Genomic DNA, 56,297 nt, shown 5'->3' with positions numbered 1-56,297 from the left:
CTCAACGCCGCCTTCATCCACAGCGGCCAGGTCTGCTCGGCCGGCTCGCGGCTGATCGTCGAGGAGGACGTACGTGAGGAGTTCGTCACCGAACTCGCCCGCCGCGCGGACCTGATCCGCCTCGGCCGCGGCACCGACCCCGGTGTCGAGTGCGGCCCGCTGGTGTCCCCGGCGCAGCGCGCCCGCACCGAGGAGTACGTCGCCTCCGCCCTGGCCGAGGGGGCCGTCCTCCGGGCCGGCGGCCGACGCCCCGACGATCCGGCCCTCGCCGACGGTTACTTCTACCGGCCGACCGTCCTCGACGGATGCCACCGCGGGATGCGGGTGGTCCGCGAGGAGGTCTTCGGACCGGTCCTCACCGTCGAGGTGTTCCGCACCGAGGACCAGGCCGTCAGCCTCGCCAACGACACCGAGTTCGGCCTGGCCGGCGCCGTGTGGACCGGGGACCCCGGGCGCGCCCGCAGGGTCGCCGCACGGCTGCGCCACGGCACCGTCTGGATCAACGACTTCCACCCCTACCTGCCCCAGGCGGAATGGGGCGGCTTCGGCAAGTCCGGCACCGGCCGCGAGCTCGGGCCGGCGGGACTGGCCGAGTACCGCGAGACCAAGCACGTCTACCAGAACCTCGCCCCGCGCCCCGTGCGCTGGTTCGCGGGATGAGCAGACGAGCACAGGAGAGGAACCGCACATCGTGAACACCCACCCCCACACCACGCACGCGTACGACTACGTGATCGTCGGCGGCGGCACCGCCGGCTCCGTCATCGCCTCCCGGCTCACCGAGGACCCCGACGTCTCGGCCGCCGTCGTCGAGGGCGGCCCCAGCGACGCCGACCGCCCCGACGTGCTGACCCTGCGCCGCTGGACGGAGCTGCTCGGCGGCGAACTCGACTACGACTACCCCACCACCGAACAACCCCGCGGCAACTCCCACATCCGGCACAGCCGGGCCCGCGTCCTCGGCGGCTGCTCCTCGCACAACACCCTGATCTCGTTCCGGCCGCTGCCCTCCGACTGGGACGAGTGGGCCGACGCGGGCGCCGACGGCTGGCACGCCTCCGCCATGGACCCGTACTTCGACAAGCTGCTCAACCACATCGTCCCGGTCGCCGACGAGGACCGGAACGCCATCGCCCGCGACTTCGTCGCCTCCGCCCGCACCGCGCTCGGCGTACCCGTGATCGAGGGCTTCAACGAGAAGCCGTTCCACGAGGGTGCCGGCTTCTTCGACCTGGCCTACCACCCGGAAACCAACAAGCGGTCCTCCGCCTCCGTCGCCTACCTCCACCCCGTGATGGACACCCGCGACAACCTCACGATCCTGCTGGAGACCTGGGCGTACCGGCTGGAACTTGACGGCAGCCGGGCCCGTGGCGTGCACGTCCGCGGCGCGGACGGCACCGAGGCCCTGCTCACCGCCCGCCGTGAGGTCATCCTCTGCGCGGGCGCCGTGGACACCCCGCGGCTGCTGCTGCTCTCCGGCATCGGACCGGGCGAACAGCTGTCCGGGCTCGGCATCCCCGTCGTCCACGACCTGCCCGGCGTCGGCGAGAACCTCCTCGACCACCCCGAGTCGGTGATCGTCTGGGAGACCGAGGGCCCCATCCCGGACAACTCCGCGATGGACAGCGACGCCGGCCTGTTCGTGCGCCGGGACCCGGACTCCGCCGGCCCGGACCTGATGTTCCACTTCTACCAGGTGCCCTTCACCGACAACCCCGAGCGGCACGGCTACGCACGCCCCGCGCACGGCGTGTCGATGACCCCGAACATCCCCAAGCCGCGCAGCCGCGGCCGCCTCTACCTCACCAGTGCCGACCCGGCGGTCAAACCGGCCCTGGACTTCCGGTACTTCACCGACGAAGAGGATCACGATGCCCGGACCCTGGTCGACGGCATCCGCATCGCCCGCGAGGTGGCCCGTACCGAGCCGCTCGCCGGCTGGCTGCGGCGGGAGGTTTGCCCGGGTCCGGAGATCACAGGCGACGAGGAACTGAGCGCCTACGCCCGGTCCGTCGCGCACACCGTCTACCACCCGGCGGGCACCTGCCGGATGGGCGCCGCCGACGATCCGGACGCGGTGGTCGACCCGGAGCTCAGGGTCCGGGGCCTGGACGGCCTGCGCATCGCCGACGCGTCCGTGTTCCCCACGATGCCCGCCGTCAACCCGATGATCGGAGTGCTCATGGTCGGTGAGAAGGCCGCCGAACTGCTGGGGGGCGGTGCCCGATGAGCCGCACCCCGGAACACGCGACACACGCAGAGAACCCGGACCCGCACACCGGCCCCGCCCAGGGCGGCGCGCCCGGAGCCGAGCACCTGCCGGAGCCCGGCGCGCAGCACGACCCGGGGCACGCCCCAGGGCCTCTCCCGCAGTCCCCGCCCGCCGAACCCGCCGCGCCGGCGACGGCCTTCCCGGCCGTCTCCCCGGTGGCGGCCTCCCCTCTGGCGGCCTCCCCTCTGGCGGCCTCCCCGGCGGCGGCCGCCGCGCTCGGCGCCGCCGCCGTGTCCGAAGCCGTGTCAGAGCCCGCCACCGGCACGCCCGCCGGCGCCCCGGCCTGCCCCGCCGAACCCGCCGCCGACGCGCCCGCCGAACGTCCCCCGGTGTTCTCCGTCCGCGGCCTGTGGAAGGTGTTCGGCCCGGCCGCGGCCGCCGCCCGCATCCCCGGCTCGCCCGAGGCGGCCCTGTCGCCGGCCGACCTCCGTGCCCGTACCGGCTGCACGGCCGCCCTCCGCGACGTCGGCTTCGACGTGCGCAAGGGGGAGGTGTTCGTCGTCATGGGGCTGTCCGGCTCCGGCAAGTCCACCCTGGTCCGCTGCCTGACCCGGCTCATCGAGCCGACCGCCGGCCACCTGTCGGTGGACGGCGAAGACGTCCTCGCCATGGACCGGAACGGGCTCCGCGAGCTGCGGCGGCACCGCGTCGCCATGGTCTTCCAGCACTTCGGCCTGCTCCCGCACCGCACGGTCCTGGACAACATCGCCTACGGGCTGGAGATCCAGGGGATGGGCCGCACCGAGCGCCGCGTCCGCGCCGGCGAACTCCTGGCCAAGGTGGGCCTGCACGGGCTCGGCGAGCGCCGCCCCGACCAGCTCTCCGGCGGCCAGCAGCAGCGCGTCGGCCTCGCCCGCGCCCTCGCCTGCGACCCCGAAGTGCTGCTTTTCGACGAACCGTTCAGCGCCCTCGACCCGCTGATCCGCCGCGAGATGCAGGAGGAGGTCGAGCGCCTGCACCACGAGGACGGCCGCACCATGGTCTTCATCACCCACGACCTCGACGAGGCCCTCCGCCTCGGCGACCGCATCGCCCTGATGAGGGACGGACGGATCGTGCAGATCGGCACACCCGAGGAGATCGTCGCCTCGCCCGCCGACGACTACGTCCGCGACTTCGTCCGCGACGTCCCGCGCGAACGGGTCCTCACCGTCCGCAGCGCGATGCGCCCCGCCGGTCCCGGCGATCCGGGCCACGGGCCGGCCCTCGCCCCGTCGGCCACCGTCGCCGACGCCATCGAGGCCGTCGCGCGCAGCGGCGGCAGCGCCCGCGTGGTCGACGACGGGCGCTGCCTCGGCATCGTCGACGACGCCGCGCTCCTCGCGGTGGTGGCCGGCGTATCGCACCCCGCTCCCGGCCGGGGGGAGGCGACCGCATGAGTACCGCCGGCCATACCAGCACCCCCGCCGGCCGGACGCGCGGCACCGCCCGTCCCGGCACCGGGGCCCCGACGTCCCCGCCCGGCGCCCGCCCCCGCACCGGCCCCGGAACCCGGACCAGTACCCGGGCCGTGGTACCCGGCACGGGGGACACCCGGACCGCGGGCGCCTCCGCAGGAAGCGGCACCCCCGCCCGCCCCGGCAGCCGCTCGGTCGGCGCGCGCGCCCTGTTCACCCGGCACGCCCGCCGCCGCCTCATGCCCTTCGCCGCCGCCGCGGCGGTCCTGGTCACCCTCGGGCTGCTGTTCCCCGGCGCCGCCTGGCCCACGGCACTCGACGTCGACCTCTCCGGCCCGCTCGGCTCCGCCGGCGACTGGATCATCGACAACCGCGACACCCATCCCGCGTTCCTCTACTTCTTCGGGCACATCAGCAACGCCGTGGTGATCTCCGTGCGGGCCGTCTACCTGGTGCTGCTCGCCGCGGGCTGGACCGGCGTCCTCGCCCTCGCCGGCCTGCTCGCCTGGCGCCTCGCCGGTGTCCGCCAGGCCGCCGTCTCCGTCACCGCCTTCGCCGTGTGCGGTCTGCTCGGCATGTGGATCCCCACCATGCAGACCCTCGCCCTGATGGCGGTCGCGGTGGCCGCGTCCGTCCTCATCGGCGGCCTGCTCGGACTGGCCGCCGGACTGTCCCCGCGTACCGGACGGCTCCTCGCCCCGGTCCTGCAGACCATGCAAATCCTCCCGGCGTTCGCCTACCTGCTCCCCGTCGTCCTGGTCTTCGGGATCGGCGTGCCGGCCGCCGTCCTCGCCACGATCGTCTACGCGGCGCCGCCGATGGCCCGGCTCACCGCGCTCGGTCTGCGCGCAGCGGACGGCGGCGTCCTGGAGGCCGCCGCCTCACTCGGCGCGACCGGCCGGCAGCGCCTGCTGACGGCCCGGCTGCCCCTGGCCCGCCGCCAGATCATGCTCGGCATCAACCAGGCCGTCATGATGGCCCTCTCCATGGCCGTGATCGCCTCGGTGATCGGCGCCGGTGGCCTCGGCGACCGCGTCTACCAGGCCCTCGCCTCCGTCGACGTCGGCGCCGCCCTGGCCGCCGGCATCCCCATCGTGCTGCTCGCCGTCGTCCTCGACCGCACCGCGCACGCCGCCGGGGAACGCCTGGGCGCCGGCCCCGATCCGGCCGACCGCCCCCTGCTGTGGCAGGTCTTCTCCGGCTGGTACGGGCACCTGCTCACGGTGCTGGCCGCCGTCGCCGTCTCGGTCGCCGGCCGGATGCTCGGCACCGCGCAGTGGCCCGGCACCTGGACCGTGTCCATCGCCGAGCCCGTCAACCGGGCCGTCGCCTGGACGACCGGCCACCTCCGCTCCGGCGTGCCCGTCGTGGGCGGCACCGCCGACTGGGCCGCCGCGTTCACCGGCTGGGTCCTGGACCCGCTGCGCGCGGCACTCCAGGGGCTGCCCTGGTGGTCGGTGCTGCTGCTGGCGGCCGCCGCAGCCCTGGGCGCCGGTACCTGGCGGACCGCCGTCAGCGCCGTCACCGCCCTCGCGGCCGTGGGCGCCCTCGGAGTCTGGGACGCCTCCATGGACACCCTGTCCCAGGTCCTCGCCGCGGTGGCGGTCACCCTGCTGCTCGGTTTCGCCATCGGCATCGGCGCCGCCCGAAGCGCCCGCGCCGAACGGCTGCTGCGGCCCGTGCTCGACGTCTGCCAGACCCTGCCACAGTTCGTCTACCTGATTCCGGTCGTCGCCCTGTTCGGTGTGGGCCGCGCCCCGGCTGCCGCGGCCGCCGTCATCTACGCGCTGCCCGCCGTGGTTCGCGTCACCGCCCAGGGACTGCGCGAGGTCAGTCCGGCCGCCGTGGAGTCGGCCCGCTCGCTGGGTGCCACCCGGGCCCAGCTGCTGCGCCAGGTCCAGCTGCCGCTGGCCCTCCCGTCCCTGCTGCTCGCGGTCAACCAGGCCGTGGTGCTGGTCCTCGCCGTCGTCATCATCGGCGGCCTGGTCGGCGGCGGCGCCCTCGGATACGACGTCGTGTTCGGCCTCGCCCGCGGCGACCTGGCCACCGGACTGGTCGCGGGTGCGGCGATCGTCTGCCTCGGGCTGCTGCTCGACCGCATCACCCAGCCGGCGAAGGAGTCGCAGGCATGACCGTCCGCCCTCCCCGTTCCCCCGACCGCCGTACGGCCCCGGCAACCCGTACGGTCCCTGCAACCCGTACGGTCCCTGCGGCCCGTGGCGTCCGTACGGCGGTCACCGCGGCTGCAGCCGCGGCCGGCCTGCTGCTGGCCACCGGCTGCGGCGCGGCCGACATGACCGCGCAGGCGTCCCCGTACGCCGCCGCGCAGGGCGCCAAGTCGGTCACCCTGTCCGTGCAGTCCTGGGTCGGCGCCCAGGCCAACACGGCCGTCGCCGGCTACCTGCTGGAGCACGAACTCGGCTACCGCGTCGACACCGTCCAGGTCGACGAGGTCCCCGCCTGGGACGCCCTCAGCCAGGGGCGCATCGACGCCCTCCTGGAGGACTGGGGCCATCCCGAGCAGGAGAAGCGGTACGTGAAGGACAAGCAGACCGTCGTCTCCGGCGGGGAGAACGGCCTCACCGGCCACATCGGCTGGTTCGTGCCCGAGTACTTCGCCAAGGAGCACCCCGACGTCACGGACTGGAAGAACCTCGACCGCTACGCCGACCGGATGCGCACCCCGGAAAGCCGGGGCAAGGGCCAGCTGCTCGACGGCAGCCCCTCCTACGTCACCAACGACAAGGCTCTGGTGAAGAACCTGGGCCTGGACTACGAGGTGGTGTTCGCGGGCTCCGAGGCCGCCCAGATCACCCAGATCAAGCAGTTCGCGAAGGAGCGCAAGCCGTTCCTGACGTACTGGTACGTGCCGCAGTGGCTGTTCGAGACCGTCCCGATGACGGAGGTGAAACTGCCCGAACACAAAGAGGGCTGCGACGCCGACCCGGAGAAGGTGGCGTGCGCCTACCCGCACACCCCGCTGAAGAAATACCTCAACGCCCGCTTCGCCGAGATCGGCGGACAGGCCGCCGAGTTCCTGAAGCGGTTCCGGTGGACCGCCGAGGACCAGAACGAGGTGGCGCTGCTGATCGCCGAGCGGAAACTCACCCCGCAAGCGGCCGCCCGCACCTGGGTGGAGCGGCACGAGGACGTCTGGCGGGCCTGGATCCCCTGACGCCCCGCCGGCGCGCCCCCGCCCGCGCGCCCCCGGGTGCGCGGGCGGGGCCCTGGCCTCCGTTCGATGGGCAAAGCCCTGGCCGACCCCACCCGCCGTACGATCCTCGACGAGCTCGCGGAGCGGCCCGGGCAGATCCTGTTCGGGTCGGCGTCGGGCATTACGATCATGTGGTTCTTGGCTCCGCCGAAGTACTGGGCGCGCTTGGGCGGGTGCGGCCTGCCAGAGCGGAATCATGACAGGGAAGTTGAACGGGGTGATGCCGGCGACCACGCCGAGTGGGCTGCGCAGCGAGTGGACGTCGATGCCGGTGCCCGCGTTGTCGGTGAACTCGCCCTTGAGCAGGTGCGGGATCCCGGCGGCGAACTCGACTACCTCCCGGGCGGGCCTAGAGTCGCGGTATGCGCATCGTCTCCCTGCTTCCGGCGGCCACGGACATCGTGGCGGACCTCGGACTCGTCGCCGACCTGGTCGGACGCACCCACGAATGCGACTGGCCGCCCGCCGCGGTCGCCTCCGTGCCCGTCGTCACCCGCGCCGAATTCGACGCGGACAACCTCAGCAGCCGGGAGGTCTCCGAGGCGGTCGGCGGGGCCGCCCACTCCGGTTCCTCGCTCTACACCCTGGACACGGAGGCGCTCGCCGCGCTCGCACCGGACGTCCTGCTCACGCAGGATCTCTGCGACGTCTGCGCGGTGTCCTACGAAGGCGTCTCCCGCGCGGTGCGCGTCATGGACACCGGTCCCCGGGTCCTCAGCCTGGAACCCAAGACCCTCGACGACGTACTGGACTGCCTGGTCACCGTAGGGGACCTGCTCGGGGTACGGAAGCGGGCCGAGCGACGGCGCACCGAACTGCGCGGCCGGCTCGACGAGGTCCGCCGGCTCACACGCGGCATGGCCAGGCCCCGGGTCGTCGCCATCGAATGGCTCGACCCGCTGTGGCCCGCCGGCCACTGGGTACCGGAACAGATCACCGCGGCCGGCGGGGAACCGCTGCTGGCCGCGCCCGGCGAGCACACCAATCCGATGACCTGGGAGGCGGTCCGCGAGGCCCGCCCGGACGTGGTGCTCGTCCTGCCCTGCGGCTTCCCGCCCGAACGGACCATGGCGGAGACCGACCTGCTCACCGCACTGCCGGGCTGGCAGGAACTGCCCGCTGTGAGCGCCGGGGAGGTGTGGGTTCTGGACGGCCCGGCGTACTTCAACCGACCGGGTCCCCGCGTGGTCCGAGGCGCCGAGGTGCTCGCCCACGTGCTCCACGGAGTGCGGGCGGGGGGCCCGGTGACCGAGGCGGAGGCTCGGCGGCTGGGCTGAGCCGGATCCTCAGTCCCGGCCTTGAGTCACGGGGTAGGGGATGAACGTGCTGCTGTTCTCGTCGACGGTCAGGGCGCGCCCCAGGGGCGGGACGGCGCGCTGGGGGCAGTCGAGGCGTTCGCAGAGTCGGCAGCCCATGCCGATGGGGGTGGCGGCGGCGGTGTTGTCGAGGTCGAGTCCGTCGGAGTAGACGAGTCGGGGCGCGTGCCGGATCTCGCAGCCGAGCCCGATGGCGAAGGTCTTGCCGGGTTCGCCCCAGCCGCCGCGGTGGCGGGTGACGGCGCGGGCGGTCCACAGGTACCGCTGTCCGTCGGGCATGGCGGCGACCTGGACGTGGATCCGGCTCGGCGCGGCGAAGGCCTCGTACACGTTCCACAGCGGGCAGGTACCGCCCGCGCGGGAGAAGTGGAATCCGGTGGCGGACTGCCGTTTGGACATGTTCCCGGCCCGGTCGACCCGGACGAAGGAGAAGGGGACCCCGCGCAGCCTGGGGCGCTGCAGGGTGCTCAGGCGGTGGCAGACGGTCTCGTAGCCGAGGCCGAAGTGGTCGGTGAGGCGTTCGATGTCGTAGCGGAACTCCTCGGCCGCCGTGTGGAAGGCGCCGTACGGGAGGATCAGCGCGGCGGCGAAGTAGTTGGCGATGCCGATCCTGGCCAGACCGTGGGCGGGGGAGCCGGCCGGGAAATCCTCGGTGGCGAGCCGGTCCAGCTCGTCGCCGTACTCGAGCAGGGCGAGTTGGGTGGCCATGCGGAACGCCTGCTGGCCGGGGCGCAGCCGGCCGGACAGGTGCAGGACCCGTGTCCCTTCGTCGTAGTGGTGCAGCCGGTCGGAGTCCGAGGCGAGCCGGATCCCGTGGTGCTCGGTGAGACGCTTCGACAGCACCCGGACGACCTCTCCGGGGCGGACGCCGATCTCCCGGGCGAGGTTCTCGGCGGCGAGGTCGGTGTCGTGGAGGTAGTTCTGGCGCCGGTAGAAGAACTCGCGGATCTCCTCGTGCGGTGAGCGGGGCGCGGCCGGGCCCCCGTCCCTGCCGTCCGCGGTGTCGGCCAGCCGCTCCGCCAGGAGCTGGCTGCGCCGCCCCAAGTCCAGCAGGACGGAGGCCACCGCAGGCATCCGGGTGGCGAGCTCGGCCAGGTCGGAGGGAGAGACCCGGGCCTCGGCGACCTCGTTCGCCAGAGCCTCGCGCAGGTCGGCGACGAGGCGGCTGGTGTCGCGTTCCGAGAAGAACCCGGGGTCCACGCCGAACGCCTCGGTCAGCCGCAGCAGGACCGGCACGGTCAGCGGACGGGAGTCATGCTCCATCTGGTTCAGATAACTGGGAGAGATGGCCAGAACGCGCGCCAGCTCCGCCTGGCTCATCCGGCGCTCCTCACGCAGCCGCCGCAACCGCGCACCCGCGTACGTCTTGCTCACCCGGTCTCCTTTCGGCCTCGTCCGGCCTCAGATTACGCATGATCCCGTCGCTGTGAACCCTTCGCACACTTGGCAAAAGCGCCGCGGAAGATTCGCAGAAATTGGCAGACGTACCTCATTGATGGCACTGCGTGCCGCTGTCAGAGTCTGTCGTGCGGCCCGCCGGACCCCGGCGGCCAGGCAGACACACTGGGCCCGACTCGCGCCCTGACGTCGGGAATTCCGGACAATCCAGCCAGGCTGGCCTGCAGCATTGCTCAGCTCCTCCCCAGGTGGGGCCGGCGGCCCGCAACCCCAGATCGAGGCACACAGTGCCAACCTCCCGTCGTAAGAGATGGCAGGTTGGCAGGCCAAGCGAACCCATGGAGACGGTGACGGTCATGGCAGACACCAACACGACGGCGGCGGCCGAGCAGCTCAAGCAGCGGTGGGCCGACGACCCGCGATGGGCGGGCATCGAGCGCACCTACACCGCCGAGGACGTCGTCCGGCTCTCCGGCAGCGTCCGCGAGGAGCACACCCTCGCCCGCCGCGGCGCCGAGCGCCTGTGGCGACAGCTCCACGACATGGACTACGTCCACGCCTTGGGCGCGCTGACCGGCGGCCAGGCCGTGCAGCAGGTCCGCGCCGGCCTCCAGGCGATCTACCTGTCCGGCTGGCAGGTGGCGGCCGACGCCAACCAGGCCGGGCACACCTATCCCGACCAGTCCCTGTACCCGGTCAACTCCGTCCCCCAGGTGGTCCGCCGGATCAACAACGCGCTGCTGCGCGCCGACCAGATCGCCACCGCCGAGGGCGGCGCCGACACGACCGACTGGCTCGCCCCGATCGTCGCGGATGCCGAGGCCGGCTTCGGCGGCCCGCTCAACGCCTTCGAGCTGACCAAGGCGATGATCGCGGCCGGCGCAGCGGGCATTCACTACGAGGACCAGCTCGCCTCCGAGAAGAAGTGCGGCCACCTCGGCGGCAAGGTCCTCGTCCCCACCTCCCAGCACATCCGCACCCTGAACGCGGCCCGCCTCGCGGCCGACATCGCGGACACCCCGACCCTGGTCATCGCCCGCACGGACGCTCTCGCCGCGAACCTGCTGACCAGCGACGTCGACGAGCGCGACGCGCAGTTCTGCACCGGCGAGCGGACCGCAGAGGGGTTCTACCGCGTCCAGAACGGCATGGCTCCCGTCATCGCCCGCGGCCTCGCCTACGCCCCGTACGCCGACCTCATCTGGGTCGAGACCGGCACCCCGGACCTCGCCCAGGCCCGCGAGTTCGCCGAGGCGATCCACGCGCAGTACCCGGATCAGATGCTCGCCTACAACTGCTCGCCGTCCTTCAACTGGAAGGCGGCCCTGGACGACGACCAGATCGCCACGTTCCAGAAGGAGCTGGGTGCCATGGGGTACAAGTTCCAGTTCATCACGCTGGCCGGCTTCCACTCCCTCAACCACGGCATGTTCGACCTGGCCCGCGGATACGCCGAGCACGGCATGACCGCCTACGTCGACCTCCAGGAGCGCGAGTTCGCCGCCCAGCAGCACGGTTTCACCGCCGTGAAGCACCAGCGCGAGGTCGGCACCGGCTACTTCGACCTGGTCTCCACCGCCGTCAACCCCGCCTCCTCCACCACCGCCCTCACCGGCTCCACCGAGGAAGAGCAGTTCCACTAGGACGCCCCGCCCCCGCCCCCGCCCCCGTCGGCGCCTACGGCCGGCGGTCCGTGTTCAGCGGGAGCCGGACGACCGTCTCCGCCCGGCTCCCGCCCCACCCTCGTCAGGAGACCGCATGACCACCACCACCGCTACCACGCACCAGGTCCGGGTCCTTGCGGCACCCGGCGACCGCCACGACGAGATCCTCACGGCGGAGGCGCTCGACTTCATCGGCCGCCTCGACGCGGCCTTCGCAGACCGCCGTCCGGACATCCTCAAGGAGCGGATCCGGCGCAAGGACCGCCTCGTCTCGGGATCACCGCTCGACTTCTCCATCGCCACAGCCGCAGTCCGTGCCGACGCCGACTGGCGCGTGGCCCCGCCCGGCCCGGGCCTGGAGGACCGCCGGGTGGAGATCACCGGCCCGCCGGACCGCCGCATGACGGTCAACGCGCTCAACTCCGGTGCCCAGGTGTGGATGGCGGACTTCGAAGACGCCACCGCCCCCACCTGGAACAACGTCATCGGCGGCCAGCTCAACCTGCTCGACGCGATCGAGCGCCGCATCGACTTCACCACGCCCGAAGGCAAGGAGTACCGCCTCGGGGAGGACCTGGCGACCATCGTCGTCCGCCCCCGCGGCTGGCACCTCCTCGAAGAGCACCTGGAGATCGACGGACGGCCCGTCCCCGCGTCCCTGGTCGACTTCGGGCTGTACTTCTTCCACTGCGCCCAGCGGCAGATCGACGCCGGACACGGCCCGTACTTCTACCTCCCCAAGCTGGAGAACGCCGGCGAGGCCCGCCTGTGGAACGACGTCTTCGTCCTCGCCCAGGAACTCCTCGGCATTCCGCGCGGTACCGTCCGCGCCACCGTCCTCATCGAGACCATCACCGCGGCCTTCGAGATGGAGGAGATCCTCCACGCCCTGCGCGAGCACAGCGCCGGCCTCAACGCCGGCCGCTGGGACTACCTCTTCAGCATCATCAAGACCTTCGGCCACCGCACCGACTTCCAGCTCCCCGACCGCGCCCAGGTCACGATGACCGCCCCCTTCATGCGCGCCTACACCGAACTCCTCGTCCGCACCTGCCACAAGCGCGGCGCGCACGCCATCGGAGGCATGGCCGCCCACGTGCCGGCCAAGGACCCCGACGCCAACACGGCGGCCCTGGCCAAGGTCCGCCTGGACAAGGAACGCGAAGCCGAGGACGGCTTCGACGGCTCCTGGGTCGCCCACCCGGCGCTCGTCCCCGTCTGCCGCGAGGTCTTCGATGCCGTCCTCGACCAACGGCCCCACCAGCTCGACCGGACCCGCGAGGACGTACACGTCCGCGCCGCAGACCTGCTCTCCGTCCGCCGCATCAGCGCCCCGCCCACGGCAGCGGGAGTACGGGCCAACGTGGCCGTCTCGCTCCGGTACTTCGAGGCCTGGCTGCGCGGCCACGGAGCGGTCGCCCTCCACGGCCTCATGGAGGACGCGGCCACTGCCGAGATCGCCCGGGTCCAGCTCTGGCAATGGCTGTGCCACCGGAGGATCGACCGGGATGACCTGATCGCCGTGTTCGAAGAGGAATGCACCGCGCTCACCGCAGAGCGACCGTACGCCCTCGTCGCGGAGGCCAGGGCGGTCCTGGAGCGGGTCGCCCTGGAGCGGGACCTGCCGGCCTTCTTCACCCCCGACGCCTACAGCCGTCACCTGGTCCGCCGCGGGGAGGTGCGGTCATGAGCGCCGGTATCCGCCGGGTCGGGGTCGTGGGAGGCGGGCAGATGGGCGCCGGCATTGCCGAGGTCTGCGCCCGCGCCGGACTCGACACGGTCGTCTGTGAGGCGGACGACACGGCCGCCCGTGCGGCCCGCGAACGGGTCGCCGTCTCCCTCGAGCGCGCCGTCCAGCGAGGCAAGCTCGACCGGATCTCGGCTGAGGACGCCCTCGCCCGCCTCGTCTTCACCGGGAGCCTCGACGACCTCGCCGACCGGCAGCTCGTCATCGAAGCGGTGACCGAGAACGCGGACGTCAAGATCGAGACCTTCGCGGCGCTGGACAAGATCGTCGAAGACCGCCAGGCGATCCTCGCGACGAACACCTCGTCCCTGCCCGTCATGCGGCTGGGCATGGCCACCGGGCGCGCAGACCGCGTCGTGGGCCTGCACTTCTTCAACCCCGTGCCCGTCCTCCCGCTGGTCGAGGTCGTCTCCTCGCTGCACACCTCCCGCGAGACCGCGGAGACGGTGGAGGCCTTCGCCCGGGAGACCCTGGGCAAGACGCCGATCCGCTCCCAGGACCGGGCCGGCTTCGTCGTCAACGCCCTCCTCGTCCCGTACCTGCTGTCGGCGATCCGGATGGCCGAGTCCGGCTTCGCCACCCCGGCAGACGTCGACGCCGGCATGGAACTCGGCTGCGCACACCCCATGGGGCCGCTGAAGCTGGCCGACCTCATCGGCCTCGACACCGTCGCTGCCATCGCGGAGTCGCTGTACGACGAGTTCAAGGAACCCCTCCACGCGCCGCCGCCGCTGCTGATGCGGATGGTGCAGGCCGGGCTGCTGGGCCGCAAGACGGGCCGGGGGTTCCACACCTACGACCGGGACTGCTGAGGGGCCCGGTGCCGCGGCCGGGCTGAGGGTCCCGGCGGCGTGTGGTGGAAGGGGGTGCGGCGGAGTGGTGTCCGCCGCACCCCCTTCTCGCTGTGCCGTCGCCACTACGCACGGCCCTGGCGCGCGGGACTACGGCGACGATGGGCGCAGCGGCCCACACCCCGACCCGTGTGACGAAGTTGCCCCACGTGACCGTGGTTGGACGGCGAGGGGGCGAGGATGAATGCGCGGAACGACAGGTCCACCGCAGATGACGAGCCGATGGTGACCATACCTGCACGCGACTACGGCAACCTGCTCGCTGCGCGTCGACAGCCCGGCGCGCAGAACTCTCGGATGAGTGCCCTGAAGCAGACCCTCGGCAGCCTGGTCGAATACGTCGAACTGCTGGAGGCGGATCTGATCGAGGCGGCCGAGCAGCAGAATGCTGGGGAGGCCGCTGCACCGCAGCGTGTGTCCGGGGACGTTGCCGCCGAACTCGGCCGGCGCGTTCAGCAGGCCCGCGCGGTCATCGGCCCTCGAGGCTGGAGCCTGTCTCTTGGAAGTGCGGTGCGCATGGTGCTGCATGCCGGATCGAAATCCTGTGGCAGCAGCACTCGCCCCGCAGCGGCTGATCGAGCGGGTCGTGGGCCTCGACGAGGCGGCAGCGCTGCCGCCTGGCTTCGACCGGGCCTCCCCCGCCGGGATGACGATGACCGATCCGCTCCACGGCTGAATCCACGCCGGACGCGGCCGGGGCGGCGGGCGTGGCGTAGGGATGTGTCCGGGTTGTCGGGTGATGATGGCGCGGTGCGACTTGATCACGTGTCCTATGCGGTGGCCCGCGACAGCTTCGCCTCGACCGTCCAGTGGATCGGATCGGCCCTCGGCGCCGGGTTCGTCGACGGGGGCGTGCACCCGCGATTCGGCACCCGCAATTTCATTCTCCCGCTGAGCGGCGGGACCTACGTCGAGGTCGTCACCACACTCGACCACCCCGCCGCCGACCGCGCACCCTTCGGCCAGGCGGTCGCGCGCCGCGCCGCCGAGGGCGGCGGCTGGCTCGGTTGGGTGGTCTCCGTCGACGACATCGCCCCGGTCGAGGCCCGCCTCGGCCGCACCTCGGCCGAGGGCCACCGCGTCCGCCCCGACGGGTTCGACCTGAGGTGGAAGCAGATCGGCCTGCTGGAACTGCTGGAGGACCCGCAACTGCCCTACTTCCTCCAGTGGTTGGTCCCCATCGAGGAGCGCCCGAGCGCCGACCCGCGCACCTCCACCACCATCCACGGGGTCTCCATCGCCGGCGACGCCGCCTCCATCGCCGAATTCCTCGGCGAACCGGCCGACCACCCCCTCGACCAGATCGACGTCACCTGGGTCGAGGATGAGGAACCGGGCCTGGTCTCGGTTGAGTTCGCCACCGCCCACGGCCCGGTCACGATCTGACCAGGGCCCGACTGCCCCGCCGGAGCAGCCGGCTGGGGCGCGCCCTGGTCCTCGCCATCCAACTGGCCGCGGCACCGGAGGTCCTGCTCCTCGACGAGCCGACCCGCGGACTGGACTACCGGGCCAAGGAGCAGCTGATCCGATCTGCATCTGCCTGGCCGGCCCGGCCGTCCTGACCGTCTTCCGCCGCGCCGCCCGCAAGGCCCGTTTCCAGGCCCCGGTCCGCTTCACCCGCTCGCCCGAGCGCATGGACGCGGCCGGGGCCTGACAACGGACCTGCCTACGCCTCCGCGAGACCGGGGACCGGTCGCGGCCGGCCCTCGGCGTCGATGGCGACGAAGGTCAGGCTGGCGGTGGCCACGTCGGTGGCGGGGGTGGTGGTGGCGTTCCAGCGTTCGGCGGTGACGCGTACGGCCACCGTCATCGAGGTCCGGCCGGCGCGTTCGAGGAGGGCGTGGACGGTGAGGAGGTCCCCGGCGCGGGCAGGCGCGATGAACGTCATGCGGTCCACGGAGACCGTGACGGCGGGGCCGTCGGCATGGCGGCCGGCCGAGGCCGCGGCTGCGTCGTCGATGAGCTTCATGACGACGCCGCCGTGGATGGTGCCGTAGAGGTTGGTGTCGTGCTCGCTCATGATGTGGGCGAGGGTCACACGGGAGTCGGCCGGCGCCTTGTGGGCGCGGTTGCCTGCGGTGGTGTCCGTGGTCACGGAACTCTCCTTCGCGAGTCGTGGCTCGACCCGGCGGCGTGCCGCGGGCGCGAAGGAGCGACGGGCCGGTGTGTGCCCGCTGCCGCCGGCCCGCCCACGAGGCCCTCGGGTCTCCGTACGCGCTCGTCGCGCACGGGCAGCGGGCAGGTCTTCGGACTCGCGGGCACGCCTGCCGGGTGGTGGACCCGGCGGACACCTACCGGCCGTCGCTTCCCAGGAACTCGCGTTCCCAGTGCGTATGACGGCGGTCGTTCCCGCTCACCGCTGCGGGGCAGTCCCGGATTCCCACCGGGTTCCCTCTTACGACGCATCCCGCCATGGGGTCCCCCATGCCGTTCAGGCCATGGGGGAGGACGGGGCGAACCAGCTGCGCTCTCACCCTAGGTCACAGTCCTGAGCATTTCGGCGGCCGAGCCGGATGGCGTACGTCTCACGTCCCGAAGGGGCCGCCCCACGGCCTTCCAAACCGACCACCCGGCAAGGCCTCAACGTCGGCCCGCCCGGTCAGATAGCCGGTACATCAGCCCTGCCTGTGGTTCAGCTTCCGAAGTCCCCTCTCGCAACGGCCTTCGCCTGGCCAGCACCGATGCCCGGACCGGATGCGGGCTTGAGGGCTCGGATGATGGCGGAGTGCAAGCCGTCGGCGACAGCGTGCGTCGGGGTGATCTCGACGTTCGCGAACCCGGCGGCCTCCAGCCCGGCGCGGTACTGGCGAAGGAGAGGGCGCCGGCGATGCAGCCGACGTAGTCCCCGCGCTCGGCCCTCTGCTCAGGGGTGAGGATGTCGTCGGCGACGACGTCGGAGACACCGATCCGGCCACCTGGCTTGAGGACCCGGAAGGAGCTCGTTTTTGCAAAGGGGGAAGGCGGCTCTGACCGGCAAATTTCTCTGCAACGGCATTGCATGACGTGAATCTCTCGATATTGTGGCCCCGAACCGTCACACCACTCACGACTCCGCCCGCGCAGGGCGGGCGGTCTCTCGCGCCACGCGAGGGGTACGTGGAGAGGGGGGTTCGAGATGGGCAAGCGAACGCGTCGGCGGCGCAAGGGAGGCCAGCAGCCTCCGCCGCCCGGCATGCAGTTACTCATCGCAGCTCTGGTTGCGATCGGTGCGCTTGCCGACTGTGTGAGGCAGTTCCTGTAGCAGGGAGCTGGGGCGTGGTATGCCGGTAGGGCCTGGCCTGGTGGGCGGGTCCGACCGCTGCATGGTCGGCCGGACCCGCCCAATCTCACGCAGTCACTGGTTTGGCCCCGGTTGCCGCCGGGGCCAAACCGCCTGAAGTGACATAACCAACTGAGTTGCTTCAGTGAGCGTGTGAATCACAATGCATCATGAAAGCCCAATAGGCAACGTGACGCATAAAAGTTGACGTGCAGGATGTTCTGACCTGCGATAACGCAATAAAAATGTACCTGGGTGTCAACTTATATGTGTCAGAGGGACTGACCGGCCGCCCCGTGAGCGCCGCGATCTCGGCCGGGTCAGTCACGGTGCGTGGTGTGCGCTGCCAGCGCTGCGCGAACCCGGATTCGCTGGGCAGGCCGCGCGGCCACCACCATGGCGGGATCCCCTGATGACCGAGCTCCACGTGTTCCGCGCCCAGCCGCAGCCCCGGATTGCCCCGGAGTGATCCGGGAGCCGGGCGGGCAGTCCACCGCCGGCGCGGTGACCACCTGCGCCGTGGCCTGGACGGTGCGGCCATCACCACTGCGGACCTGGCGACGGACAGCCGCCACCAGCGCCCGAACCCCGATCACCGGTGGACCGGAGGCGGGGCCGTACGCAGTGGAGGCGGCGCAGGCCGGCCAGGGCGGCGATCATCACGTCCGCGCCGAGGGTTCCCGCGTCGAGGGCACGGAGCCTGCTGTCGGCGTTGCCGCGGATCGGTACCGGTACGAGTGCCGGGCGGAGGGCCTTGAGGAGGGCCGACCTGCGGGGCGCGCTGGTTCCGACCCGGGTGCCGGGCGGCAGCGCGGCGAGTGCGGCCGCGGGGTGGCCGGTGGGGAGGACGAGGACGTCGCGGGTGTCCTCCCGGGGCAGGACCGCTCCGACGAGGATGCCGGGGGATCGGTCGTGCGGGCCGGGCAGGTCCTTGGCGCACGCGATCGCGGCCTGGACGCGGCCGTCGAGGAGGTACCGGTCGGCGTTGCGGGTGAAGGCCCCTTGCCGCCGATCGCCGCAAGCGGGCCACGGTGCGGTCGCCCTCGGAGATGATCTCGACGATGTCGAGGACCGCCTTCGGGTACCGGGACCGGAAGGCGCGGGCGAAGCGTCCGGTCTGCTCCAAGGCCATGGGGCTGGGACGGGTACCCTTTCGCGGCAGGGAACGACAGGCTGACCTCGCGCAGGGCGGGCTCCGGCTCGTCGCCGCTGCTGCCGGGGTAGGTGAAGGTGACCTTGTCGAAGCGGACTTCGCGCAGCCGCTCGGGCAGCGCCCGTCCGCCGACCGGGATGGCCCGGGTCTTCGCCTCCCGGCACAGCCGCTCGAAGTCGGCGACGAACAGGGACTCCTGGTGCAGTTCGGTGATCTGCAGCACGAGCGTGTCCAGGCTCGCGGCGCCGGTACGGATGGCCGGCACGGCCGTGCCCGCGACTGCCAGGTCCATGGCCCCGCCCCACAGCAACGCGCCCAGGGCGCCGTACGTCAGGAGGGTGGCGATGCCGCCGGCGCCGTCGGCGACGAGCCCGATCCGTGCAGCTCGGCGGGCCAGGCGGGTCTGTTCGCGTTCGCTGGTCTCGACCATGGTCCGGAAGTGGCCCAGCAGGAACGGGCCGACGCGGTGGACGCGGACCTCCGCAGCCGCCTCCTTCTGGGTCAGCAGCTGGCCGATCAGGTGTCCGGCCCGGGCGTGTTGGACGAAGGCGTGGAAGGAGATGTACTTCTGCCGGGAGATCATCAGCGAACTCCACGCACTCGGCAGCGTCATCAGGACCAGGAGGGGCAGCAGCACCGGGTGCAGGACGGTCAGTACGCCGGCCGCCGCGAGCAGGGACACTCCCGCGTTGAGGGTGCTGGTGCAGTAGCGGATCATGCGCCGGGCGGAGTCGGCGCCGTACCGGGCCGCGTCGAGGAGCCGGTGGAACTCGTCGTCCTCGATCGCCGCGAGCTCCGCACGGTGCACGAGCCCCAGGTACTGCTCGGTGGCCACCCGCTGGACTTTCGGCTCCAGGGTTCAGGTGGCCGCGGTCGAGGCCGAGCGCAGCAGTGAGCCGAGGAACGCGGTGGCGGCCACGACCGAGAGCGCGGGGACCGCCTGGGTGAGGCGCTCGTTTGTGCTGCCGTCCGCGAGGATGTGGCCGAGCACGCTGTTGACTGCGATCAGGCCGATCGCCTGGGTGATGCCACGGCCGGCCTCGGAGGCCAGGACCATGCGCAGGGCCCGGGTATCGGCCAGGTGCGCGAGCCGCAGCCCGGTCGCCACCAGGCGCGGCAGTTCCCGCGCCATGGTCCAGAGTCCGAGCTTGAGCCAGGCGCCCTCGTGCCGGTCCCACCCGATGTCGTAGGCGAGCTCGCCGCCGAAGAGGAGCTGCTCCGAGTCCGACACCCCCGCGGCGCCGGATCCGGTCGTCGAGTCCTTGCTCACGCGGCCCTCCTGGTATCCGGTCGTGAGTCGCGGCTACGGGAGGAGGAGGCGTCAACGCGGCGCCCGCCGGCCGGGCGCGAGCACGGGGCGGGCCGGGGGTGTTCGATTGCGGCGGTGGTGTCGAGTCGGTTCGGCAGGGGATGCACGGGATCCTCCGGATGGGTGCAGGGCTGGTACTGGTGCTCTAAGAACGGCTCCCGATCGGGTGCGTCACGGCCGAATTGGGGGCGAGTGGTGAACGGATGTTCTAGTCTGGCCTTGTGGGCTTGGTAGGCCTGCGGTGGTGGCGTTGAAACTCGCTCGAACAGATTCCTGTCACTCTTCCGGGGGATTGCGGGCATCGGTGCGGTCGCCGGGCCCGGGCGTCTGAGGGCATGACGGGGAGGGCAGTGGCGGGGTGCGCCGCTGCCCTGTGGAGTGTGAGGAAGGCTCAGCTGGTGGTGGCCTCCAGGGCCTGGTTCCAGGCGCTGATGCTTGCCGGGGCGAGGAGCGGGGCGACGGGGGTGGCGAGGTATTCGTGCTCGACGAGGTAGAGGGCCGCGGTGCCGGCATGGCCGCGGAAGAGCTCGTTCATACGGCGGGTGATCACTTCGGCGTCGGCGTCCGGGACGCCGAGGATCCTCCGCGCGAAGATCTTCCGGTTCCAGACGTCGATGCCGAAGACGGAGGGGTCGCGGGAGGCGTGGGAGGCCATGACCGCGGCCGTGTAGGGGCCAACGCCCTTGATCTCCTGGAACCGCGCTGGCGAACTTGGACGACCGCGCTCGCATGGTGATCACCCGGATACGCTGACCGAGCCATCGCAACATCGGCCCGAGCCGGGGCAACGCCAACGCCGGGCCGGGAGTCCCAGGGGAGGATTGCGTGCACGACCGGATCACGCTGGAGGCCATTGCCCACGTCGTCGGCGGTCACGAGAAGCCGGCCGACGACTATCAGGGCGGAGTCGTATCGATCATCCGCCTGCGCCCGGACTTCCCCCTGGACACCCTGCGAGGCCTCGACGAGTTCTCCCACCTCATCGTGACCTGGCACTTCCACCTGGGATCTGACGCCGACCTCCACCTCGGAGCCCGCAGCCCCCGCAGCGACCCGGCCTGGGAACCCACGGGGACCTTCGTGCACCGAAACCACAGGCGCCCCAACCGCATGGCAACAAGCTTTCCCCGGCTGCTCAAGGTCGACGGCAGAGACCTCCACGTCACCGACCTCGACGCCGTGAACGGAACCCCGATCTACGACCTCGGCCCCTACTTTGAGCAGATGGGACCCCGCGGCCCTGTCACCGCCCCGGCATGGCCGGCGGCGATGCTGGCGCACTACTGGGACCCCGCAGCTCAACGACCCGAGTAGCACCGCACATGTGGATGGCTGAACGCTGTCAACCCTGTCTGGTGGACATCCATGGGTCCCGCTCTGGCGCGTGCGTAATTTCAGCCTCGGCAAGTCGGCGGTCGGGAAGCCTCCGCGGCAGGTGCTCCTGATAGCGGCGACAGAGATCAGCGTTGGTTGACAGCAGGTCCATGACGCCCTTGTAGGCGGGCGAAGTCGGAGGGTTTCGCCTCGGCGCTGTTTGGGCCAGGCCCTCACCGGAGCCAAGCGCGGTCTTTTCGCGCCCAACCTGTGTCAGTTCGCCCTGGTGGTGCTATTTCTGTCGAAGTGATCCACGCTGAAGACACGACCGAAGCGATCAGCGGTGCGACCGCCGACACCCACGGCCTGTGCTGCACGCGATTGGCTGGACCGTCCGGCTGAGCCCGGAGCATCACGGCAGGTCGGCGAGCGCCTTGCGGCCGCCGGTTGGGGCACCTCTGGACAGGGGTGTAGGTGTGTCCCGGTGCGCCTCCTGTACATGCCCGCGCGGACCACGGCCGACCATTCCGCCGCCACCTCGGACGGCAAGGAAGCGGTGGCCACCGCCTACACCCTCGTCGCGGGATCGCCTCCTGAGCCGCGGCGAGGAAGTCCTGCCCCGCTGACAATCCCGTCACCGACACGAACGCCACGTCCGCGTCACCGGACCCGGATCGTCCTGCAGAGGGTGCCCGGTCTGGTCATCGTCCCGGCCTGCGGCAGCGGTGACGACCCCCTTGCAGTGTCAAGTGCGGTTGCGGTTGCGGTGCCGGGTAGGGCAGGGTGGGCGCATGACGGATTCTCCCCGGGCTACCCGGATCGTCTTGGCCCCGGACGAGGCCGCGGAGCTGGACCGCCTTGCCGCGGCGGTGAGCGAGCACATCGAGGCACTGGAACAGGCCCGCACGGCACTCGGGCGGGCCGCCGGCCGGATTGCCGCTCGGTACGAGCGAGGGGGACCGGCCGCGGTCGCGGCGCGCGTGGGTTGGTCGCGCCAGCACGTCTCCACTCTGGCCGCTGATCACCGCGCCCAGACCCAGCCGGCAGACGGGGCGGAAGCGGCATGAGTACGGCCCCTGACCCCGCCCCCGGTGGGAGCGGCCCGCAGCCGGCCGCGACGGCCGAGGACCTGCGCGCGGCCTTGGCCCGGCTCGCCCCCGATGCGGTACCCACCTTCGACGCCGAGCGGGCCACCGCAGTGGCCCGTGCACGCGAGCAGGTCAGCTCGGCGCCGATGCGCCGGTTCCTGCGCCAGTGGGCTCTCTACGTCGCGATCGAACGCCACCCCGATCAGGCAGCGCGCCTGCGCACGCTGGAGGACCAGGCGGCCAACGCCATTACGCCCGCCCAGGCGCGGGCGATCGCCACGGAGATCGGCGACATCCTGGACCGGGCCGCGGCCGAGGCCGGCATCCCGCTCGGGGGAGTCAGGTGAGCGGCTGGAGCTGGGAGTACGACCCGAACGCCGACGAAGTCGTCAAGGGCCTGCCCGCCCACGTCACCGCGGAGGTCGAACGCCTGGCCGACGAGCTCGTCGCTCTCGCCGACGTCGGCGTCGACGTCACCGACATCGGCGAAGGCGGCCGCAAAGGCGTCCCGGGAGGCCTGCGCCGCATCCCTCTCCTCGACGACGGCTGGTTCTACGCCCTGCCCCTGCCCCGCATGCGGCTGATCGCGATCGTCCGCGTCATCCCGCCCTACACCGACCTGTAGCCGCCTGAGCCGCTCGCCCGCCCGCGACCCGGCATCGGCTTCTGTGCAGTTGCTCCGATCCTGGCTATGACGTGGCGCCTCGCGGGTGACAAGCAGCAGCGGCGCAAGAAGATGGCTCGCCTCCCCGCGGAACCAGCCGGCGATTCTACGCGTTTGATGTCTTGCCCCCCGCAAGACGGCTTTTCAAGGCTTACCTGGCAATGAGGTGGGCCGAGACGAACGGCCGGATCACGGTCCTGGAGCTGCACCGCGAGATCACCGAACGCGGCTTCAATGGCAGCTACACGATTCTGGCCGACTGGATCCGGTACAGCCTGACTGCAACGGACAGCGTTCCGCCAGCGCTGGCGCCACCGTCCGTCCGGCAGGTCACCGGCTGGCTCACCCGTCACCCCGCGACACTCGACCTGGACGAGCAACAGTCACGCAAGGCGGTCCTCGCAAGGTGTCCGGAGCTGGCGACGGCGGCGGCCCTGATCAGCGAGTTCGCGGAGATGATGAGCACCCTCGCCGGCGAACAGCTACCGACTTGGATCACCAACGCCACCGCAGCAGCACTTCCCGGCACCAGCACCTTCGCGGCCGGCCTCGAAACAGATCTCGCCGCCGTCACGGCAGGGATGACCACCCACTGGCACTCGGGACCGGTGGAAGGAGCAGCCAACCGGATTAAGATGCTCAAGCGGCAGATGTTCGGCCGTGCTGGCTTCCCGCTCCTCCGCCAACGCGTTCTGCTCGCGTGACGCTGAGTACCGCTGTCACGGAACTCGTGCCAGACCCAAACTGGTCCTGTTCGCCGACCGCGCCCTGACGGTTCCGTGGACCCTGTGACCCGTGATGAGGAGGTCGCTTCCCGGGTGACGGTCGACCTGCTGTCGAGGCTGGCCGCGAACGGTCCATCGGCTGGATCATGAACGCCCGCCGCAACTGCCGGGACTACGAGCGTCTGCCCCAGCACTCCGAAGCCCACCTGAACTGGGCCTTCATCACGCTCATGACCCAGCGCCTGGCCCGGAAGGGCCCGCGCACCGACAGCTGGACGAAGAGGAACCGGCCCGGCATCTGACTCCGGGTCCGTCCCTCATGTGAGGAACTCGGCGCCGGGTCCCGTCCCCTCAGCCCTCTGCGGCGTACGGTCACCGAGTTCACCGGGCCGGGGCTCGGGGCCCCAGGGGGCGCTCGCGACGGTCGCCGGAGAGGTGAGACCCAGCGCGGGGCTGTCCTTACCGTCCCGCATGTGGTTGAGCCAGCGTTCGTACCAGCTCCAGGACCAGAGCCGATCCGATCGAGTCCTGGAAGCGAGATCAAACGCAGGCCGAAGTCGTTCGAGAAACCCGCCAGTGCCCTGTGCGTGGGTGACTACCTGCAGACCCAGACCTGCAGGTTCCCCGCCGAGGACATGGGAGTCGACGAAGGGTTCTGGAGGGTGGAGTGGATCGCCCACCTTGAAGGCGCGGCCCTTCAGACCCTGTTGGCCGACCCCGAATGGGCGCGGGGCAAGGTGATGCTGGCCAACGTCTACGGCATCTCGGGCGTCCTGGTCATTCCCGAGACCAGCGTGCGGGTTCTCGTCGTCCCCAGCCCCGAACGGCTGCGCAACGATCTGGACGGGCCCTGGCACGAGAAGTCGTACTTCCAGTTCATCGGCGCCACCGTCCCCAACGAGGATGATCAACAGCGCAGGGATGCCGTCCTGCGCCCGCCGGCCCAGGCGGATGACGCTGACCTCTGCCCCAGCAGCTTCTCCAGCCCTGCTGACCGTGACCTCCACTTGCACGGGGTGACAGGGATCCGCCCCGTGCCGGTCTCGCAGCTGCCGTGGCCACACCGCCTGCCCAGATGCCCCCACTTTCCGCGTGTGGAAGCGATCGAGAAGACCTATCCAGACGACTGGTACGCCGGACAACTGGCACATGCGGAACTCTTCGCCCGGCTGACGCCGGAGGACTTCGCTGCTTGCCCCTACCACCAGGGCAACTGGGCTGCGATTGCCGAGGCCGCGACCGAACTCGCGGCTGCCGAGCTCGCCGACGGCGCCGAGCGCGGACGAAAGGCGTACGCGATGGAGCAGCTTGACGAACGGGACCGCGAGTGGGCCCGTGCTCTAGTGCAAGATCCCATCTGCTGGGACGAGAACCACGACAGCCTCACGAACGGACAACACCGCACCTGCGCCCTACGCGCGGCCGGCATCCCCTGCCTGCCAGTCGAAGGCCGCCACCTGCCCGACAGCACCAGGCCAGACGCCGTGGACGCCCGCACTCACGCCCAACAGACCGTCCACGGATTCTGGCGCGACGTACTCGCCGCCGTCCTCGGCCCCTCACACCCGCTGGTCAAGGCGGCGCGCCTGCTTGTGCGCTTTCCCACCCTGCGGCTGCTGCTCTCATCAGCGCGAAAGCGCCGCGAGTAGAGGCCCGACCCCCGAACCCCCGAAAGCGCCCTCGGGGTGGGGCAGGGCGGTCGCGTGGATATCGGCACCAGTTGGTCGAACACCCCGTCCGGCTGCAGGTACACTCCCGCAGACCGGCATGCCGCAAGGCGGATATACAGAGACGTTCGCAGACGCCCGATTGATGGATCTGGGCCTGCAAGATCTTGTCCAGATGGCGCAACTGGCGAGCCGCTTGGTACGCAAAGCGCACTGCCCGGTGTCCAGGTTCTTGCGCCATCTCGATGAAGCCGTTGGCGAGGTCCAACGTCTGATTGACCAGGGCCACAAGGATGCTGCCGCGCTATTCCTAAGGGCTCGTAACACGATCATGATTCGTGCTTGTTGAGGCGTCTCCAGCAGATGAGGCTGCAGGCGAGGGAGACGAACGCGGTCGAGGTGGAGCGAGTCCGAGTAGGGGAACGGGTCCTCGTACGCGATCTTCCGGTAGAGGGAGAACTCCTCCGCCTCGTCGAAGTGGACCTGCACGGGCTGCCGCGCCTTCGCCCGGCCGAAGTCACGGCAGCAGTTGACGAGGATCTTGCGCAGCCATGCGGGGCCGGCGGCGGCGTCGTGGAGCTGTCCGTACCGCTGGAACGCCTTGAGCAGGCACTCCTGCACCGCGTCCTCGGCATCCTCGCCGACGAGTGCCCGGGCGATGGAGTAGAGGCGGGGAAGCTGCTCGCGCGCGAGACAGCGGAACTCCTCCGCCCTCTGGGTCCGGATCTCCTGCATGGACAGCACACACCTTGAGACGGCCCCAGCAGCAATTTTATTGCGTTCCGTCCCGTTTTCTACTGTCGGCAATAATCCGGGCCGACACGCCGTCCTCGTCATCACAGGAACAGGTTCTTCCGGAGGAGGTGACGGCCATGACCGCGGTGGACCCCGTGGAGCTGGACGCCAAGGTCCAGGCTCTGTACCGCCTGGTGGCCCAGGAGCCACACGGCTCGTACCACTTCGAGATGGGCCGGTCCCTGGCCCGGCGCCTGGGCTACCCGGCCGAACTGCTCAACAGGGTTCCGTCGGAGGCCGTCGATTCCTTCGCCGGGGTCGGCTACTTCCTCGACCTGGCCGTGCTCGGCGAGGACGAGCACGTCATCGACCTGGGCAGCGGCTCCGGCACGGACTCCTGCTGCGCCGCACGGCAGGTCGCAGGCGCAGGGCGGGTCGTGGGCGTCGACTTCACGCCTGCGCAGCTGGACAAGGCCAGGCGGCTCGCCGCGGCCGACGGCTTCGCCCAGGTCGACTTCCGCGAGGGCCGCATCGAGTCGCTTCCGGCCGAAGACGCAAGCTTCGACTGCGCGATCTCCAACGGCGTCATCAATCTCTCCGCCGACAAGGAACGGGTCCTTGCGGAAGCCGCACGCGTCCTGCGACCCGGCGGCAGGCTGGCACTCGCCGACATCGTCACGGAACAGCCGCTGACCGAGTCCATCATCTGCGACGCCGCTCTGTGGGCCTCGTGCATAGGAGGCGCCGCCCACGAGACCACCTACCGGCAGGCCATCAAGGCCGCCGGACTCCAGATCAAGGAACTCCGCGGCAACGACTATGAGTTCCTCTCCGGACAGGCCCGTCGCGCCAGCGCCACGTGCGGCGTCAAGAGCATCTCCCTCCTCGCGGTCAAGGCGGGCCACTGAGCCGATCCCGCGGCCCGCAAGGCCGCAGCGTGCCAGGAGGCGCGTCATGACAACGCTCACCCACCGCAGTGCCGAGACCAGCAAGGGCCCCGCTGCCCTCCAGCCCGGATCAGCCTTGATGGCCCTCGCCGGACTTGCGTTCATCGGCTACGCGGTGATCTTCTTCGTCCGCAACTCACCGACTCGTTCCTCGAACTCGGCATCGGCCGAGCGCAGGTCGACGTCGGCAAGACCGAGATCCGCGCGTTCAGCCCCGAACTGCACGACTACGTCGCACACCTGCAGATCGCTGTCTCGGGGTTCATCGCGGCGACCGGGCTGGCCGTCGCCGCCCTGGCGTGGTTCGGCGTGCGCCACGGCCACCTGTGGGCATGGGTCACTGCCGTCGCGGCACCCGTCCTCGGCCTCGCCGTCGCACTGCCCGCCCACTACCCCTACCACTTCGACACGCTCGGACGCCTCGGCCTGATCTACCTGGCCACGGCCGTCTTCGTCATCGGTGGACTCCTCAGCCTGAAGCCGCTGCTCACGGCGCGAAAGGCCGACTCACCCGGACCGACGCAAACCTGACGGAGGCAGACCATGCCGAAGGCGGCGTGGTGACGCCGTGATGCTGTCAGCCCGGCTGCCGAGAGGGTCGGGCCTTGGTCCGCGACTGTCCGGAAATGGTCCGGATCTCGGTCCTCGCGGTCCCCAGGCGGAGAAGCTGGCGTGGGATGGGAAGTTCTGGGAGTGATCCATGTCCTGCAGGCCCCCCGGCAGCTCGCCAGCTGGGCCCGAGGGTGTGGTCGTCTTATCGCCAAGGTGCCTGGACGCGCTGTGCCTGTTGTCGTGCGGAGGCGGCGTCCGCGCGTGCCATGGACAGGAGGTGGGGGAGTCGCCCGGCTGCCTGGGTGTTCCACCAGCAGTGGGCGTCGGGCGAGAACGCGGCCTTGGGGACGTTGTCAATGGCTTCTTGGTACACGGCGGGCGAGTCGTGCCATTCGGTGTCACCGATCACTCGCAGGGAGCGGTGCGAGAGACCGTCGAGGAGGGTGAAGAGCCGGGGGACTGCTGCCAGGCGGTGTCGGCTCGGGCCGGCTTGGCGGGCCCCGCCTGGATATTGGGTCCAGAGGAGGTACCGGGCAGGCCACGGCAGGTCGATCCCTTCGCGTCCGTCGTAGGCCACGACCACCGGCTCGGCCATGGAGGCAGCGATGCCGGTCACCATCCCGCGCCCCGCGTGGTGCAGTTGGTCGGCCAGCCTGACCACCCACGGTTCATCCTGTAGGTCGCGCCTGATCGCCCGCTCCAGGGCGTCGTATGCACGCGCCCATCGTGCCGCTACCGGAGAGGCGTGGTTGCTCTGCAGCGCTGTGCGGCCGCCGGAGTCGAACTCCGGGTCCCGCCACTGACCCTGTGTACCGACCCGGCACAACTGGACATGTCCATCGACCCGTCCGCGCCCCTCGAGTACGCGGCCTTGCGCCCGGTCGCCCGTTCGGCCGCGGCGTCACCGAACCCGGCGGTGCCGCCGGTACGGCCGAAACATCTGAACCGGTACCGGGAATCAGGCCGCGACGAGCTCCTGCTCGCGGTCCGGCGTTTTGACCTTGGGCTTCTTGTTCGGCAGCGAGAGCCGGAAGATCTTGCGCCACGCGGAGAACACCTGCTTGGGCAGCGGCCCGGTGACGTACTCCAGCTCGTACTTCTCGAACAGCGCGCGCACCTTCACCGCGACCTCGGCGTACCGGTTGCTCGGCAGGTCCGGGAACAGGTGGTGCTCGATCTGGTGCGACAGGTTGCCGGTCATGAAGTGCATGGCCCTGCTGCCGCTGATGTTCGCCGAGCCCATCATCTGGCGCAGGTACCACTGGCCGCGCGTCTCGCCCTTGATCGACCGGCGCTCGAAGACCTGCACGCCCTCGGGGAAGTGCCCGCACATGATGACCGAGTGGGACCAGATGTTGCGGACCAGGTTCGCGGTGAACGTGGCGGCGAGCGTGTGGAGGAACGACGGGCCCGACAGCAGCGGGTGGATCACGTAGTCCTTGAGCACCTGCTTGCGGATCTTGCGGCCGACGGCCTTGGCCTGCGCGCGGAACTCCGGGTTGTTGCGGCGGCGCTTGTGCAGGTTCTTGCCGAGCTCGAGGTCGTACGCGGCGATGCCGTACTCGAAGAAGCAGGCGTTGATGAAGTTCCACAGCGGCTGGCCGAGGTGGAACGGGTGCCACTTCTGGTCCTCGTCGACGCGCATGATGCCGTAGCCGAGGTCGTTGTCCTTGCCGATCACGTTGGTGTACGTGTGGTGCAGCTCGTTGTGCGAGTGCTTCCACTGGTCGGACGGCGAGACGTGATCCCATTCCCAGGTGGTGGAGTGGATCTTCGGGTCCCGCATCCAGTCCCACTGGCCGTGCAGGATGTTGTGGCCGATCTCCATGTTGTCCATGATCTTCGCCACGGACAGCCCGGCGGTGCCGATCAGCCACGCGGGCGGGAAGATCGAGAACAGCAGCACGCCCCTGCTGACCAGCTCGAGCTTGCGCTGCGCCGAGATGACCTTGCGGATGTAGGCGGCGTCCTTCTCGCCGCGGCTGGCGATCACCTCATCGCGGATCGCGTCCAGCTCGCGGCCGAGCTCCTCGATCTGCTCCGCGGTCAGGTGGGCGGTGGGGTCGATGGCGGTCAAGGTGTTCCTACCGTTCGATGTCGCAGGGGCCCGCCGCGGCGGACACACAGGTCTGGATGAGGACGTCCGGCTCGGCCTCGGTGATCTCGCCGGTGCGCAGGTCGCGGACGGCGCCTGTCTTGAGGGGCGTGACGCAGCCGAAGCAGATGCCCATGCGGCACCCGGACGGCATGAGCACGCCGGCCTCCTCGCCGACGTCCAACAACGGCGTGGAGCCGTCCGCGTCGACGGTCTTGCCGGTGGCGCTGAACGTGACCTTGCCGCCGTCACCGGCGACGACGATGCCGGGGCGGAAGCGTTCGGTGTGCAGGCGCTCTTGGACGCCGTGTTCGCGCCAGAGCTCCTCGGCGGCGTCGAGCAGGCCCGCGGGCCCGCAGGCCCAGGTCTCGCGGTCGGCCCAGTCGGGCACCAGTTCGTCGAGACGGGTGATGTCGAGCATGCCGTCCGTGTCGGTGTGCACCTCGGTGAGCCGCAGCTTCTTGTCCGCGACCAGGTCGTGCAGTTCGCCGCGGAAGATCACGTCCTGCGGCTGTGGCGCGCAGTGGACCATGACGACGTCGTCGAACTCGATGTCACGCAGCATGCCCATCACAGGCGTGATGCCGCTGCCGGCCGTCAGGTAGAGCACCTTGGCGGGCTTGGCCACCGGCAGCACGAAGTCACCGGTTGCCTGGTCGAGCTGGACCAGCGTGCCCGGTTTCGCCCTGCGGACCAGGTGGTTGCTGACCTTGCCGCCCGGGATCGCCTTCACGGTGATCGTGACCCGGCCGTCTCGGCGGTTGGTCGGCGAGGTGATGGAGTAGGCACGCCACAGGCGCCTCCCGTCGACGTCGACCCCGATCCGCACGTACTGACCGGCCGTGTGGCCGCGCCAGCCCCGTCCCGGCCTGATCACGATGGTCGCGGCGTCACCCGTCTCGGGGTGCACGGCCTCGATGCGCCCACGCAGGTCAGCGCCCGCACGCAGCGGGCTGACCAGGTCGAGGTAGTCCGACGGCAGCAGCGGCGTCGTGACCATCTCCAGCAGTTTCCACGCCCCACTGCGGAGGGCTGTACTCGTCATGACCCCAGCTTGGTGTGCCTCAGGGCGTAAAGTCCTGACCGCAGGACGTAAATCTGGTCGGCTGAATTGTTCGCAAGGAATAAAACATGAGCCATCCCATCCGGAGGGTCACCGAACTGGCACTGGATGAGACGACGGTCACCGCACTTCGGGCCGCGCTGAGGGCCACCGCCGACGAGGTCGTCCAGGCGATCATCGACGAGGTCCCTCCCTACGCCAACGCCCTTTCGGGCCGCATGGGCGTCACCATCCGGCGAGCCGTCCGCACTGCCCTGGGGCACTACCTGGACCTCGCGAGCGGGAATGCCACAGGCGGTGACGCCGGTGGCGCAGCCTACGAGCTGGGCCGCGGCGAGGTGCGCGACGGCCGTTCGATGGACGCCCTGCTCGGCGCCTACCGCGTCGGCGCCCGCGTGGCCTGGCGATGCCTGGCAGCGGGTGCCGTCCCCGCAGGTCTGCCCGCCGCCGAGGTCGCCAAGTTCGCCGAACTGACCTTCGCCTACATCGACGAGCTCTCCGCCGCGAGCGCCGCGGGCCACGCCGACGAACTGGCCGCCCGGGGCCGGGACCACGAGCGCCACCTGGAACACCTGGCCCGCGACCTCCTCGCCGGCGCGAGCCCGGACGTGCTGCTGGCCTCTGTTCAACGGGCCGGGTGGCAGCCTCCGGTTTCGCTGACCGCGGTCCTGCTGCCCGCCGCCCAGGCCCGGCCCGCCTACCGCGCGCTCGACCCGGGCACCCTCGTCCTCGACGATCTGCCGGACGCCTTCGGTGTGCTGCTCGTCCCCGATGCCGACCGGTCGCATCTCTTGCGGCAGCTGACAGACCGCACCGCCGTGGTCGGCCCGGCCCGGCCATGGACTCGTGCGTCCGCCTCGTACGCACGAGCCGCACGTGCGCGCTCCCTCTCCTCCGATATCCGCGACACCGAGGACCACCTGCCCGAGCTGGTGCTGAGCGCCGACGCGGACGCGTTCGCAGACCTGCGTGCCCGAGCCCTCGCACCCTTGCGGACCTTGCCCGTCGCGACCGCACGGCGGCTGGAGGAGACGTTGCGGGCGTGGCTGCTCCACCAGGGCAGGCGGGACGAGGTGGCGGCGGCGTTGTTCGTCCATCCCCAGACCGTCCGGTACCGGATGTCGCAGCTGCGGGAGCTGTTTCCGGATCTCGCATCGCCACACCGGGTCCTTGAGCTGACGCTGGCGGTCGGTCTTCGGGTTAGCTGACGCCCAGGTCAGGCGCCGCTCTTCGGGCTCCTGGAAGAAGCCCGGCTTCTTGGGGGAGTAGCTGACCAGGACGTTTTTGGTCTGCTGGTGGTACATCAGCTCCACCCATGCTGACCTGGGAAAAGGGAAGTTGGGGCGGGTCGTTTGTGGGTGCTGGTCCGGAAATGGTCCGGATCTTGGTCCGGCGGGACCCACCCGGGTCATGTCTGGGTGGCAACGGCAGCGATTGGGGGCGGTCGGGACCGGACAGATCAAGTGGGCGGGCAGTCTGGACGCCAGCCACGCAAGATCGACATACGGTCGCGGGTCCGCGGGCTGCTCCAAGACCAGGGGGTTGAAACGCCCATGGGCCGAGGCAGGCCGAGGCCCACGGGTCCAAGGTCCAGCTGATCATCGCGGACAACGACTCGGCGTCGATTCCGGGCACAGCCTTCGGCAAGATCGAACTTGATTACGACAATCCACTCGTCCCAGGTGTGGCCCACCCTGGACCGGAGCACACCCACCGAGCCGACGACGAGTCCTGATCGGGCTGTTCGAAGGTATCGATGCCTACGTCGGCCGCGTCCTGGACCACCGCGGCCCCCGCACCGTCATGACCCCGGCACCGCTATGTGCGCCTGGCGGACCCCGCCATCGCCGAGATGATCGAAGCCCTTGCCGCCCGGGCACCGCAACAGCTCGTCCCGGTCCGCTCGCTCGTTGCCGCCCGCCAGCACCGTGCCGTGGCCTTCGCCCGCATCTGCTACGATCATCTCGGCGGCTCCTTGTCCGTGGCGATCACCGACGCGATGACCGAACAGGGATTTTTGGACTGGGAGTTCGGCCCGGTCCTTACTCCCCCGGGCGCCGCATGGCTCACGGACACGGGCATCACCCAGGAAACGGCACCACACGTACGCACGTGTCTGGACTGGACGGAGCGGCGCTTGCATCTGCGGGCGCGGTCGCCGCAGCCGTATTCCACCATGCAGTTCAGGAGTCCTGGCTCGTGCCGGCCGGAGGCTCCCGCGTCGTGCGGCTGACGGACCAGGGGCGCGACGCCTTCCGACGGCACCTGGCCTGCCTGACGAGGCACTCACGGCTCACTGAGCTTGTTCTTCATGTCCGGCGATTACCCGTCCGGGCGATCATCTTCGGGGCATCGTTCGAAGCCGGAGTATAAAGAACAAGCTGAGGAGGCCCGGGGTTGGTGCTCAGGCCGCTGGTGGAGCCGATGCTGGCGCAGGCTGCGGAGTCGGTGCCGGGCCCGGCTGCGGTGCGGGCGGGTGTGGCGCCCGAGCAGAAGCTGGACGGGCACTGGGCGTTGCTGTTCACTCCGGCCGGGCCGAGCGGCACGGTGCTGGTGCAGACCCGTAGCGGGGCGCTGGTCCACGACCGGTGGCCGGACCTGGTGGCGGCCGCCGAGGAGCAGCTGCTGCGCGGCCTGGTCCTGGACGGCGAACTGGTCGTGTGGGACATGGAGGCGGGACGGTTGTCGTTCGAGGCGTTGCAGCGCCGGGCCGCCGCTCGCGCCCGCGGTGCCCGGCCCTGGCCGACCGGTGGCCGGCCTGGTTCGTCGCGTTCGACGTCTTGCAGCTGGACGGTGAGGAGCTGTTGCAATGGCCCTATGTCGAGCGGCGCACACTGTTGGAGACGCTGTTCACCGACTACGCCCTGACGGCCCCGTGGACGCTGTGCCCAATGACAACTGACCTGGCCAAGGCCCGGGAGCGGCTGGAAACCTGGACCGACGTGTCCGGGGTCGAGGGCCTGGTCATTAAGCCCCTGACCAGCCAATATCTGGCTGGCTACCGCGGGTGGACCAAGATCCGCCGACGGGACAGCACGGAGGCGATCATCGGTGCCGTCACCGGCACCCTGACCCGCCCAGGGCTTCTCGTCCTCGGCCGCTACGACACCGGCGGGCGACTGCGCGCCGTCGGCCGCACGGTCCCGCTGCGCCCGGAGGTGTCCCGGCAGGTCGGTGAGCACCTCGCCGCGGCCGGCCCGGGTCACCCTTTTGATGGGGTGCGGTTCGCTGCGTCATGGGGGAGTCGTGACCTTCTGGACGTGGTGCCCGTCCGCCCGGACCTGGTGGCGGAGGTCAGCGCCGATCGGGCCGTTGACCAGGGCGTTTTCCGGCACCCGCTCAGGTTCCAGCGGATCCGCCTGGACATGACCGCAAGCGACGTCCCGCCCTTCGGCCAAGGCCTGGCCGCGGCCGCCAGCTGACCGCCTGTCCCGCGCTGGCGAACGGGTTCCTCGGGGGCCGACGCCGATGGGTGCCGGCGCCCGTCTCGTGTCCTTCGGAGGGGTGAATCCGGGCCTGGCGTACGCGTGGGCGGCTTGTGCGGTGTGCTCCCAACTCACCCTGAAATTGGGGCTATTGATGACAAGCGGGATCTTTCGACATGTCTCCGGCGCGGCCCGATGATCGGGCCGCTGGTTGTGTGATCGGAGTGCGATCCAGATGGTGCGTTCGGTGCGTGAGGTGTACGACGAGGGGCAGGCCGCGGGCCGGCTGCGGGTGCCTCTGGCGGCCTGGCGGCCTGGCGGCCTGGCGGTGGGCGACGGGTTCGGGCCTGGCCCCGCCGACGGACGCCGGCCCCGGGCCGGTGGTCGCGGTCAGGCCGCCGACCCGGAGCAGGTCCGCGCGGCGCTACGGGGCCCGATCGGTGCCGGCGTGGCGGCGGACCGGCTGACGCAGGCTCTTGGGGTGCCGCTGCCGATTCTCCGGCCGAGGGTGACCGCCTCGGGGGTTGGTCACCTCGTGAAGGCGGGTCTCCTGGTCTACCTCGGCGGGGACACGCAGTTCCCCGACGTCCATCCGGACCAGGTGGCCGCGCTCGCCCGCCGCCGGGACCTGCCCGCTCTGCTGGACCAGCACGTGCCCCTCGGCCCGGACCAGGCCGCGCGCCGGCTCGGGGTCCGCCGGACGGAATTCGACCTGATCGCCGGCTGGCTTGGGTGGCTGTCCCCGGTCGCCTCCGTGGACGTCGACTACAAGCACCACGGCGGGATGACCACGGTCCCCTTGTACGACGCCCGGGACATCGCTCTCCTGGAGGTGGTCCGGCCTTCCGTGGATTGGCGGGCCGTGCGCACGGTCGCGGCTGGCCGCCGTTCCCCGTTTGTCGGCCTGGGACAGGTCGTCCCGGGCGCTGACCGGGGGCGGAGGTGGCGTGGATCGCCAGGGTGGGCCGGGCAGCGGTGGCGTGCTGGCGCCGTCGGCACCCCGACTTCCCCGGCTCGGTGGCCGGCACGGTCGTGCGCCCGCAGTTCGACCGCGGCGCGGTCGTCGCCTGGCTCCTCGCCCACGACAAGATCGAAGTACCCACGGGGCCGACGGTTGCCTTGCTGGTGCTGGCGGGGTCCCATGGCGCCCGGCACCGGTGACGCCTCGAAGACCCGTGGCTGGTCCTGGCCGACGACGAGGCCGGCGAGGACACGTTGTCCGGCTGGTCCACCGACGCGGACGCCGACGCGCTGGCGGCCGGGGCGTCGGTGCGCCGGCTGATGGCGCCGGGTGCGGGGGCGTTGGCGGTGCTGGGGGAGGTCCAGGTGATCGACCGGTTCCGGTCGGGGTCGGGTGGCCTGCGGGCCACGCCAACGTCATCAGCGAGCGGTTTGTGCAGGCGCTCGGCTGGGGATTCCCAGCCGAGCGTTCTGCGTGGGCGCCCATGGCGTGCGGCGGCCGGCACGCGGGGCGGAATGACGGTCGTCGTGGCACCGGCAGCAAGTGCCCCAGTCTCCAGGCGCAGCCAGCGGAGGCTTGCCCAGCCCGCACGACGCCCGCCGGATCAGCGCCGCTCGTACAGCGCCAGTTCGGGCAGGAGGCGGAACGCCTCGCGGGCCGCGGTCAGCGCCTCGTCCCACCGGTGCAGCCCCTCCAGCCTGCGGGAGAGCGTGTACAGGGCCTTGGCGAGGTCGGGGACGTGGGCGGGGCGGGTGGCGGCCAGGGTGCGGTAGACGGCGACGGCTTCCGCGAGGGCGGCGAGGGCCTCCCCCGGCCGGCCGGACTGCTCCCGCCGTACCGTCACGGCGATCAGGCCGCTCGCCAGGCCTTGTAGGTGGGCGTCCGGGTCGCGGGAGGCGAGGGTGCGGCGGATGCCGAGGGCTTCCTCGAGGGCTGCCAGGGCCTGCTCCGTGCGCCCTACGGCCGCCAGCCGGGTGCCGAGGGTGTGCAGTTGCACCGGCAGGTGGGGCAGGTGGGCCTCGGGGTAGGCGCGCGTCAGGCCGCGGAGGATCCGTACGCACTCCTCGGTGGCGGCGAGAGCCTGCTCGGGCCGATCCAGGGCCGCGTGGAGCGCCGCGACCGTGCTCAGGCTCGCGTTGAGCGCCATCAGGTGGGCGTCGGGATGGATGGCGACCAAGCCCCGGTGAATGGCCAAGGCCTCTTCGGCGGCGGCCAGGGCCTCTTCCTTCCGGCCCGAGTCCTCCAGGGCCCAGGCCAGCCGACCCAGACTCTGGGCCAGCTGGGGCAGATGGGCGTCGGGACGGGTCCTGGCCATGGCGCGGCTGAGGTGCACCACGCGTTCGGCCACCGACAGGGCCCCCTTCAGCCAGCCCATCTCCGCACCTTTGACCGCCATCTCGCTCAGCGTCGCGACGTGAGCGGGGGAGTACGCAGAGCCTGCACCGGCCATGCCGTCGTGCAGCCGGGCGGCTTCGATGAGCGCCTCCATGGCCTCCTCCTTCCGGCCCAGGTCCCACAGGCGTTCGGAGTGGATGTTCAGGCTCCGGGCGAGTTGGCGGGCCTCGGAGTCCGAACCTGCCCCGGCATCGCGACGCAGGCGCACCGCCTCCTCGGACGCGGCCAGCGCCGCCTCCTGCCGCCTGAGATCGCCCAGCAGGGCGGCGAGCTTGTTCAGACTCTCGACGAGGTCGGGGGTGCGGCCGCCGCCCAGGCCGCGGGAGAGCGCCACGGCCTCTGTGATCGTGGCCAGGGCCTCCTCACGGCTCCCGAGGTCACGCAGCCGGTCGGCGTACACGTTCAGGCTCGCGATCAGGGGGACGGCGTCCGGCAGGGAACGGGCGACGGTGACGGCTTCCCCGGCGGGGGCCAGCGCCTCCTCCCGCCGGTCCAGAGCCGCCAGGCGCGAGGAGAGGGAATGCAGGCTCCACACCAGATCGGAGGTGTGGGGGAGGCCGCGGTGGCGGGCGACAAGGTGCCAGGCCAGGTCGCATGCCCAGACGGCCAGGCGCTGGCTGCGAGGGACTCGGTCGTCGAGCTGCCTGAGGGTGTCCAGCGGGGTCCGGGGATCCGCGGCGATCTTCTGCAGGCCGGCCACGAGCGGGCCGGGACGCTCCACTTGGGTGGCGGCGGCCATCGCCGTGGGTGCCAGGACGGTGCGGTGCCGGACGCACAGCGCGGTCAGCTGGTCGTCGAGCTGCCCCGCGAAGACGGTGTGCGCGGCCGCGCGGCTGTAGAGGGTCAGCAGCCGGCCCGCCTGCTCTTCGGTGATGCCCGGTACGAGGTCGTGGGCGAGCCCGGGGTGCGCTTCTAGGCGGCGGCCGATCAGACGCTCCGTCAGCCGATCGGGCTGCAGGCTGCCCCACGGACCCGAATCGGCCGACGGATAGAGGGCGGCGATCCAGGCCAGGACGGCATCGCGGCGGTCGCGCGGCTGGTCGGCCAGCCCGCCGACCTTGCGCAGGACCTCGGCGGCCTGATCGCGGCCGGCGGCCCCCACCAGCAGGGCGGCGGCGAGCGCGGCATCGAGGGTGGCCGTGCTCAGCGCCGGACTGAGACCGCAGGCAGTCGCGCTCTGCTCCCAGTAGCGGCGCTCGTGAAGGAGCAGGCGGTCCTCGACGCCGGCCGCGGGTCCCGCCCCGTCCTCGGCCGGACCGGGGTCGGCGGCGTCCAGCAGATCGGCCAGCGCGGTCATGTGCAGGGTCAGCGCGTTGTCCATGCTCGCCCGGTTCACCTCGAGGGAGGGGAGGGCGGCGGCCAGCGCCGGCCAGTCGGGCCCCTGTCGGCCGCGCACCTCGGGCAGCGCGGCCGCGAAGGCCTCCGCCGCCCGCCGGTACGCCTCCGGACGCGCGGCCGCATCGCTCTCCAGCGCCGGCAGCGCGGCCACCGGGGTGCCGTCGAGTAGTTCTTCGGCGGTACGGCTCACTGCCTGCGCGCTGGCCCACCAGTCCCCGGCCGTCCGGGCCAGCAGGAAAACCTTGAACGGCGTGGCACCCCCGTGCTCGGCGGCGGCCTCCAGGATCGCGGCGAACTGTGCCGCGCGGGTCTCCGCGTAATCCAGCACCACCAGCAGCGGCTTGGCGGCCCGGCCCACCGCCCGCAGTTCTGCCGGAGTGGCACCGGCGCGCGGCCACAACACCGCCCAGCCGTCCGGAGCCAGGGTGGCGGCGAGCTGGTGGGCCAGCCGGGTCTTCCCCTGCCCGGCCGGGCCGTGCAGCAGCCAGCTGCCGAACCCCTCCTGCCGGCACCAGCGAGCCAACCGGCCCAGCAGTTCCTCGCGGCCGTGGAACGCCACGACTTGCCGGCCCGCCTGCAGCAGCGCCGCCGCCGAGCCCAGACCGCCGGCCGGCGCCACCGGACCGGCCTCGGCCACGTCCTGGAACTCGACCGCTTCGAGCACCATCGCACCGGCGCAGTGCTCGGCCAGCACGGCCCGGAACTCCGCGTCGTGGTGCAGCACGTACGCCGGCACCACCGAGAGCGCGGCGTGCCCGGAGCGGCCCGCGTCGGCCGCGACCACCCCGGTCAACAGGCGGCCGCAGAACATCGCGGCCCCTGACAGCCCGCCCCACGGCGACGACCCGTCGGTCGGCCAGACCGGCGGATATGGGCCGAGGTCCATCATGTGCCGGTTGGCCACGAAGCCACTGCCCGGATTCACCGTCCCCGCCAGCTGCGCGGCCTCCACCGCCGCCCCCGGCCGCTGCACCACGTCCGGTACGCCCCAGGTCGCGCAGGGCTGGCCGGGCTGCTCGGTGACCAGGCGGCCCCAGTGCACCCCCGCGCCCGCCGGTGGCCGCCACCCGGCGTCGTCCACTTCCACCAGGGCCGCATCGTCGCGCCCGCCGGGCGTGCCGCACCACACCACGGCCCCGCCGAACACCGCGTCGCCGCCCGGCCGGAACACCTGCACCAGCGTGCCGCGCCGACCGGCTACGTGTGCCGAGGTCAGCACCAGCCGCGGACCGACCACGTACCCCGATCCCGGCCCGCCCGGTCCTCCGACCGCGACCAGACGATCCCGCCTCATCGCATCCCCCGTTCCGTACGCCGACGCCCGGTCAGTCCTGGATCCGGCCGCTCACGTCGCCGGGACCGGCCGGCCGGTCCGCGCCCCCGCTGACCAGCAGATCGCCTCCGGCGGGACTCCTCGGGGTGAGAGTGAACGACACCCGGTGCGTCCGGCCGCGGGCCACCCCGGCCTCCGCGTCTGCCGTCACGGCCCACACCCGGAAGCCCGCCTTCGCCCGCGCATCGGCGCGCAGTTCGACCTCGAACTCCATCTCCACCGGCCCGACCACGAACGAGATCTCGTGTCCCGCACCGTGCGCCGCGGCCTCCAGCAGCTCGTCCCGCACCGCCGCCACCGCGTCCGCCAACCCGATCTCCACGCATCCCACCCCGTCCCCGTCGACTGCACGTCTGCCCAGGCCGAGCTTAGGGGCACGGCACCGCCCTGCGCAGGCGGTCATGAACAGTTGTCCGAGTCCGGACGAGGTCCCAATAGTTCTCGGGGAAAAAACAACGCTAAGGCCTGAGCCGCAGGTCAGCGTGCGGGTTTCACCGGGGCCGTGGCAGTCTGCGCGTCGTGCTCGCGCAGCATCCGCAGGACGGTCGCGGGCGAGGGGTGCTGTCCCTTTTTCGCGCCGGTGGTGATGACGAGCCGCTTGGCGATGTCGCGCAGGCTCATCTCCTGGTCGCGCAGGTGGAGGGCCATGGACAGCATGGACTCGTCGGTGACGCCCGCGCCGCCGAAGTTGGTGTTGATGTTGTTGTAGATCGGGATCAGCCCGCTGAGTTTGATGGGGAGGATGGACGTGCCGTCAGTGCCGTCAGGAGGCGCGGGCAGGGTGTAGGTGAGGACGACGCGCCCGTTGCCGGTGTTCGCGCCCGTGGTGAAGGTGCTGCCCACAGGTCCGGCGCTGGATCCGCCGCCACCGCCGGCGCCGGAGAACTCCGTGTTGGTGATGCCTCCGCCGCCTCTGCCGCCTCCGCCGAAGACTCCGCCGCCGCCACCCCCGCCGGCAGTGATCCCGCTGCCCGGGTTTCCGGCTTCGCCGGGGCCGCCGATGCCGCCGGTGCCGAGGGCGCCGGGGTCACCGGTCCCGCCCGTGCATCGGCGCCGATCCCACCTGCTCCGCCCGTGCCCGGCGCGTTGGGGGTCGCGCCCTCGCCGCCACCGCCGCCACCGCCGCCGGTGATGGCGGTGCCCGAGGCGCCGTCGGCGCCGTCTACTCCCGTCGGGCCACCGGTGCCACCTGCGCCGCCGGCCAGTTCGGCGGTTCCGCCGCCGCCTCCTCCGCCGCCGGCCGTCACCAGCCGGGAGGGCAGGTCGAAGGCTCCGGAACGGACGTCCGAGGCGCCCCCGCCACCACCGCCCTGGGAGAGGTCCGACGACCCGCCGGTGGCACCGCCGTTGAACCCGCCAGCGCCCGGACCGCCTCCCGTCGCGCTACCGCCCACGCCGCCCACGTTGACCTGCAGCGTCTGGCCGGGTGTGACGGCCAGGGTGCTGGTGACCACGGCACCGGCACCCCCGGCTCCTCCGGGATTGGGATCACCGGATCCGGCACCCCCGGACGCTCCTCTGGCCTCCACGGACAGCTGCGCCACCCCGCTGGGCACGGTGAACGTGTCGGCCGCCCCGGTGTAGTCGAATGTGCACGCCACCTGGCTGCCTGTTTGTACACAGGAGCCCTGCGCGCGGGCAGGGCTCGCCAGGACCGGTACGAGAGCCAGGGACACGCCCGTGGCAAGCATCACAGCCGCCAGGGAGCGGATTCGCGGCCTGGCGCCATGGTGCGGGATGACAGGTCGTGTTGAAGTGGACACTTGCGGACCTCCTTCTGCTGCCGCACGCCGGCCACCGACACGGAAGCCCGTCACCAGCGGCCAGGGCGGCACGGCAGTGCAGTACTGGAAGGGATATTCAGCTGACGGCCCCCAGAGGCCACGGAGAACGCCCCCCTCAGGGGTCGGCCGGCACCCCATGCCGCCTCACCCTGAGAAAACGCCCCGCGCCGCCGTCAACTATTCGGGACACGAGCCGAAACGGGCAGGTTGGCCGTTCAGGGCGCGGTGGCCCCGAAGGTCTGGGTGTTGGTGTTGCTGGCGCCGGGGCTGTTGAAGTTGGTGTTCGTGTTGATGTTGTTGTAGATCGGGACCAGGCCGCTGAGATCGACGGGGAGGATCGACGTGCCGCCGCCGTCCCCGTCAGCTGTGGGACAGTCGGGGCCGGGGATGTTGGTCCGGTCATTGACGAAGTCACCCCCGGGGGCGCCGCGGTCAAGCACACTGGCGGTGTTGGTGACCGTGCAGGGAGCATCGGCCGCCACGTCGACGGTGACTTCGATTGTGTAGCTCGTACCTGGCGCCAACGGGTCGGCGCTGGTGCAGAGAACTGTGTTGCTGTCATGGGAGAAGAAACAGCCGACGTCGTTGGGCCTGTTGATGAAGTCGACGTCCGCGATTGTGAGCCCTTCCGGAAGGTTGTCCGTCATTTGTGTCCCTTCGGCGGAGGTCGGTTCATCTCCGGTGTTGGCGACCGTGATGCGGTAGATCCCCTGTCCGCCGCGGGGGAAGTCCCCCGTGTGGGTCTTCGTGATGGTCAGCTGGGCCTGCGCGTAGGCCGGGGTGACCGAGACGGTGAGGGGCAGTGCGATGCCCAGTCCGAGGACGGTGCCGAGGGGAGTGAAGCGCCGCCGCAATCTGTGGATGGCCATGATGGGTCTTCTCCTGTGGTGGGTGTGGGGCCGCCAGGAGGCACAGACCCGTCTCGCGGAGGGCGGGCAGCACGCTCATGGGGACGCCTGCACCCTCAGGAAGGCGCCGAACCCGGATTGATCACGGCCGTGGGACTCGCATCACCCAATCGCCACGCAGTTCCCCTTCCCACGTTCAGCGCCCAGCTGGTGGCCTGGACGCTGTACCAGAACCTGCCCCCACTCTGCCCGGCCGGACGGCCGGGCCCTGACCCCGGAGTTTGGACACCGGAGAGACTTGGACCTTGAAGGTCCAGGAGAACGGAGTCCCCGTGGGGATGAAGCACTACCCCGCCGAGTTCAAGGCGGACGCGGTCGCGTTGTACCGGTCGAGGCCGGGAGCCACGATAAGAAGGGCGCCAGGTCGGCGGGGGTGGCCCGGCAGTACTCGGGGACGGCCGGTCGGATCGAGAATTCCCAGGTCGGTGTGTTCCTGGCCTATGGATCCGACCGGGGGCGGGCGCTGATCGACCGTGAGCTGTATCTCCCGAAGGACTGGATATCGGACCGCGCGCGGTGCCGGGCTGCCGGCATCGGCGACGCCGTCGAGTTCGCCACCAAGCCCGATATGGGTCTGCGTATGCTGAAACGCGCTGTGGAATCGGGGATCCCGTTCGGGTGGGTGACCGCCGATGAGGTCTACGGCCAGACGAGCCGTATCCGGCTGTGGCTGGAAGAACACGACATCTCTCATGTCGTCGCGGTCCCGAAAACACAGATGGTCATGACCATGGAATTCTTCGGCCAGGCACGCGCGCACAAGCTGGTTGCCGAGCTGCCCGATGATGCATGGGCCCGTATGAGCTGCGGGGACGGCGCCCACGGGCCGCGCGAGTACGACTGGGCGGCGGCCCCGGTCCGGCCCTGGCGTCGGGAAGGCTGGGACCACTGGCTCCTGGCACGACGCAGCCTCACAGATCCCGCGGATATCGCGTACTACGTCTGTTTCTGCCCGGCCGGGACTTCCGTGGAGGAACTCGCCCGGATAGCAGGGTCTAGGTGGATGGTCGAGGAGTGTTTCCAGACCGCGAAGAACGAAACCGGACTCGACCACTACCAGGTCCGCGGATACACGGCCTGGTACCGGCATATAACCCTCTCCATGGCCGCCCTCGCCTTCCTCGCTCTCCTGCGAGCCGAGGCAAAAAAGGGGATCCAGACACCGCCAGCGATCAATCCCTCATCCCCATCACCATGAATGAGGCCCGACGCCTCTTTAACCGCATCTCCTCTCCCCTCCGCCGCCAGATCCCCCACATACTCGCATGGTCTCTATGGCGAAGAAGAAGCCAAGCGCGACCTCGCATCAGCCATTACCAACGCAGAGGACATCACGGAGTGTCGTTGCAGTATTAGACCGTGTCCTACGTGGTGAGGCGGACGAGCCGCTTATAGCAGCACAGGGCAGCGGGAGGCCGAGGAAGGCGAGGTAGTTGCGGGGGTGGCGTTCGTAGCGGTGGGTGAGGCGGTGGTAGCCGGTCAGCCAGGACATGGTCCGCTCGATCACCCACCGCCGACGCCCTAATCGTTCGCTCGACTCGATGCCCTTGCGGGCGATGCGGACGCCCCTTGTCTGCGTGCAGTTTCCGGGGCTTGAAGTGGCGGCCGCGGTGGGGGTCGTGTCTCGTTTGGTTGCCGAGCACCATGGTCTTCAGGGCCTGGCTGACGTGGGTGTTGGCGGCCGAGACGCCGACGAGGAGGGGCAGTCCGGCCGCGTCCGGCAGGATGTGCATCTTGGAGCCCGGCTTGCCCCGGTCCACGGGGCTCTGACAGTTCACCACGGCGCGTTGGTCGGCCGCGGACGGGACTGCCCCGGCGGTCACCGCCACCATCGCCGCCCGGGCGGATCGCATGAACATCAGGCTTCACCCGTCTGGGCGTGGGCCGTGCCCGGCGGCTCTGCCCTCCTGCGGTTGTCGGACACGGGCGGTCTCGGCGCCCGTGCCCGGAACGTGGATCCCCGGTGGGACGAGGCGAGTGCGACGGGAGTGGCCCTGAATCCCCCTGACGGCCCGGCGCAATGACCGGTACAGCCCACAGGGGCTGGAAGCGCACGCCAACCACTCGAAAGCACAGACACCGGCCTGCCCCTCGACCGCGTCCTCTAGACGAAGCACCACTGGATCAGCGCCAGGTCCGATCCGATGCAGTCTCGCGATCGGCTGAATGGCTCCTCGTTCCTGCAGGGTTCCGGTGGCCTCGGCCGGACCCGACCCGACCCGAGCAGATGCGATCCACGGTCCTCCCAAGGTTTGTCCAAGGCCGGTCGGCCACTGTGATGCATGCCGCCGCGCCTCCCGGGGCGGCGCCTCATCGCACGGAGCGGACCGTGCACCGGCTCGCCCGACAAGGAATCGAGGATGCAGGATGACGAAATCCGCCCTGGTCGCCCTGGCAGGTGCCGTTCTGGCCACCGGCGCGACGTTCGGTGCACCGGCTCCGGCAGCCGTCGGCTCGGACACCGCCACCGCCGCCGTCTCCGGGGCCGCCGTCACGGCCGCGCCGCTGCCCGACAAGTTCCCCACCCACGCCGCGGCACTCGCCCGGCTGCGGGCGGGCGGACTCGCCGGCCAGTTCCCCGACCCGGTGTCCACGAACCACTGCTCGACCCGCAAGAAGGACGTCACCGGCTGCACCTCCTTGGAAAGGATCAACGTGAAGACGGTGGAGGGCATGCGCATCTTCGCCCAGAAGAGCAATTGCCGGATCCAGATCACCGGGGGCACGGAGTGGGGGCACGCTCCCCGCAGGGGCGACTACAACAACCACAAGTACAAGAGCCACTGGAACGGCTACAAGCTCGACATCTCGCCCACCGACTGCGTCGGGAACTACATCAAGTCCCACTACCGGCGCGACGGATCCATCGACGGCCACCCGAAGTACGTCTCCGGTGGCGGCAACTGGTACGTCGACGAGGGCGACCACTGGGACGTCACCTACTTCTAACCGCTGCCGGCCGAATGGATGTGTCATGACCAAGAGGCGCAAGGCTCTGACCGTGATCGCTGCATGCGCCGCCGGGCTCATGGCGGCCGGTCCTGCGCACGCCTCCGCCCCCGGAACCGTCACCGGTGACGGAGTGCGTGTCCGCTCCTGTCCCTCCACCGGCACCGACTGCCGGATCTTGGCCACCGCCCGGCGCGGAGACAGGATCACCATCCACTGCCTCGACGGCACTCAGGGGAACCCCTGGTTCCACGTCCGTCACGCGCGCAGCGGCACGTCGGGCTACATCGACGGCAGCTACGTCCGCCGTTCCGGGCCCGGCACCATCCCCATCTGCTGAGTGAGGAGCATGCGATGCGAGGAGCAGCAGCAGCAGTACGAGGCGTGCTGGTCGGCTTGGTCGCGGCCACCACGCTCGCGGTCTCCGCTGCACCCTCGGCGGCGGCCGTCGCCGGGAGGATCAGTGTGGACGGCGCACGCATCCGGTCCTGTGCCGGTACCGGTTCCGCCTGCCGGGTCCTGGCGCTCGGCTACTTCGGGGACGCGGTGACGCTGAAGTGCCACACGACTGTCGGCGGCCGGAGCTGGTCCAGGATCCACCACCACCGCAGCGGCAAGACCGGTTACGTCTACGGCGAGTACGTGTACCAGGACGCCGGCAACGGCGACTGGCCCCCCTGTTAATTCCATCAAAGGGAGTTCTCATGCATCTGCGTAAAATCACCGTCACCGCGGTCGCGGCCGCGGCGGGGATCACGCTGGGCCTGCTGCCCGCGAGCCTCACCACGGCCACGGCGGCGCCCGCCCCGACGGCAGCGGCCTGCAACCCCGGCGACGCCCGGGTGGTGAGCACCAGTGACATGGCGGGACCGCTCGTCGAACTGCTCTACAGCCCCTCGTGCCGCATCGCGTGGGGCCAGGTCAGGCGTGCCGAGCGCGGCGACGTGGTCGAGGTCAGGAACCGCCTCGGCGCCCGGAAGACCGCGACCGTCGGTACCGGCAGGACCACGGCCAAGACCGGCTCGGTCAACGACAAGAACACCGAGGCATGGGCCTGTGTCACGACCCACAGGGGCAACAGGGCGTGCACGGGCGGATACTGACGTGCTCCTCACCCTCTCGGCGCCCCGCGCACACTCCACCACGATTGGAGGAGCGGACTCATGAAGAGACGACTGCTCGTTGCGACGGTCGGCCTGACCAGCCTGATCGCGATGGCCGGACCCGCCCATGCAGCCTCCGCCGCAGTGTCGGGTTCAGTGCGGGCCACGACCACGTACTACACCACCCCGCGAACCGTCACCACGGGCGGCACCGATCTCCACCTCCGGCTCAACGCCCGCAGCGTGGACATGAAGGTCTGGTGGTACAAGTGCTCGGACAAGCGTGTGCGCGGCAGTGCGGTGAACTTCTGGGCCCACGAGACCGGCCGCAAGACGCTCGGCACGGACTTCGCCAAGGGCGCCACCTTCTGCCTCGCGGCGGCCGCCGACATCGGGCAGGGATCGGCCCCGTGGTCCGGAACCCTTTCCTGGAACGCCAGGTCCTGAAAGCAGGGAGACGAATGATGCGCTTGCGAACACTCGCCGCTGCCGCCTGCGGCACCGCGCTGGCCCTGGGCATCGCGGCGACGCCCGCCCACGCGGGGGAGGCGGGGCCGGCATGCGGGTACGAGGTCTGCCTCGGCACGACCAACGGCTCCGCCACCCTCTACTTCGACCGCTACGGCGGAAGCACGTGGCAGGTGTGCGACGACGCACCGGACGGCAAGCGGGCGATCGCCGAAGTCCGGAGCCCCTCGGGGCAGGTGCTCAGGCTGCAGGCCGCGGGGGGCTACGGCACGTGCAGCACCCAGCAGACCCTCTATCCGGCTCCCGCCGGCGGCAGCGCGGTCTCGCTGAAGGTCTGGGTGCAGAACGGCTCCAACGGCTCCCCGCAGTACACGAGGTACGGCACCTACCGCTGGTAGACCGCCCGGACGGACAGGCGGCCGCCCGCGGCAGAGGGCGGCCGCCGCACGCACGTGTGGCTGCCCGCACGGCGGATGACGACAGCCGGCCGGGCGACGGGCGGCGGTGAAACCGCATCCGGCCGTGGCCCCGGCTGTGAGCCCCCATGCAATCGGCCAACTCATGGACGATTCTTGGAAACCCTGCCCGGGTCGCGAATGCCCTGGGGCGGCACCGGCTACGGATCCCGGGCATGACGATACTCTTCACGGTCCTCGGCGCTGTGGAAGCACACGTCGACGGCCGGGACATCGACCTGGGTCATGCACGGCAGCGAAGCGTGCTGGCGGCACTCGCAGCAGAGCCGAACCGAACCATCCCCATCGCAGAACTCCTCGCCAGGGTCTGGGGAGAGGAGGCACCGCAGCGGCTGCGTGCCACCCTCTACGGCTACCTCTCCCGGCTCCGGCAGAAAGTCGGCGACGAGCACACCCGGATCCTGCGGCGCAGCGGCGGATACGCACTGGAGGCCGAAGAGTCCGCCATCGACCTGTTCCGCTTCCGTGCCGCCGTCGCCGAGGCCCGTAAGGGGCCGACCGGCCGCTCCGCAGCCTGCCTGACGGAGGCCCTCGGTCTGTGGCGCGGCGAGCCGTTCGCCGGCATCGAGTCACCGTGGTTCCACGGTCTGCGCGAACAGGTGCTGGCAGAAGGGCACGCCGCCCGCCTGGATCTCAACGACGCCTTGCTCGCCCTGGGCCGACACGCGGAGGCGGTCCCCGATCTTCTGGCCCAGGCCGGGCGCCACCCCTTCGAGGAACGTCTGGCCGCCCAGGTCATGCTGGCGCTCCACCGCTGCGACCGGTCGGCCGACGCGCTCGCACAGTACGCGACCATACGGACGAACCTCGCCGAGGAGCTCGGAATCGAACCCGGACACGCCCTGCGGGAACTGCACCGCAGGATCCTCGTGTCGGACCCGGCGCTCGAAGGCCCGGCCGGCACGGGGGTGGCCGAGCCCGCCGGCACGAACACCGACCACACGCCCACACCCGTGCCGCGCCAGTTACCCGCGCCACCCACGGCGTTCACGGGCCGGAGCCGTGAACTGGCGACCCTCGACGACCTGCTCAAGGCACCGTCCGGTGCGGAGCACGTCCTGGTCATCGCCGCCATCGGCGGTACCGGAGGCATCGGCAAGACCTGGCTGGCGCTCACATGGGCCCACGAACACCTCGACAGCTTCCCGGACGGGCAGTTGTACGCCGACCTGCGCGGCTTCGCTCCCTGCGCCGAGCCGGCCAACACCTCGGCTGTGGTGTCCGGTTTCCTCAACACGCTCGGCACCGCGCCCGAGGCAACCCCCGCCGACCCCGCTGCCCAGGCGGCGTTGTACCGGTCGCTGCTCGCCGAGCGTCGCATGCTGATCGTTCTGGACAACGCCCGAGACGCGGACCACGTACGCCCGCTGCTACCGGGCAGCGCCACCTGCGCCGTGGTGGTCACCAGCCGGCAACAGCTGACCGGACTCACCGTCACGCACGGTGCCCGCTGCATCAACCTCGAGCCGCTTCCCGACGAGGAGGCACGCACGGTCTTCACCCGGGCCCTCGGCCGGGACCGCGTGACGGCCGAGTCCGAGGCCGTGACCTCCCTGCTGCGACAGTGCGCAGGACTGCCCCTCGCCCTGGCCCTCGTGGCTGCACGCGCCTGCGCACGGCCGGACTTCGGCCTCTCGGTCCTGGCCGACGAACTCGACGACGTCAGCACCCGCCTCGACGCGTTGGGCAGCGGTGACCTCAGCACCGACGTACGCAAGGTCTTCGAGACGACCTACCGCACGCTGGACGACGAGACCGCCCGGCTGTTCGCCTTGCTCGGCCTCTCACCGGGGCCGGACATCAGCCTGCCCGCAGCCGCCAGCCTCGCAGCCCTGCCGCTTCCCCGAGTCCGCACCCTGCTGCACAACCTGGAGCAGGTGCACCTGGTGCACCACCACACCCCGGGCCGCTACCGCATGCACGACCTGATCCGTCTCTGCGCAGCCGAACGCGGCCGACTCCACGACCCCACCGCCAAGGACGCGGCACTTGCGCGGCTCTCCGCCTTCTACCTGCACACCGCGCATGCGGCCAATCTGGCTCTCAACCTCGAGTGCCCGCGGTTCCCCCTCACACCCCCGCCGGACGGCTGCCTGCCGCTGACGTTCCCCGAACGCGATCAGGCCATGGCGTGGTGCGTGACGGAGCACGGCAACCTGACGGCCGCCGTCGAGCGGGCAGCCGCGGACGGTGACCACGCCACCGCGTGGCAGCTGCCCACCGTCCTGGTGCCGTACTTCACCACCCGCAAGTCATGGGCAGACGCCGTCGCGGCCAACGAGACGGCCCTGGCGGCCGCACGACACCTGGGCCACCGGCCGGCCCAGGTCTGGGCCTTGCTCAGCCTCGGCTTCGTCGACCAGCAGACACAAAACCGTCCCCACCGCGCCCTGACACGCTTCCGGCTCGCCCTGGACATCAGCAGGACCATCGAAGCCCCCTGGGAACAGAGCACGGCGCTCATCGCGCTGGCCGAAGCCTGCCGTCATCTCCACCGTCCCGACGAGGCGCTTGCCGCCTTGGAGGAGTCCCTCGAACTCTGTCGCAGGTTCGGCTTCCGCCGGCTGGAGGCATGGGCCCTCAAGGAACTTGGCCACGCCCTCCAGGATGCGGAACGGACGGAGGAGTCGCTTGAGCACCTGCAGCACTCACTGACCATCCTGCGGGAGGTACAGGACCGGTACAGCGAGGCGATCACCCTCGAATGCCTCGGCCGGACGCACCACATGCTGGGGCACCTCCAGGAGTCCCTCGCCTGTCTGCAGGACGCCCTGGCCATATCCAGGGCAGACGGGTATTCCTGGACGGAGGCACAAACGCTGGAGGCCCTCGGCCACGCGCTCTCGGCGGTGGGCGAGACGGACGGTGCCCGCCGTGCGTGGCAGCGCCGGCTGTCCATACTGGAGGACCTCAGGCACCCCCACGCCGCCGATGCCAAAGCCACGCTCGCGGCCCTCGGCCCTCAATGACGCGCCCGGAGACCGGCCGCCACCCGGTCTTGCCCCCTGCAGCCGCCCGGCACCGCCGAGCCCGCGCCTTCCCCGTCCTCGCCAGTAAGACGGCAGGTGGTAGGCCGTGATCCAGTCCTGCGCGTCGATGAAGGCCCGCATTCGGCGGTCTTTGTGGACGTTCAGGATGCCCCTATGTTGCGTCAAGCGGCAGAAGACGAGGCAGCAAGGGCCGACGACGGCTGGATCTGTCGGTATATCTCGCGAGCGACGTAGCGTTTGAGGCAGCGGATGGTCTCGCGTTTCGACATGCCCTGTTTCGTGCGTCGTTCGAGGTAGACACGGGTGCGGGGATCACGGCGGAGGCGTGTCACGACGGTGCGGTAGAGGGCGGCGTTGGCCTGACGGTTACCCCCGCGTTGAGCCTCCGGCGCTGGGTCTTTCCGGATGAGTGCTCAACAGGGCTGACGCCGCACCTCCCATCTGTCACCGGCGCAGGTGACGTCCGCGGTCTCGCAGGCCGTCGCCACCCGGGCCGCGGTGACGTCGCTGACGTTCAAGCACGTCCCCCCGCCACTCGCGGTGAGCGGTGCCGTGCAGGCGCTCGCCCTGGCGGTCCGCTTCGGACCGGCCTTCGACCGTACGCAGGGGCGGGCCGTGCAGGCGCTCCCGCGGCGGTACCGCGTGGACATCTCGTCGGCTTCCTCGTCCGCGAGCACGGCGATCCGCCCGCCTTCCTCGGTACGCCGCCCTTCGGCAACAACCCGCTGGTGCTCGGGCATGCCTGGCCGCGCCGTCCGCGGCGGCACCGAAACCCTTCACAGGCGACGTCCATTTCAACGAGCCCCCACGTGGACGAACCGGACCGGCCTGCTCACCGCTTCCAGGCCGCCGCGGTGCACGAGATCGGCCATGCCCTGGGCCTGGGCCACACGACTACCGACACCGACTCCGTGATGACCGCCTCCGGCGGCGACGGAAGGCGCGAACTCTCCGCGGTGGACATCGAAGCCGTCCAGAAGCTCTACAGGCCGATCCGCTGGCCGCGCGACGCGACGGGCGGCTGCTGAGCGCCACCCGGGGGGCCGGGCGCTCTATTTGGTCCGATCATGACAGTGGGGGGTGGCATGATCAGCAAGTGGTCGACCGTTTGACGGCAGGGGTGGGGTTGTGAAGGCAAGGCTGGCTGTGCGTGGTCTCGCGGCGCTGGTGCTGTCGGGGGCGGGGGTGGCGGGGTGTTCCGCGGAGTCGGACGCCGCCGGGCCCCTTGGGAAGACGGCCGACGCCGTGGCGAAGGCAGGGGCGGCCGAGGTCAGCGTACGGGTGACGTCGCCGCACACCGGCGGCCTGCCGGTGGAGATCAAGGGCGCCTACTCGTGGGCCAACGGGTACGCCATGGAGGCTCGGACGCCGGCCGGTTCGGCGCTGGAGGAAGCCGGCAAGGGGGGCACCGCCGCTGTGCGCCTGGTCCAGGACTCGTACTTCTACGAGACCGAGGACGACCCCGAGGGCAAGCGCTGGTTGAAGGTCAAGGCCGCGGAGGTGAGGGAGGCGTCCGACGCGGAGGCTCTCGGCGGGCCGGAGAACGCCGTCTCCGCGATTACGGCCCTTACGTCGGCGAAGGACGTGGCCAGGGTCGGCGAACAAGATGTGAACGGCAGGTCGGCCACCCGTTACAAGACGACCATCCCGCTGGGGAAGCTGCATCAGGACGCCGAGAGGCCCTGGCACGGCGTGGTCCCGAACGGTGTCGACATGGTGGCCGAGGTATGGGTGGACGGCAAAGGCATGCCCGTGCGGCTGTCCCAGACAGCGGGCGCCACCACCGTGGTGACGGACTTCCTGTCCTTCGGAGTCCCCGTCGTCGTCTCCGCCCCTCCGGCCGGAGAGACCGCCGAGAGCGGGGCCTAGCTTGACTCCGTCGGGGATTTTGGAGTTCCCCGGCGCGGCAGCGTGATCTGCGGGCGTGTTCAGGGCGAGGCGGCCACGGCCGTCGCGGTCATCGCCGCCGGCGCCCTGGGAGCCGGCGGAATCCAGGTCACCGTGCACATCAAGCGCTTGGGAGCTCCATCTGGCTCCATTCCTAGGCGAGTTGTCAATCTCCGAGGCTCGCCGGGGCCCTTCCGGCCGTCCGCGTCCCCGACCAGGCGGAGGTGTGTGCGAGGTGGGCGGTCCGGGTGCGGGTGTTGAGCGTGTACACGTCGACGGAGCATTCCGTGACCGACGACTTGAGGATCACGAAACTCGCGTGCCGAGAAGTCCTGCCGGCAGGCGGTATGGCTGCCGTACCGCCTGCCGTCACTGCTCTTCCCCGCCGCCCAGAAGACGATCTGCCGGCTGCCCCGGCTGCCCCGGCTGCCCCGGCTGCCCCGGCTGCCCCGGCTGCCCCGGCCGCGCGGGTCGGTTCCAGGATCTGCGGCGTGTGGTCGTGGACGGAGAGGATCAGGTCGGCGCGGCCGCAGACGACCTCCTCGTAGAGCTCCCTGAGGTGCACGCCGCTGGTGTAGTGGCCGAACCAGTTCCGCGCGATGCTCGCCGCTGTACGCGACCCGCAGCCCGCCGCAGCCCGCCGCCCCTCACCACAGCCCGCCACGGCGACGGCCCCACAGCCGAGCGCCCAGCAGCCTGTCCAGCCCGCGCCGGGCCGGACCCCACCCACCGGAGGAAGCGCATGACCGCCACGCCGTCGTCGGACCCGAGGATCGAGGCCGTCGCCGCACGGCTGAGGGAAGCCGCCCAGGAACGCGCCGACACGTACGGGCCGCCCGCGGACTGGCAGCCGATCTGGAAGCGGCCCGGGAAGCCGAAGTCCGTCAAGGCGAAGAAGGCGGAGCTGGCCAAGCAGCGCAAGCGGCTCAAGGCGGCCGGGATACGCGCGGGCTCGGTCAGCTCCGGGAGCTTCTCGTAGCGCCGGTTGATGTTCAGCAGCGGCGTCCAGTCCCTCCGCATCGTGAAGAGGGCTTCCTGGCCCGGGAAGGCTGGCTGTGGGACGAGCGGAACGCGGGCGGCCTGCCGCTCGGCGACCTGCCGGTCACGTTCGGGGCGCTGGCTCGACAGCTCGTAGCCGCGCAGGACCCGCAGGCCGACGGAGAACGGATCCGCGAACCACAGCTGCGTGAACGGCTTTTCCTTGGCGGCCAGCCCGTTGACGTTCACGTGGAGGCAGCAGCCGCGGCAGTGACCACCCTTCAGCGGCAGGTCCTCGCGGCAGCGTTCGCACTGGCCAAGGGGCCGGTTCTTGTGCTCGCCGTGCCAGGTCTGGCAGGCATGACAGCGGCGCTTGTGGATGCCGAGCATCCAGGCGTTGCAGTCCCGGCAGGATCGGGGGGACGGCGGCGGAGAAGGGGGAGCGGGGTCGGGATGTAACCGGATTTCGGGGGCCGCCTCCGCCTTGGCGGCGCTGGCGCCTGCCGGGGATGGAGCATGCCGGCCCTCGTCAGGATCTTCCGGACCGCGGTCCAAAAGTTCGGCAGCTCATCCAGGGCTTCCTCGGGCACCAGGCCGTGCCCCTCGGCGTCCCGGATGGCCAGGGCCAGGCGGATCATCTCCGCTGCGGCACTCGAACGCCTGGCTGTGGTGACGATGCAGGGCATCGTCCGCCCGATGCCGACACCGGGTGGAGCCCATCGAGTGGCCACTCAGCGGACTCCATCCAGTGGGCGCCACTCCACGCAGTGGACTCCACCGGGTGGAGTCCACTGCGGTGCGCACCGATTGACGTGGGCTTCACTCTCGGGCGCATTACGATGTCCCGCACCGCACCGGGTGCGCACCATTCGACGATGCGCGGCACTCTCGCCCGCACCCCAGTGCGCCGCACCCGATGTGCACTCCCACCCAGCGCGGGCCACCCCCTTGACCGGGTTTGGTCGACCTCCTTGACCACGTTCGGCTCCACCCCTTGACCAGGTGCGCGACCGGCATGTTTCTCCTTGACACAGCCGGTTCCGGCCGCCGATCGGGGCCTGGTCAAGGGGGTGTGTGATAGGGCCCCCGCCACCGCCGCCGCGCACCTGGTGGGGTGGCAGGGTGGTGCGCATCATGGCTCCGGTGCGGTCCGGTGCGGTCCGGTGCGGTCCGGTCCGGTGCCCCGCTCGGCGGTGGAGGCCACCCGATGGGTGCGGTGCGCACCACCGCCGTCCGCGATGTGCACTACGCGATGGAGAGGTGCACCGGGTGGGCTCCGGACGGTGCGGGGTGGGCGGCGAGGGCCTGGACCACTCCGACTGCCTCCAGCTGGCGCAGGACTTCGGCGACGTCCTCGTGGCCGTCGGTGAGGAACTGCAGGACGACGTCGATGACGGCCCCGGCGATGCCCTCCGCTGAGGTCTGTCGACAGTGCCGCCTTTCAGGAGGCGCCGCTCCGTCTTTATGATCACGCTAGGCACAGACCTGGGGGGAAAGAATGCCGAAGCCGGAGAACCGCGCTGTCGTCGACCCAGAGATACCTGAGAGCGATCAGAAGGTGCTCCTAAAGGTCGACGACGCCTTGCTGCCGTCGGCGGATGGCAGCCGATCACCAAGCCCAACAGCGGACGAGGTGCGGCGCCATCGAAGAGCGGCGGAGCGCGTACGCAACCCGAAGCAGCAGCAGAACCTTTCCCTCGGCCCTGCAGGGAGCGGCTGCCTCGCCATCTTCTTTGGGGCATTCGCCATTCAGTTGGCTAGCCCCCCTGCCTCTTGGTGGGGCGTGGCTTTGGGGGGTACCGCTGCAGCTGTCGCCCTTCTGGTCTGCGTAGGGCAGATCATGCTTCGGCGCGACGACACCCGACACCGGCGGACGGCTATCCAGTACCGCAACCGATACGTCTGCCCCTGTGACCTGGAGCAGCGGCAACGGAGTCTTCTGGTGCGCGCCTCAACAGCCGTAGACACCATCCTCACCTCACAGGCCCACAAACGTCAGCTCATCGACGCCACGCGAAATCAGGTGGAACTACCGCCGACGCTGTGGAATATCGCGCAAGACCTTGCTGCGATCGACCGGCTTGCAATGAAGCACCGGGCAAACAAGGCCAGCAGCGCTGGTGGCGGTGTCGACGCCGCGCTTGTCACCAGGGAAGCAGCCATCAAGGCCAGCCGCCATGCTGTCGAGACTCGTGTGAAGGCGCTGGAGCAGTACGCGGCGAAGGTACTACGTCTCGACGCGCTCTGGGCGCAGCAACGGCAGCTTGAAGCCCTCGAAGCCGACTCCGACGAGTACCTCAAGCTCTTGGCGCAGACCACCGGGGACAACTTCACGGTCGACCGACTTCGGGCAGCTGAGGATGAGGCGACGGAGATGGCTGGCCCGCTGCTCGAAGCAGTCCTCGGAGCGCGGCAAGCCGCTGAACTCGCGCTGCCCCAGGCGAACAGCACAGTTTGATGGGTTCTGGCTCTGGCGAGGCTTGGCTGCTCTTGGTGAGCGATCTGGGGATCGCGGTCTACGACCATCGCGGCAGCCGGTAGGAACCGCGGGAGGGATGCACCGGCCGTGCGGTGGAAAAGTCCGGTGAGTTCGCCGGATCCTGCACCGGTGAGTTCACCGCTTTCCTCACTGTTGCTGGTCGGCGGGCTGGTGGGTGTGTGGGTTGTTCCGTCGAGGCGACGGGAGATTGAACCGGGCGGGTCTCCGAGCTCTGCGCCGCACCCACAGAATGATCACGGCTCGATAACAGGCGTCACGCCGTCGGCTTCCCCGGCACCTGTAGCAGGTGAATGCGGGACTCTGCCCGGAGTCCCACGCCCACCCGCGTGGAGGAGCCCCGACCATGACGTACGCCAGCAGCGCCAGGCAGCCGGAGCCGTGCCCGGCCTGGTCAAGGGGTACTGAGAGCCCTGCAGACGCCCCGGATTCCAGGGCCGCGTCCAGTGCCGTGAACGATTCCAACGACATTCCCATCGCCGCAGTTCACACCGCCCGTCAGGGGTCTGCCCGGCACGCTGACACCTCTCTCCCTACCCCTGAGACACCAGCGAAGGGGAAGAAGTCCACTCCCACGGCCGGGAAGGTACGGGCCGCCGTCCTGGCCGTGCCGACCCCGACCAGCGAGGTCCGCCTCTTCGAACTCGACAACGGCACCATGTCCCAGGCCCGCCTCGCGCGTGAGGTCTGGGACTACGAGCGCTACGCCGGGCACCGCGTCTGGGAGGGAGCCCGCGGCACCATCGGCACCACGTACCCGTTCTGGCAGCGCCACCGCTGCACCCGCTCGAAGACCTTCCCGCGGCTGCACGTCGTCCTGGCGGGCAAGGCCGAACACCTCCTCGACAACCGCCTCCAGGCGCTCACCGCCGATGTGCAGGGCATCACCATCGCGGTGTGGGCCAACACCCTGCCCCGGCTCCAGCGCGGCGAGCCCTGGTACGAGATCGGCGTCGAAGACCCGCACCGGCGCCGCGCCCGCCACCCCGAAGCGGTCGGCCGCTGACCGGCGCTGGGCAAGCCCAAGGGGAGCCTGGGCAAGCCGCCCCGAACACCGGCTCGCCCACCCCTGCCGGAGGCGCTCCGGCCAGGCGGCATCGGTCACGGCCATCCCCGGCCTTCCCGGCGAGGGCCCGGGTGACCGATGACGGGTGACCGATGACCGGTCACCGCCTCGGCCGGGGAGTTGCATGGATCGGTCACGGCGCTGACGTGCCGTTTGACCGATTGCGGGAGACGGATCGGTCACGGCCGGCCCGCCGATCGGTCACGGGAAAGCCCTCGGCACGGAGGGCTTGCCCAGCGTCCGGATCGCGTGGCGGGATGGTTTCCGAGGTCGTGGCGTCACCGTCCGGGACGCGGAGGCCCGGAG

The 56,297-nt window shown here is 70.9% G+C and carries 50 protein-coding genes, 8 pseudogenes and 1 riboswitch (1 of these 59 running past the window's edge); of the genes and pseudogenes, 40 read left to right on the top strand and 18 right to left on the bottom strand.

The genetic code is table 11. The features are described from left to right. From ACIQUT_RS33645 to ACIQUT_RS33625, 5 genes are all read left to right on the top strand, one after another. Window positions 1-660, top strand: partial view of an aldehyde dehydrogenase family protein gene (locus ACIQUT_RS33645; RefSeq protein ID WP_403568618.1) — the final stretch only. Its footprint begins 837 nt before the window's first position; the window shows 660 of its 1,497 coding nt (coding positions 838-1,497); its start codon lies off the left edge, out of view; its stop codon occupies window positions 658-660. Between the two features lie 31 nt (window positions 661-691). Beyond that, on the top strand, window positions 692-2,233 hold the full coding sequence (locus tag ACIQUT_RS33640) for a GMC family oxidoreductase (RefSeq protein ID WP_403568616.1): 1,542 nt from the start codon (window positions 692-694) through the stop codon (window positions 2,231-2,233). A gap of 284 nt (window positions 2,234-2,517) precedes the next feature. Next, entirely contained in the window at window positions 2,518-3,654 is a 1,137-nt protein-coding gene (locus tag ACIQUT_RS33635) for a glycine betaine/L-proline ABC transporter ATP-binding protein (RefSeq protein WP_403568658.1), read from the top strand. Continuing rightward, window positions 3,651-5,804 carry an ABC transporter permease gene (locus ACIQUT_RS33630; RefSeq protein WP_403568614.1) on the top strand — a complete coding sequence of 718 codons (2,154 nt, stop codon included), beginning with the start codon at window positions 3,651-3,653 and terminating at the stop codon, window positions 5,802-5,804. The genes ACIQUT_RS33635 and ACIQUT_RS33630 overlap by 4 nt, the downstream gene beginning before the upstream one ends. A 161-nt stretch (window positions 5,805-5,965) precedes the next feature. Beyond that, window positions 5,966-6,847, top strand: a complete 882-nt coding sequence (locus tag ACIQUT_RS33625; RefSeq protein WP_403568656.1) for an ABC transporter substrate-binding protein — start codon at window positions 5,966-5,968, stop codon at window positions 6,845-6,847. A 201-nt stretch (window positions 6,848-7,048) separates the two neighbouring features. On the opposite strand, the pseudogene ACIQUT_RS33620 reads toward ACIQUT_RS33625, so the two are convergent. Next, window positions 7,049-7,336, bottom strand: a pseudogene (locus ACIQUT_RS33620) (aldehyde dehydrogenase family protein); the annotation flags it as partial. Between ACIQUT_RS33620 and ACIQUT_RS33615 the strand changes: the two are divergent. Continuing rightward, on the top strand, window positions 7,249-8,163 hold the full coding sequence (locus ACIQUT_RS33615) for a cobalamin-binding protein (protein ID WP_403568613.1): 915 nt from the start codon (window positions 7,249-7,251) through the stop codon (window positions 8,161-8,163). The pseudogene ACIQUT_RS33620 and the gene ACIQUT_RS33615 overlap by 88 nt on opposite strands. Window positions 8,164-8,172: 9 nt before the next feature. Here the strand turns inward: ACIQUT_RS33615 and ACIQUT_RS33610 are convergent, their stop codons facing one another. After that, window positions 8,173-9,576, bottom strand: a complete 1,404-nt coding sequence (locus ACIQUT_RS33610; protein WP_403568611.1) for a short-chain fatty acyl-CoA regulator family protein — start codon at window positions 9,574-9,576, stop codon at window positions 8,173-8,175. A gap of 380 nt (window positions 9,577-9,956) precedes the next feature. Between ACIQUT_RS33610 and aceA the strand changes: the two genes are divergently transcribed. From aceA to ACIQUT_RS33585, 5 genes are all read left to right on the top strand, one after another. After that, entirely contained in the window at window positions 9,957-11,243 is a 1,287-nt protein-coding gene (aceA, locus tag ACIQUT_RS33605) for an isocitrate lyase (protein WP_403568609.1), read from the top strand. A gap of 115 nt (window positions 11,244-11,358) precedes the next feature. Then, the gene (aceB, locus tag ACIQUT_RS33600) at window positions 11,359-12,954 is read left to right on the top strand and encodes a malate synthase A (RefSeq protein ID WP_403568607.1); all 1,596 of its coding nucleotides are present in this window, start codon (window positions 11,359-11,361) and stop codon (window positions 12,952-12,954) included. Beyond that, complete coding sequence (locus ACIQUT_RS33595; RefSeq protein ID WP_403568605.1) at window positions 12,951-13,823, top strand: 3-hydroxybutyryl-CoA dehydrogenase; 873 nt, start codon at window positions 12,951-12,953, stop codon at window positions 13,821-13,823. The genes aceB and ACIQUT_RS33595 overlap by 4 nt, the downstream gene beginning before the upstream one ends. Before the next feature lie 583 nt (window positions 13,824-14,406). Beyond that, window positions 14,407-14,538 (top strand): hypothetical protein, encoded by a 132-nt coding sequence (locus ACIQUT_RS33590; RefSeq protein ID WP_403568603.1) that lies wholly within the window; start codon window positions 14,407-14,409, stop codon window positions 14,536-14,538. Window positions 14,539-14,612: 74 nt separating this feature from the next. Then, on the top strand, window positions 14,613-15,248 hold the full coding sequence (locus ACIQUT_RS33585) for a VOC family protein (protein ID WP_403568602.1): 636 nt from the start codon (window positions 14,613-14,615) through the stop codon (window positions 15,246-15,248). 280 nt (window positions 15,249-15,528) lie between these two features. Here ACIQUT_RS33585 and ACIQUT_RS33580 read toward each other — a convergent pair whose 3' ends face one another. From ACIQUT_RS33580 to ACIQUT_RS33560, 5 genes and pseudogenes are all read right to left on the bottom strand, one after another. After that, on the bottom strand, window positions 15,529-15,957 hold the full coding sequence (locus ACIQUT_RS33580; protein WP_403568600.1) for an acyl-CoA thioesterase: 429 nt from the start codon (window positions 15,955-15,957) through the stop codon (window positions 15,529-15,531). A 145-nt stretch (window positions 15,958-16,102) separates the two neighbouring features. Next, window positions 16,103-16,260: riboswitch (cobalamin riboswitch) on the bottom strand. 234 nt (window positions 16,261-16,494) lie between these two features. Further along, a pseudogene (locus ACIQUT_RS33575) lies at window positions 16,495-16,823 on the bottom strand (arsenite S-adenosylmethyltransferase); the annotation flags it as partial. Between the two features lie 838 nt (window positions 16,824-17,661). Continuing rightward, window positions 17,662-18,069, bottom strand: a pseudogene (locus ACIQUT_RS33570) (hypothetical protein); the annotation flags it as partial. Window positions 18,070-18,272: 203 nt separating this feature from the next. Beyond that, a pseudogene (locus ACIQUT_RS33565) lies at window positions 18,273-19,406 on the bottom strand (ABC transporter ATP-binding protein); the annotation flags it as partial. A gap of 568 nt (window positions 19,407-19,974) precedes the next feature. Then, window positions 19,975-20,238, bottom strand: a complete 264-nt coding sequence (locus tag ACIQUT_RS33560) for a hypothetical protein (protein ID WP_403568599.1) — start codon at window positions 20,236-20,238, stop codon at window positions 19,975-19,977. 170 nt (window positions 20,239-20,408) lie between these two features. Between ACIQUT_RS33560 and ACIQUT_RS33555 the strand changes: the two genes are divergently transcribed. The 7 genes and pseudogenes from ACIQUT_RS33555 (at window position 20,409) to ACIQUT_RS33525 (ending at window position 25,023) form a co-directional block, all read left to right on the top strand. Further along, a complete protein-coding gene (locus tag ACIQUT_RS33555) occupies window positions 20,409-20,897 on the top strand; it encodes an SAM-dependent methyltransferase (protein ID WP_403568597.1) in 489 nt (162 codons plus the stop codon). Between the two features lie 791 nt (window positions 20,898-21,688). Beyond that, window positions 21,689-21,964 (top strand): hypothetical protein, encoded by a 276-nt coding sequence (locus ACIQUT_RS33550; protein ID WP_403568596.1) that lies wholly within the window; start codon window positions 21,689-21,691, stop codon window positions 21,962-21,964. Continuing rightward, the gene (locus ACIQUT_RS33545) at window positions 21,961-22,332 is read left to right on the top strand and encodes a DUF6247 family protein (protein WP_403568594.1); all 372 of its coding nucleotides are present in this window, start codon (window positions 21,961-21,963) and stop codon (window positions 22,330-22,332) included. The genes ACIQUT_RS33550 and ACIQUT_RS33545 overlap by 4 nt, the downstream gene beginning before the upstream one ends. Continuing rightward, the gene (locus tag ACIQUT_RS33540; RefSeq protein WP_403568592.1) at window positions 22,329-22,610 is read left to right on the top strand and encodes a hypothetical protein; all 282 of its coding nucleotides are present in this window, start codon (window positions 22,329-22,331) and stop codon (window positions 22,608-22,610) included. Before ACIQUT_RS33545 ends, ACIQUT_RS33540 begins: the two co-directional genes overlap by 4 nt. Window positions 22,611-22,810: 200 nt before the next feature. Continuing rightward, on the top strand, window positions 22,811-23,353 hold the full coding sequence (locus ACIQUT_RS33535) for a transposase (protein WP_403568588.1): 543 nt from the start codon (window positions 22,811-22,813) through the stop codon (window positions 23,351-23,353). Window positions 23,354-23,499: 146 nt separating this feature from the next. Beyond that, window positions 23,500-23,658: pseudogene (locus ACIQUT_RS33530) on the top strand (IS5/IS1182 family transposase); the annotation flags it as partial. A gap of 303 nt (window positions 23,659-23,961) precedes the next feature. Continuing rightward, window positions 23,962-25,023, top strand: a complete 1,062-nt coding sequence (locus ACIQUT_RS33525; RefSeq protein ID WP_403568586.1) for a hypothetical protein — start codon at window positions 23,962-23,964, stop codon at window positions 25,021-25,023. Here the strand turns inward: ACIQUT_RS33525 and ACIQUT_RS33520 are convergent. Beyond that, window positions 25,000-25,776, bottom strand: coding sequence for an RNA polymerase sigma factor (locus ACIQUT_RS33520; RefSeq protein WP_403568585.1), 777 nt, complete (start codon window positions 25,774-25,776; stop codon window positions 25,000-25,002). The genes ACIQUT_RS33525 and ACIQUT_RS33520 overlap by 24 nt on opposite strands. A 137-nt stretch (window positions 25,777-25,913) precedes the next feature. On the opposite strand from ACIQUT_RS33520, the gene ACIQUT_RS33515 reads away from it, so the two are divergent. After that, the gene (locus ACIQUT_RS33515; RefSeq protein WP_403568583.1) at window positions 25,914-26,684 is read left to right on the top strand and encodes a methyltransferase domain-containing protein; all 771 of its coding nucleotides are present in this window, start codon (window positions 25,914-25,916) and stop codon (window positions 26,682-26,684) included. 147 nt (window positions 26,685-26,831) lie between these two features. On the opposite strand, the gene ACIQUT_RS33510 is transcribed toward ACIQUT_RS33515, so the two are convergent. Beyond that, window positions 26,832-27,041 carry a hypothetical protein gene (locus ACIQUT_RS33510; RefSeq protein ID WP_403568582.1) on the bottom strand — a complete coding sequence of 70 codons (210 nt, stop codon included), beginning with the start codon at window positions 27,039-27,041 and terminating at the stop codon, window positions 26,832-26,834. On the opposite strand from ACIQUT_RS33510, the gene ACIQUT_RS33505 reads away from it, so the two are divergent. Further along, window positions 27,033-27,254 (top strand): hypothetical protein, encoded by a 222-nt coding sequence (locus ACIQUT_RS33505; RefSeq protein WP_403568580.1) that lies wholly within the window; start codon window positions 27,033-27,035, stop codon window positions 27,252-27,254. The genes ACIQUT_RS33510 and ACIQUT_RS33505 overlap by 9 nt on opposite strands. Window positions 27,255-27,477: 223 nt before the next feature. Here ACIQUT_RS33505 and ACIQUT_RS33500 read toward each other — a convergent pair whose 3' ends face one another. Further along, the gene (locus tag ACIQUT_RS33500) at window positions 27,478-27,936 is read right to left on the bottom strand and encodes a hypothetical protein (RefSeq protein ID WP_403568578.1); all 459 of its coding nucleotides are present in this window, start codon (window positions 27,934-27,936) and stop codon (window positions 27,478-27,480) included. A gap of 87 nt (window positions 27,937-28,023) precedes the next feature. Between ACIQUT_RS33500 and ACIQUT_RS33495 the strand changes: the two are divergent. Then, window positions 28,024-28,170, top strand: a pseudogene (locus tag ACIQUT_RS33495) (tRNA (adenosine(37)-N6)-threonylcarbamoyltransferase complex transferase subunit TsaD); the annotation flags it as partial. 63 nt (window positions 28,171-28,233) lie between these two features. Here the strand turns inward: ACIQUT_RS33495 and ACIQUT_RS33490 are convergent. Both ACIQUT_RS33490 and ACIQUT_RS33485 read right to left on the bottom strand, forming a co-directional pair. Next, window positions 28,234-29,352 carry a fatty acid desaturase family protein gene (locus tag ACIQUT_RS33490; protein WP_403568576.1) on the bottom strand — a complete coding sequence of 373 codons (1,119 nt, stop codon included), beginning with the start codon at window positions 29,350-29,352 and terminating at the stop codon, window positions 28,234-28,236. A 7-nt stretch (window positions 29,353-29,359) separates the two neighbouring features. Continuing rightward, window positions 29,360-30,415: a ferredoxin reductase gene (locus ACIQUT_RS33485; protein ID WP_403568574.1), complete on the bottom strand. Its 1,056-nt coding sequence runs from the start codon at window positions 30,413-30,415 to the stop codon at window positions 29,360-29,362. A gap of 86 nt (window positions 30,416-30,501) precedes the next feature. On the opposite strand from ACIQUT_RS33485, the gene ACIQUT_RS33480 reads away from it, so the two are divergent. The 5 genes from ACIQUT_RS33480 to ACIQUT_RS33460 all read left to right on the top strand — a co-directional run bounded on the left by ACIQUT_RS33480 (window position 30,502) and on the right by ACIQUT_RS33460 (window position 35,019). Then, window positions 30,502-31,641 carry a helix-turn-helix domain-containing protein gene (locus ACIQUT_RS33480; protein WP_403568572.1) on the top strand — a complete coding sequence of 380 codons (1,140 nt, stop codon included), beginning with the start codon at window positions 30,502-30,504 and terminating at the stop codon, window positions 31,639-31,641. Between the two features lie 644 nt (window positions 31,642-32,285). Then, complete coding sequence (locus tag ACIQUT_RS33475; protein WP_403568571.1) at window positions 32,286-32,666, top strand: hypothetical protein; 381 nt, start codon at window positions 32,286-32,288, stop codon at window positions 32,664-32,666. A 191-nt stretch (window positions 32,667-32,857) separates the two neighbouring features. Beyond that, complete coding sequence (locus ACIQUT_RS33470) at window positions 32,858-33,301, top strand: hypothetical protein (RefSeq protein ID WP_403568655.1); 444 nt, start codon at window positions 32,858-32,860, stop codon at window positions 33,299-33,301. Continuing rightward, window positions 33,214-33,855: an ATP-dependent DNA ligase gene (locus ACIQUT_RS33465; RefSeq protein WP_403568569.1), complete on the top strand. Its 642-nt coding sequence runs from the start codon at window positions 33,214-33,216 to the stop codon at window positions 33,853-33,855. Before ACIQUT_RS33470 ends, ACIQUT_RS33465 begins: the two co-directional genes overlap by 88 nt. A 963-nt stretch (window positions 33,856-34,818) precedes the next feature. Continuing rightward, window positions 34,819-35,019 carry a hypothetical protein gene (locus tag ACIQUT_RS33460; protein ID WP_403568568.1) on the top strand — a complete coding sequence of 67 codons (201 nt, stop codon included), beginning with the start codon at window positions 34,819-34,821 and terminating at the stop codon, window positions 35,017-35,019. Between the two features lie 404 nt (window positions 35,020-35,423). Here ACIQUT_RS33460 and ACIQUT_RS33455 read toward each other — a convergent pair whose 3' ends face one another. From ACIQUT_RS33455 to ACIQUT_RS33440, 4 genes are all read right to left on the bottom strand, one after another. Continuing rightward, entirely contained in the window at window positions 35,424-38,846 is a 3,423-nt protein-coding gene (locus ACIQUT_RS33455) for a tetratricopeptide repeat protein (RefSeq protein WP_403568566.1), read from the bottom strand. Window positions 38,847-38,877: 31 nt separating this feature from the next. Further along, a complete protein-coding gene (locus ACIQUT_RS33450; RefSeq protein ID WP_403568565.1) occupies window positions 38,878-39,207 on the bottom strand; it encodes a trypco2 family protein in 330 nt (109 codons plus the stop codon). Between the two features lie 155 nt (window positions 39,208-39,362). Beyond that, complete coding sequence (locus tag ACIQUT_RS33445) at window positions 39,363-39,728, bottom strand: hypothetical protein (RefSeq protein ID WP_403568563.1); 366 nt, start codon at window positions 39,726-39,728, stop codon at window positions 39,363-39,365. Between the two features lie 1,156 nt (window positions 39,729-40,884). Then, window positions 40,885-41,538, bottom strand: a complete 654-nt coding sequence (locus ACIQUT_RS33440; RefSeq protein ID WP_403568561.1) for a hypothetical protein — start codon at window positions 41,536-41,538, stop codon at window positions 40,885-40,887. A 277-nt stretch (window positions 41,539-41,815) separates the two neighbouring features. Between ACIQUT_RS33440 and ACIQUT_RS33435 the strand changes: the two genes are divergently transcribed. Then, window positions 41,816-42,775 (top strand): IS701 family transposase, encoded by a 960-nt coding sequence (locus tag ACIQUT_RS33435; protein WP_403568559.1) that lies wholly within the window; start codon window positions 41,816-41,818, stop codon window positions 42,773-42,775. A gap of 166 nt (window positions 42,776-42,941) precedes the next feature. Here ACIQUT_RS33435 and ACIQUT_RS33430 read toward each other — a convergent pair. Then, window positions 42,942-43,343: pseudogene (locus ACIQUT_RS33430) on the bottom strand (transposase); the annotation flags it as partial. A gap of 601 nt (window positions 43,344-43,944) precedes the next feature. Between ACIQUT_RS33430 and ACIQUT_RS33425 the strand changes: the two are divergent. The 7 genes from ACIQUT_RS33425 to ACIQUT_RS33395 all read left to right on the top strand — a co-directional run bounded on the left by ACIQUT_RS33425 (window position 43,945) and on the right by ACIQUT_RS33395 (window position 49,542). Next, on the top strand, window positions 43,945-44,526 hold the full coding sequence (locus ACIQUT_RS33425; RefSeq protein WP_403568558.1) for a hypothetical protein: 582 nt from the start codon (window positions 43,945-43,947) through the stop codon (window positions 44,524-44,526). Window positions 44,527-44,551: 25 nt separating this feature from the next. Further along, complete coding sequence (locus ACIQUT_RS33420) at window positions 44,552-44,866, top strand: SH3 domain-containing protein (RefSeq protein WP_403568556.1); 315 nt, start codon at window positions 44,552-44,554, stop codon at window positions 44,864-44,866. A gap of 14 nt (window positions 44,867-44,880) precedes the next feature. Next, window positions 44,881-45,210 (top strand): SH3 domain-containing protein, encoded by a 330-nt coding sequence (locus ACIQUT_RS33415; protein WP_403568554.1) that lies wholly within the window; start codon window positions 44,881-44,883, stop codon window positions 45,208-45,210. A gap of 20 nt (window positions 45,211-45,230) precedes the next feature. Next, window positions 45,231-45,629 (top strand): DUF2690 domain-containing protein, encoded by a 399-nt coding sequence (locus ACIQUT_RS33410; RefSeq protein ID WP_403568552.1) that lies wholly within the window; start codon window positions 45,231-45,233, stop codon window positions 45,627-45,629. Between the two features lie 60 nt (window positions 45,630-45,689). Then, complete coding sequence (locus ACIQUT_RS33405) at window positions 45,690-46,076, top strand: hypothetical protein (protein WP_403568551.1); 387 nt, start codon at window positions 45,690-45,692, stop codon at window positions 46,074-46,076. Window positions 46,077-46,093: 17 nt separating this feature from the next. Then, window positions 46,094-46,495 (top strand): hypothetical protein, encoded by a 402-nt coding sequence (locus tag ACIQUT_RS33400; protein WP_403568549.1) that lies wholly within the window; start codon window positions 46,094-46,096, stop codon window positions 46,493-46,495. 233 nt (window positions 46,496-46,728) lie between these two features. Continuing rightward, a complete protein-coding gene (locus ACIQUT_RS33395; RefSeq protein WP_403568547.1) occupies window positions 46,729-49,542 on the top strand; it encodes a BTAD domain-containing putative transcriptional regulator in 2,814 nt (937 codons plus the stop codon). Window positions 49,543-49,724: 182 nt separating this feature from the next. Here ACIQUT_RS33395 and ACIQUT_RS33390 read toward each other — a convergent pair. After that, window positions 49,725-49,996, bottom strand: a pseudogene (locus tag ACIQUT_RS33390) (transposase); the annotation flags it as partial. On the opposite strand from ACIQUT_RS33390, the gene ACIQUT_RS33385 reads away from it, so the two are divergent. The 6 genes from ACIQUT_RS33385 to ACIQUT_RS33360 all read left to right on the top strand — a co-directional run bounded on the left by ACIQUT_RS33385 (window position 49,941) and on the right by ACIQUT_RS33360 (window position 55,931). Next, a complete protein-coding gene (locus tag ACIQUT_RS33385; protein ID WP_403568545.1) occupies window positions 49,941-50,591 on the top strand; it encodes a matrixin family metalloprotease in 651 nt (216 codons plus the stop codon). The pseudogene ACIQUT_RS33390 and the gene ACIQUT_RS33385 overlap by 56 nt on opposite strands. A 118-nt stretch (window positions 50,592-50,709) precedes the next feature. After that, entirely contained in the window at window positions 50,710-51,432 is a 723-nt protein-coding gene (locus ACIQUT_RS33380) for a hypothetical protein (RefSeq protein WP_403568544.1), read from the top strand. Window positions 51,433-52,192: 760 nt separating this feature from the next. Further along, entirely contained in the window at window positions 52,193-52,429 is a 237-nt protein-coding gene (locus ACIQUT_RS33375; protein ID WP_403568542.1) for a hypothetical protein, read from the top strand. A 1,268-nt stretch (window positions 52,430-53,697) separates the two neighbouring features. Then, window positions 53,698-53,847: a hypothetical protein gene (locus ACIQUT_RS33370; RefSeq protein ID WP_403568540.1), complete on the top strand. Its 150-nt coding sequence runs from the start codon at window positions 53,698-53,700 to the stop codon at window positions 53,845-53,847. A gap of 79 nt (window positions 53,848-53,926) precedes the next feature. After that, complete coding sequence (locus ACIQUT_RS33365; RefSeq protein WP_403568539.1) at window positions 53,927-54,886, top strand: hypothetical protein; 960 nt, start codon at window positions 53,927-53,929, stop codon at window positions 54,884-54,886. Window positions 54,887-55,532: 646 nt separating this feature from the next. Continuing rightward, window positions 55,533-55,931, top strand: a complete 399-nt coding sequence (locus ACIQUT_RS33360; protein ID WP_403568537.1) for a replication-relaxation family protein — start codon at window positions 55,533-55,535, stop codon at window positions 55,929-55,931. The last annotated feature ends 366 nt before the right edge of the window (window positions 55,932-56,297 follow it).

The organism is Streptomyces sp. NPDC090445, from assembly GCF_044769385.1.
In the GTDB taxonomy this organism is placed as follows: Bacteria; Actinomycetota; Actinomycetes; order Streptomycetales; family Streptomycetaceae; genus Streptomyces.
This window is presented reverse-complemented; position numbering and strand designations above follow the sequence as displayed.

What these genes read in the sequence shown, in the direction of transcription:
- ACIQUT_RS33630 (WP_403568614.1), top strand. Translation starts at nt 3,651, where the DNA reads ATGAGTACCGCCGGCCATACCAGCACCCCCGCCGGCCGGACGCGCGGC.
- ACIQUT_RS33625 (WP_403568656.1), top strand. Translation starts at nt 5,966, where the DNA reads ATGACCGCGCAGGCGTCCCCGTACGCCGCCGCGCAGGGCGCCAAGTCG.
- ACIQUT_RS33615 (WP_403568613.1), top strand. Translation starts at nt 7,249, where the DNA reads ATGCGCATCGTCTCCCTGCTTCCGGCGGCCACGGACATCGTGGCGGAC.
- aceA (WP_403568609.1), top strand. Translation starts at nt 9,957, where the DNA reads ATGGCAGACACCAACACGACGGCGGCGGCCGAGCAGCTCAAGCAGCGG.
- aceB (WP_403568607.1), top strand. Translation starts at nt 11,359, where the DNA reads ATGACCACCACCACCGCTACCACGCACCAGGTCCGGGTCCTTGCGGCA.
- ACIQUT_RS33595 (WP_403568605.1), top strand. Translation starts at nt 12,951, where the DNA reads ATGAGCGCCGGTATCCGCCGGGTCGGGGTCGTGGGAGGCGGGCAGATG.
- ACIQUT_RS33560 (WP_403568599.1), bottom strand. Translation starts at nt 20,238, where the DNA reads ATGGCCTCCCACGCCTCCCGCGACCCCTCCGTCTTCGGCATCGACGTC.
- ACIQUT_RS33550 (WP_403568596.1), top strand. Translation starts at nt 21,689, where the DNA reads ATGACGGATTCTCCCCGGGCTACCCGGATCGTCTTGGCCCCGGACGAG.
- ACIQUT_RS33545 (WP_403568594.1), top strand. Translation starts at nt 21,961, where the DNA reads ATGAGTACGGCCCCTGACCCCGCCCCCGGTGGGAGCGGCCCGCAGCCG.
- ACIQUT_RS33535 (WP_403568588.1), top strand. Translation starts at nt 22,811, where the DNA reads ATGAGGTGGGCCGAGACGAACGGCCGGATCACGGTCCTGGAGCTGCAC.
- ACIQUT_RS33520 (WP_403568585.1), bottom strand. Translation starts at nt 25,776, where the DNA reads ATGCAGGAGATCCGGACCCAGAGGGCGGAGGAGTTCCGCTGTCTCGCG.
- ACIQUT_RS33515 (WP_403568583.1), top strand. Translation starts at nt 25,914, where the DNA reads ATGACCGCGGTGGACCCCGTGGAGCTGGACGCCAAGGTCCAGGCTCTG.
- ACIQUT_RS33485 (WP_403568574.1), bottom strand. Translation starts at nt 30,415, where the DNA reads ATGACGAGTACAGCCCTCCGCAGTGGGGCGTGGAAACTGCTGGAGATG.
- ACIQUT_RS33480 (WP_403568572.1), top strand. Translation starts at nt 30,502, where the DNA reads ATGAGCCATCCCATCCGGAGGGTCACCGAACTGGCACTGGATGAGACG.
- ACIQUT_RS33475 (WP_403568571.1), top strand. Translation starts at nt 32,286, where the DNA reads ATGATCGAAGCCCTTGCCGCCCGGGCACCGCAACAGCTCGTCCCGGTC.
- ACIQUT_RS33470 (WP_403568655.1), top strand. Translation starts at nt 32,858, where the DNA reads ATGCTGGCGCAGGCTGCGGAGTCGGTGCCGGGCCCGGCTGCGGTGCGG.
- ACIQUT_RS33455 (WP_403568566.1), bottom strand. Translation starts at nt 38,846, where the DNA reads ATGAGGCGGGATCGTCTGGTCGCGGTCGGAGGACCGGGCGGGCCGGGA.
- ACIQUT_RS33440 (WP_403568561.1), bottom strand. Translation starts at nt 41,538, where the DNA reads ATGGCCATCCACAGATTGCGGCGGCGCTTCACTCCCCTCGGCACCGTC.
- ACIQUT_RS33425 (WP_403568558.1), top strand. Translation starts at nt 43,945, where the DNA reads ATGACGAAATCCGCCCTGGTCGCCCTGGCAGGTGCCGTTCTGGCCACC.
- ACIQUT_RS33420 (WP_403568556.1), top strand. Translation starts at nt 44,552, where the DNA reads ATGACCAAGAGGCGCAAGGCTCTGACCGTGATCGCTGCATGCGCCGCC.
- ACIQUT_RS33415 (WP_403568554.1), top strand. Translation starts at nt 44,881, where the DNA reads ATGCGAGGAGCAGCAGCAGCAGTACGAGGCGTGCTGGTCGGCTTGGTC.
- ACIQUT_RS33410 (WP_403568552.1), top strand. Translation starts at nt 45,231, where the DNA reads ATGCATCTGCGTAAAATCACCGTCACCGCGGTCGCGGCCGCGGCGGGG.
- ACIQUT_RS33405 (WP_403568551.1), top strand. Translation starts at nt 45,690, where the DNA reads ATGAAGAGACGACTGCTCGTTGCGACGGTCGGCCTGACCAGCCTGATC.
- ACIQUT_RS33400 (WP_403568549.1), top strand. Translation starts at nt 46,094, where the DNA reads ATGCGCTTGCGAACACTCGCCGCTGCCGCCTGCGGCACCGCGCTGGCC.
- ACIQUT_RS33395 (WP_403568547.1), top strand. Translation starts at nt 46,729, where the DNA reads ATGACGATACTCTTCACGGTCCTCGGCGCTGTGGAAGCACACGTCGAC.
- ACIQUT_RS33375 (WP_403568542.1), top strand. Translation starts at nt 52,193, where the DNA reads ATGACCGCCACGCCGTCGTCGGACCCGAGGATCGAGGCCGTCGCCGCA.
- ACIQUT_RS33365 (WP_403568539.1), top strand. Translation starts at nt 53,927, where the DNA reads ATGCCGAAGCCGGAGAACCGCGCTGTCGTCGACCCAGAGATACCTGAG.